Genomic DNA, 57,671 nt, shown 5'->3' with positions numbered 1-57,671 from the left:
GACATCCATTTCCGGATACGTCGGTATCCGGGATCTGACCAAGGCCGGCGATATTATCCGGTCTTCAACCTACCAGGCTTTCATGCCGCTCTTCTTGATTGCAGCGATCTATCTCGTATCTGTTCTATTAATGGAATATGTCGGTGGAAAACTGGAGAGGAGGATGCGTCGCGATGAACGATAAGGTTCTGGTTCAGGTCAGGAATCTGAAGAAATATTATAAGAATGGTGAGATCAAGGCATTGGATGATGTTTCTCTGGATATTCATCAGGGAGAGGTTCTGGTAATCATCGGCCCATCCGGTTCGGGGAAATCCACCCTGCTCCGTTCTCTTAATCTCCTGGAATTTCCAACGGATGGAAGCATACTGGTCGATGGTGTGGATATTATGGATCCGAAAATCGACATCAATAAGCATCGGCAGAAGATGGGCATGGTTTTCCAGCATTTTAATCTCTTCCCGAATATGACGATCCTGGAAAATATGACCCTGGCCCCCATGAAGCTTCTTCAAAAGTCAAAGGAAGAAGCAGAAAAGCAGGCCAGAGAACTTCTGGATCGGGTCAACCTTTTGGACCGTGCGGATTCCTATCCCAGGCAGCTGTCCGGAGGTCAGCAGCAGCGAATCGCCATAGTTCGGGCCCTCTGCATGGATCCGGAGATCCTTCTCTTCGATGAGCCGACCTCCGCTTTGGATCCGGAGATGGTCGGAGAGGTCCTGGATGTTATGAAAGAACTGGCCAGGGGCGGCATGACCATGGCGGTTGTCACACATGAAATGGGCTTCGCCCGTGAAGTTTCCGATCGTGTGGTTTTTATGGCAGACGGTAAGATCGTCGAGGAAGGAAAGCCTGAACAGATCTTCGATCATCCGGAAAGCCAGCGTCTGAAGAGTTTCCTGGCGAAGATCATCTAAAGACGAAGGCCATCTAGAGTCGAAGAACATCTAAAGGCGAAGGACATCTAAAGTTGAAGACATCTAAAGTCGAAGATCATCTAAATATGAAAAAATTATGAAGAATCTGTGGAAAGCCCCTGTGTGCGTTGCTTTTCACAGATTCTTTTCATATAATTAGTTCGTACAGCCTAAGAATGGAGGCCCGAATGGACGAAAACAAGAATCGCTTTCCATTGAACAATGGAGGCAATAATAATGGGGACAACAATCGGCGTCAGCCGGTTTTTATGTTTATCCTGTTCACATTGATTGCAATTTTCATCACGACGATGATCTACAGCAGTGTGAGTACAGGGTCCCAGCAGGAAGTGGCTTATTCCAAGTTCTATAGTGAACTGGAAGAAGGAAAAGTCAAATCCGTTACCTTTTCGAATCACCAGATTCAATTTACCTTGAAGAAGGGTGAGGATAAGAATCTGCAGAGTGAAGGGGATTCGACCAGAAGTACTCTTTATGAGCTGACCGGACAGGAAGTGGATGTCACTTATTACACCAACTATCTGGTTGAGGATCAGGACCTTCTTCCTCTATTAAAAGATAAGGATGTTAAGATCGTTGAGAAACCGGCCAGTTCGACCAGCGCAATCATCTATAATATCCTGTCTATTATTTTGCCGCTTCTGATCCTCTGGGGTATTTTCGCCTTCGCTATGCGGCGAATGGGCGATGGAGCAGGCGGCGGAGTCCTCGGTGTCGGAAAATCCAATGCCAAGGTCTATGTCGAGAAGTCGACCGGCGTTACCTTTAAAGACGTTGCCGGTCAGGATGAAGCCAAGGAATCCCTGCAGGAGGTCGTTGACTTCTTAAAGAATCCGAAGAAATATACGGCGATCGGAGCGAAGCTTCCGAAGGGTGCCTTACTTGTGGGCCCTCCCGGAACCGGTAAAACCCTGCTTGCCAAGGCGGTTGCCGGAGAAGCCGGTGTGCCTTTCTTCTCTCTGGCAGGTTCTGACTTCGTTGAGATGTTCGTCGGTGTCGGCGCATCCCGTGTCCGTGACCTCTTTAAGGAAGCCCAGAAACAGGCACCCTGCATTATTTTCATCGATGAGATTGATGCCATCGGTAAGTCCCGTGACGGTGTTTACGGTGGTGGAAATGACGAGCGGGAGCAGACCCTGAATCAGCTCCTTGCTGAAATGGACGGCTTTGATTCCAGCAAGGGAATTTTGATCCTGGCTGCAACCAACCGTCCGGAAGTCCTGGATAAGGCCCTGCTTCGTCCGGGCCGTTTCGACCGCCGGATCATTGTCGACCGTCCGGATCTTAAGGGCCGTGAAGATACCTTAAAGGTTCATTCCAAGGATGTTCCTATGGATGATACGGTGGATCTGCATGCTCTGGCTTTGGCAACCGCCGGTCTGGTCGGATCGGATCTTGCCAATATCATTAACGAAGCAGCGATCAATGCAGTAAAGAAGGGCCGTCAGTATGTCAACCAGTCGGATCTCTTCGAGGCCTTCGAGCTTGTCGCTGTCGGCGGCAAAGAGAAGAAGGATCGTGTCATGTCCGATAAGGAGCGGAAGATCGTCTCCTATCATGAGGTTGGACATGCCCTGGTTACTGCCCTCCAGAAGAATACGGAGCCGGTTCAGAAGATTACGATTGTGCCGAGGACCATGGGTGCTTTGGGTTATACTTTACAGACGCCTGAGGAAGAGAAGTATCTCCAGACCAAGGATGAACTCCTTGCCAAGATCGTTACTCTGATGGGCGGCCGGGCTGCGGAGGAGTTGATCTTCGAATCTCCGACCAGCGGCGCCTCGAACGATATCGAGCAGGCAACCAATATTGCCCGGAATATGATCACCCGTTTCGGAATGTCGAAGAAATTCGGCATGATGGGCCTCGCAACCGTCAAGAGCCAGTATCTGGAAGGCCGGGCCTCCATGGAGTGTGCGGATGAGACGGCGGCAGAGATCGATGATGAAGTTCGCCAGATCATTCAGGATGCTTATGAGGAAGCCATCCGCCTTCTGAAGGAAAATAAGGATATTCTGGATCATATCGCCGGATATCTCTATAGCCGTGAGACCATTACCGGTAAGGAATTCATGCAGATCTTCCGTAAGATGAAGGGCATAGAAGAGCCGGCTCCTGTGGAAACCGATGAGAATGGAAACCCGGTTGAAAAGGCCAACCATATGGAAGAAAGCCGGGAAGACGTGGGCGAAGACACCAGGGAACCGGACAGTGACTCTTTCCTGGAAGGCCAGAAAGAAGGTAGTGAAGCGCCGCCTGCAGATGAAGCAGACATGGCCAAATCCTTTGGAAATGTTAACCAAAAGAATGATTGATTAAGAGATAAGGTTCAGAAGGGGGCTGTGAATTTTCACAGCCCCTTTTCTAAGCGAAAGCCATAGAGAGGTATTCCATGTTCGATATCCAGGAAGAATTGAAGAAGCTCCCCGATCAGCCGGGGGTCTATATTATGCATGACAGCCGGGATGCCATCATCTATGTCGGAAAGGCAAAGTCCCTGACCAAGCGGGTCCATCAGTATTTCCAGGCCAGTCATGACGAAGGAATCAAGAAAAAGCAAATGGTCGAACATATCGATCATTTCGAATATATCATTACGGATACAGAGCTGGAGGCCCTGGTTCTCGAATCCAATCTCATTAAGGAGCATCGGCCCAAATACAATACCATGCTTCGGGATGATAAGACCTATCCCTATATCCGGGTGACCCTGGGCGAGGACTATCCGAGAGTGCTTTTCGCCCGGAAGGTCTTAAAGGACAAGAGCCGTTATTTCGGCCCTTTCACCTCCGGAAATGCTGTCCGGGAAACGATCGACCTGGTCCAGAAGGTCTTTAAGATCCGAAACTGCAACCGGGTCTTTCCGCGGGATTTCGGCAAGGACCGGCCCTGTCTGAACTATCATATGAAACTTTGCGACGGTATCTGCACCGGTCAGGTCTCGAAGGAAGCCTACCGGCAAAATGTAGACCGGGCTGTGGAATTCCTGAATGGAAATGACAAACCCATTCTCGATGATTTGACGAAGAAAATGAAGGATGCGGCAGGAGAGCTGGATTTTGAAAAGGCTGCTCATTACCGGGACCTCATTCATTCGGTGCAGGCTTGTGTAGAGAAGCAGAAGATCACCCAGACCGGAGACGAAGATCAGGATATCATCGCCATGGCCCGTCAGGACGAGGATGCGGTGGTTCAGATCTTCTTTATCCGCGGTGGCAAGATGTTAGGAAGGGATCATTTCTTCTTACGCCTGTCCGAAGATGACTCGGAGGCCGAGGAGCTGGAGGCCTTTGTCCAACAGTTCTATGCCGGGACGCCGGTGATCCCCAAGGAAATCTTCCTTCCCAAGGACCTTCCGAATCGGGAACTGATCGAAGAGTGGCTGACGGAAAAGCGGGGGAATAAGGTTTATCTCCGCATTCCCCAGCGCGGTCAGAAGTCCCGCCTGGTTCAGCTGGCCCAGAAGAATGCAGAGCAGGTCCTGGTTCAGGACAAAGAAAGGATCAAGAGGGAAGAAGGCCGAACCATCGGCGCTATGAAGGAACTTTCGGCCCTCCTTCATATGAAAAATCTAAACCGTTTGGAGGCTTACGACATTTCCAATACCAACGGCTTCCAGTCCGTAGGTTCCATGGTCGTTTTCGAAAAGGGCAGGCCCTTACGGTCGGATTATCGGAAATTCCGGATCAAGACGGTTTCCGGTCCCAACGATTATGCTTCGATGAAGGAGGTCCTGACCCGGCGCTTTACCCATGGCATTGAAGAAGAAAAGGAATTGAAGGAAAAGGGCCTGGAGCCGGAGGTCGGTTCTTTTACCCGTTTTCCGGATGTTATCATGATGGATGGCGGCAGGGGCCAGGTCAATATTGCCCTGGAAGTCTTAGAGGAACTTGGTCTTACGATCCCGGTCTGCGGCATGGTAAAGGATGATCACCACAGAACGAGAGGCCTGTATTTCCACAATATTGAGATCCCTATGGACCGGCATTCGGAGGCCTTCCGACTGATCACCCGCCTGCAGGATGAAGCCCACCGCTTTGCCATTACCTATCACAAGTCCCTCAGGGGCAAGGCAGAGATCCATTCCTTCCTGGATGATATTCCCAATATAGGCCCGGCCCGAAGGAAGGCTCTGATGCGAAATTTTGAAAGTGCAGAGGCATTGAGGGCGGCAAGCCAAAAAGACCTTGAAAAGATCCCGGAAATGAATGCCAGGGCGGCGGAGTCAGTCTACAAATTTCTGCACAAGCCAAAGGCAAATACAGGGGATCCGGATGTGTCAGGAAATCCCGATGAATAAATCACCTGCCGGTCGCTACAGTCGGATGTCTTGCAGATTTCCTCCGGGAAAGGTATGATTGATTACAGATGTGTAACCAAAGACTGTTTGGTCAAATAAAGGGGGCCCTATATGTCAGGAGCAAAACTTTCTAAAATTGCGGAAAAGATGAATCTCGTTAATTTCACAGATCGGATCGACCTTTCGACGCATAGGGTCATTATACCGGATGTCAATCGTCCGGCCCTGCAGCTCAATGGCTTCTATGAGCATTTCGAAAAGGACCGGCTGCAGTTGATCGGTTCTGTGGAACATGCTTATATGAATAAGAAGTCCACCGAGGAGAAAGTTTCGACCTGGGATGTCTTCTTATCCCACCAGATTCCCGGCGTCATCTACTGCCGTGATTTCAAGCCGGAGCCGGAAGTCCTGGAACTGGCCTACAAATACAATGTGCCTCTTCTTGGCACCAAGCGTGGAACTTCCGAATTCATGGCAGAGCTGATCTACCTTCTGAATGAGGAACTTGCCCCGATGAAGACGATTCACGGGGTCCTGGTCGATGTTTACGGCGAAGGTCTTCTGATCATCGGTGAGAGCGGGATCGGTAAGTCCGAGGCGGCTCTGGAGCTGATCCGACGGGGACACCGTCTGGTGGCAGACGATGTCGTCGAGATCCGTGCGGTGAATCAGAATACCCTGATGGGGTCTTCTCCGGCGACGACCCAGTATCTGATCGAGCTTCGGGGCATCGGCATCATTGATGTCAAGTCGCTTTATGGCGTGGAGTGCGTCAAGGAGCGGACCAGTATCGATCTAGTGATCAAGCTTCAGGAATATGTGCCCGGTGCGGAATATGACCGTCTGGGCCTCCAGGACGAATATATCGATATTCTGGGCCATAAGGTCATCTGCCACAGCCTGCCCATCCGCCCCGGCCGGAATCTGGCGGTCATCTGTGAGACGGCTGCAGTCAATCACCGGCAGAAGAAGATGGGCTACAATGCAGCGCAGGAACTCTATCGGAGAGTCCAGGCCAATATTGCCGCCGGCCAGGACCCGGATGAGGACTGAGTCCGGGCGGAAAGCTCCGGGTGGAAAGCTTTTGAAAGATTCATGCCGGAAAAAATTGAGACGGTACACAATCATTATTTGTAATGCTTACACTTACAATAGAAAGGACATAAACTATGGAACGTAAGAATGCCTGGGTCAAGTACCCGGAAGGAGAAAAGAGACAGAAGGTATATGATTTTGCAGAGGATTACCGCTGCTTCCTGTCAGAACATAAGACAGAGCGCGAGTGCACGGCTTTCTTTATCGAGGAAGCGAAGAAGGCAGGTTTCCGGGATCTGGATCAGATGATCGCAAACAAAGAGACCTTAAAAGCCGGGGACAAAGTCTATCGGTCCAATTATGGTAAGGCTCTTTCCCTCTTCGTCATCGGCCGGGAAGATCCGGAGAAGGGCTTTGCCATTCTGGGCGCTCACATCGACAGCCCGCGCATGGATCTGAAGCAGAATCCGCTTTATGAAGATACAGACATGGCTTTTCTGGATACCCATTATTACGGCGGTATCAAGAAGTATCAGTGGGTGACCCTGCCCCTGGCCTTGCATGGTGTCATTGCAAAGAAGGATGGAAGCTCCGTCATCGTCAATATCGGTGAAGATCCAAAGGATCCGGTTTTCGGAGTCAGTGACCTCTTGATCCATCTTTCCGCAGATCAGATGAAGAAGGATGGCCACAAGGTCGTAGAAGGTGAAGACCTGAATGTCCTGATCGGCTCCATTCCTCTGGATGAGACAGAAGCCGGCGAGGAGAAGAAAGACCTCGTGAAGAAGAACATTCTTCGCCTCCTGAAAGACAAATATGACATCGGGGAAGAAGACTTTCTTTCCGCTGAGATCGAGGTCACTCCGGCAGGCCAGGCTCGGGACTACGGCTTTGACCGCAGCATGATCATGGGTTATGGCCATGATGACAGATCCTGCGCTTATCCGTCCTTCCGGGCCATTCTGGATGTTGAGCCGGGAGAAAAGACCTATGCCTGCCTCCTGGTAGATAAGGAAGAGATCGGCTCTGTCGGCGCAACCGGCATGCAGTCGACTTTCTATGAGGATACGGTTGCGGAGATCCTCTCTATGCTGGGAAAGGACTCCAATGTCTCCGTCAGAAGATGCATGCGGAATTCCCGTGCCCTGTCTTCCGATGTCAGCGCAGCCTTTGATCCGAATTATCCTTCCGTTATGGAGAAGAATAACAGTGCCTACTTCGGCCGCGGCCTTGTCATCAACAAGTATACCGGAGCCCGCGGCAAGTCCGGCAGTAACGATGCATCTGCAGAATACATGGCAGAGATCCGGAAGATCTTCGATACGAACGAGATCTCCTGGCAGACAGCTGAGCTTGGAAAGGTAGACCAGGGCGGCGGCGGAACCATCGCTTATATCCTGGGAAACTATGACATGAAGGTGATCGACAGCGGCGTTGCTGTCCTGTCTATGCATTCTCCCTGGGAGATCATCAGTAAGGTCGACCTCTATGAAGCATACAGAGGCTATATGGCTTTCTTGAAGGAAGATTAAAGAATGAGTGAAAGAAACAATAAGCGGGAGTGTCTGGTTTCGGACCAAGCCCTGGCCCGCTTGAAAAAGTGTCTTCCGGCAGAGGCTGTCTTACAGGAAGAGCCGATGAAGAAGCATACGACTTTTCGAATCGGCGGGCCGGCGGAGGTCTTCTGCCAGCCGGATAGCGAAGAAGATCTGAAGACTCTGATGGACTTTCTAAGAGAGGAGAAACTGCCCTATTTTCTTTTGGGAAACGGCAGTAATCTTCTGGTTGGCGATCTTGGCATTCCGGGTCTTGTCGTCAGCATGGGAAGACTGAAAGGGACCCGGGTAGAAAATGAAGACCTCTTCGCCTATGCCGGCACTTCCCTTGCTTCTGCTTTCCGGGCGGCATTGGATGCCAGTCTGTCCGGCCTGGAATTTGCCTCCGGCATTCCGGGCTCGGTCGGCGGAGCGGTTTTCATGAATGCAGGCGCTTATGGCGGTGAGATCAGGGACGTCCTGACTTCTGTCCGGATATTAATGCCGGATGGGAGTCTTCTTTCTGTCCCGGCAGAGGAAATGAATCTGTCCTACCGCCACAGTGCCTTGATGGAGGACAGATTTCAAGGTGCTGTCCTTGTCAGTGCAAAGTTTTGTCTGACCGGTAAGGATCCAGAAGAAATTGCAGCGGTTGCCGCTGATTTTAACCAAAGACGGAGGGAAAAGCAGCCCTTGGAGTATGGCAGCGCCGGGTCTACATTTCAAAGACCAAAAGGTTATTTCGCCGGGAAACTGATCCAGGATGCAGGACTTCAGGGCTACCGGGTCGGCGATGCACAGGTTTCCACAAAGCATGCCGGTTTTGTCGTGAATCTCGGCAATGCGACAGCGGAGGATGTTCTTTCTGTTATAAGGCATGTGCAGGAAACCGTATGGGACAAGTTCCAAGTCCGGATGAAGCCGGAAGTCCGCATGGTGGGAGATTTCTTAAGTCAGATGGAATGATTTTTGGATTCGGTAATCGAAAATGATGCAATTCAAATTCAAAATTGGAATAAATCGTAGATTTGTATAATATTCCGTCAAAAAACAGGGATTAATTATTCATTTTCACAGAGCACGAGTCGTTACAATAAAAGATGTTCAGATTGATGAGGGACTGGTATGGGATTACTTCTTCTTACAGGCATGTCAGGCTCGGGTAAAAGCACGGCCTTCAAAATTCTGGAGGATATCGGCTACAACTGTGTCGACAATCTGCCGATTCCGCTTTTTAAGAGCTTTGTGGATCTGGAGCAGGCAGAGAAAGATCAGAAGGTGGCCGTTGGTATCGATATCCGGTCGGGAGCAAAGCTGGACCAGCTGGCAGGAATCCTGGATGAATTGAAACAGGATGGAAAGAGGATCGAGATCCTTTTTCTGGATGCCAGTGACGAGGTCCTCCTCAAGCGATACAAGGAGACCCGGCGGAATCATCCGCTTTCAAAAGAGGAAAGGATCCAGACGGGCATCCGGGAAGAAAGGGAACGCCTTACATTTCTAAGGGAGAGGGCGGATCATATCATTGATACGTCGAATCTTCTGACCAGGGAATTAAAGGAAGAAATGACCCGGATCTTCGTGGAGAAGCAGGATTATAAGAGCATGAATATCATGGTCTTGTCCTTCGGCTTCAAGTACGGGATCCCGGAGGATGCGGACCTGGTCTTCGATGTGCGTTTTCTCCCCAATCCCTATTATGATTTGAACTTAAGGCCCATGACCGGGAACGACCGGCCCATTCAGGACTTTGTGATGAAATATCCTCAGTCTCAGGAGTTTTTGGATAAGCTGGACGACCTTATGCAGTTTCTGATCCCGAATTATATCCGTGAGGGCAAGAACTCTCTGGTCATTGCCATTGGCTGTACCGGTGGGAAGCATCGGTCTGTCACCCTGGCAAATGAACTTTATGAGCGTCTTAGAAATCATGCGGATCACTATGGTCTGAAAATCGAGCACCGCGATATCGATAAGGACCGTAAGATCGGGAAGTAGACCTTGTCTTACGCATCGGATCTGAAAACAGAGCTTCTCGGACGTTTCCCCAAGGAAAGAAGCTGCCAGATCGCGGAATTGGCAGGAATCTTCGCTTTCTTCGGAGAGGTGAAGAGGGAGGCAGACGGGCAAGTTCTTAGAATCCGAACCGACCAGGTCTTGATCCGGGAGAGAACGGAAGGACTTCTGTACCGGATCACAGGCCGGAAGGAAGATCAGAAAGCAGAGGATTCAATCCTTCTCACTGGCAGAAAGAGCGAGGAAGTTCTTCAGATCCTTCGACATCCGATAGGAAACGGCCTGGTGGACAATGGCCTGATCGAAGGATGGGAAGAGAAGAGAGCTTATTTAAGAGGCTGTTTCTTAGCTGCCGGATCCATAAACGATCCTAACAAGAGTTATCATTTCGAGATCGCAGCCAGAAATCCGGCCCAGGCCAGACAGATCGTTTCTGTTATGGAAGCCTTTGATCTGCATGGAAAGACGGTGGCACGTCAGGGACGTACCGTGGTCTATCTGAAGGAAAGCAATGAGATTTCCGATATGCTGAATATCATGGAAGCCTCAGTCACATTGCTGGATTTTGAGAATATTCGTATCCGAAAGGACATGAATAATGCCGTTAATCGTAAAGTCAACTGTGAGACGGCAAATATAGGAAAAATGGTGGATGCAGCCGTAAGAGAGGTGCGGGACATCGAGCTCATCCGGGATCGAAGGGGGCTTCATTCCCTGCCCGGAAAGCTTCGGGAGACCGCAGAACTTCGGCTCTTACATCCGGATGCTTCCCTTGTGGAGCTTGGCCGGATGATGGATCCGCCCGTCGGCAAGTCCGGCGTCAATCACAGGCTCCGCAGGATCGGGGCCCTGGCATTAGAGATTAGAAAGCAGGAGGAAAACTGTAATGAAGAAGGAAGTAGTTGTTCAGATGGCAAATTCGACTGAGGCTACACCAATTGCACATCTGGTACAACTGGCCAATCAGTATCAGAGTCAGGTTTACTTTGAGATCGGAAATAAGAAGGTCAATGCCAAGTCTATTATGGGTATGATGAGCCTGGTACTTACGGCCGGTTCCAAGGTCACAGTTTCTGCAGAAGGACAGGATGAGTCCGATGCTGTAGATGCTATGGAAAAGTTCCTGACTGCATGATCTTTGGAAAGGCAGGGGCGAATGAAAAAACTTCTGTTTATTTTTAATCCCAGATCCGGCAGAGGTCAGATTCGTGCCTGTCTGCCGGAGATCCTTGACATTATGGTGAAGTCCGGATTTGATGTCACGGTGCATACCACACAAAGCCAGGGAGACGCCATTTCTGTTACCAGAGACCGGGCTCATGAGTTTGACCGGATCGTCTGCAGCGGAGGCGACGGCACGCTGGATGAAGTGGTGTCCGGTATGATGCAGTCGGATGTCCGGATCCCGATCGGCTATATACCGGCCGGTTCTACCAATGATTTCGGAAACTCCCTGGGAATCGATAAGGATATGACAAGGGCTGCAGAGATCGCAGTGCACGGCGTACCCTTTCCGGTGGATATCGGTTCCTTTAATGACCGGTATTTTGTCTATGTGGCTGCCTTCGGGATCTTTACCGAAGTTTCTTATTCTACTCCGCAGGATATGAAGAATAACTTAGGACATCTGGCCTATATTCTCGAGGGAGCAAAACAGCTCCGGGATGTTCCTTCCTACCGTATGCAGGTGGAATATGACGGCAATGTCATGTATGACGAGTTTATTTACGGCATGATCTCCAATTCGAATTCTATCGGCGGTTTCCGGCAGATGGTGCCGAAGAATGTCAGTCTGAATGACGGGCTGTTCGAGGTAACTCTGATCCGGATGCCGAAGAACCCGATCGAACTGGCGGATGTCATTAATTGTCTGCAGACCGGACGCAGGGATTCGGATATGCTCTATTCTTTCCAGACATCGGGCATACGGCTGACATCGAGTGAAGAGGTCTCCTGGACTCTGGACGGAGAATTCGGCGGGACGCAGAGCACTTCAGAGATTCGTCTCTGTCACAAAGCCCTGGAAATAATGGTTGAAGCGTAAATTCCTTTGTTTTATAATATTGTAGACGGTTTTTGGAATATGAATTCGAAAAAGCCGTTTCTGTATCAATTTTAAAATTCTTAGTAGATATTTTTGGAAGGAGATTATTATGATCGTTTCTGCTGCTGAGATGCTGAAGAAGGCTAAGGCTGGTCATTATGCCGTTGGTCAGTTCAATATTAACAATCTGGAGTGGACCAAGGCAATTTTAAATACTGCTCAGGAGATGAATTCTCCTGTTATCCTCGGTGTTTCTGAGGGTGCCGGCAAGTATATGACAGGCTTTGCTACCGTAGCAGCTATGGTTCGCGCAATGGACGAGACACTTGGAATTACCGTTCCGGTTGCTCTTCATCTGGATCATGGTACTTACGAAGGAGCTAAGAAGTGTGTTGAGGTTGGTTTCTCCTCCATTATGTTCGATGGTTCTCATTATGACATTGAAGAGAATGTTGAGAAGACCAAGGAACTCGTTAAGCTGGCTCATGACCACAATATGTCCATCGAGGCTGAAGTTGGTGCCATCGGCGGTGAAGAAGATGGTGTCATTGGTATGGGTGAGTGCGCAGATCCGAACGAGTGCAAGCGCATTGCAGATCTTGGCGTTGATATGCTTGCTGCCGGTATCGGTAACATCCATGGCATTTATCCGGATAACTGGAAGGGTCTTTCTTTCGAGACTCTGGATGCCATCCAGCAGAAGACCGGCGATATGCCTCTGGTTCTTCACGGTGGTTCCGGAATCCCTTACGATCAGGTCAGAAAGGCCATCACCCTTGGTGTATCCAAGGTAAATGTAAACACCGAGTGCCAGCTGGTATTCGCTGCCGCAACTCGTAAGTACATCGAAGAAGGCAAGGATAAGCAGGGTAAGGGTTACGATCCTCGTAAGCTTCTGCTTCCCGGCTACGAAGCTATCTGCGCCGAAGTCAAGGAGAAGATCGAGCTCTTCGGTTCCAAGGACAAGGCTTGAAAATAACAGATATGTCATCCGGCGGCAAAGCTGTCTGAGAGAGTCCATAGAGGATGTTCCGATTGGTACATCCTCTTTTTCTTTAGCGGCTTCAAAACTTAACTTTCATGTTCTTTAAGAAAGGAAATAGCAACAATGTGTGGAATTTGTGGGTTTACGGGCCATAACCCGTCCAGTGAAGAAGTTCTTACCCGAATGATGAACCGAATGATCCACCGTGGGCCGGATGGAGGAAGCTCCTATCTGACTGACCGGATTGCACTCGGCCACCGCCGGCTCTCCATCATTGATCTTTCCGACCGTGGAACGCAGCCCATGTTCAATGAGGACCGTTCCCTGGTCATTGTCTTTAACGGTGAGATCTATAATTATAAGGAATTAAAGAAGGAACTTTTGGCTTCCGGTCATACTTTTTCCTCAGAGACAGATACCGAGGTCCTTCTCCATGGCTATGAGGAATGGGGAACTGCACTTTTAGACCGCCTGCGCGGTATGTTTGCTTTTGCCCTCTATAATGCCGCCAAGGATGAGCTCTTTCTGGCTCGTGATATGTTCGGCATTAAGCCGCTTTATTATGCCATCATTGATGGAGAGCTTGTTTTCGCATCGGAAATCAAGAGCATTCTGGAGTATCCGGCCTATCAGAGAGAGGTCAATACACAGGCCCTGGAGCAGTATCTCTCCTTTGAGTACTCCGTTCTTCCGGAGACATTTTTTAAGGGGATCTATAAACTGATGCCGGGTCATTATATGACCTTCTGCCGTGGAAAATCTGAGATCGTCCGTTACTTTGATCCCATGCTGCATCCGGCATCGGAGCCCATGGATCATGAAGAACTCCTGAACCGGATTGATGAAACCCTTCAGGATTCCATCAAGTATCATATGGTTTCTGATGTGGAAGTGGCATCCCTCTTGTCTTCCGGTGTCGATTCTTCCTATGTAGCCTGTCATTTCGGCGGCAGTCGGACCTATACGGTCGGATTTGATTACGAGAAATACAATGAGATCCCTTATGCCAAGTCTCTTTCTGAGACGCTGGGCATCAAGAATACGGGCAAGGTCATCTCAACCGACGAATATTGGGCGGAACTTCCGAGAATTCAATATTATATGGATGAACCCCTGGCAGATGCTTCGGCATCGGCTCTCTATTTCGTCGATCGGGAAGCAGCGAAGGATGTGAAGGTAATCCTGTCCGGTGAGGGATCGGATGAATTTTTCGGCGGTTATAATATCTATCATGAACCCATGTCCCTGGCGCCTTATCAGAAACTTCCATCTCCGCTTCGGAAAGGTCTGGCAGCAATTGCCTCTCTTCTTCCGCGTGGTGTCAAGGGAAGATCCTTCCTGATTCGTGGCAGTAAACCGGTAGAAGACCGCTTTATCGGAAATGCCAATGTCTATGATATGAAGCTTCGTGAGAAGATCCTTCTCCATCCGACGGCCGGCTTTACCCCGCAGAGTCTGACCAGACCTTATTATGATAAGGTCAGGAATCTGAAGGATACGGAGAAGATGCAGTACATTGATATGAATTTCTGGCTGATCGGTGATATCCTTCTGAAGGCTGACAAGATGAGTATGGCGCATTCGATCGAGTCCCGGGTGCCTTTCCTGGATCGCGAGGTCTTTAACCTGGCAAGGACCATCCGCCTGGAGGACAAGGTCAATAATGAAAATACCAAGCTCGCCTTCCGTGAGGTTGCGAATCGCTATCTGTCCAAGCAGCAGGCAGAGAAGAAGAAACTGGGCTTCCCGGTTCCTATTCGCGTCTGGCTCAGAAATGACAAGTATTATCAGATCGTCCGGGATGCATTTACTTCGGATGATGCGAAACTCTTTTTCCATACCGATGAGCTGGTTCGGATCTTGGATGCTCACAAGCAAGGAAAATTTGACTACGCAAGACACATCTGGGTGGTCTATATGTTCCTGCTCTGGTATGGTCAATATTTCCATGAAAACGGTGCATCCGTATCGATGGAGGATGAGCTGGAATTCGAGCGGATCCGGAAGAATAACCGGAATGCGACGATGAATGCCACAAATTAAATATCACTGCCATATCGGAAATGCAGCAGCGGAAATGGCAAAAGACAAGCTGATGATCAGAAAAAGTGATCGTTTAAAATTTGTTCTCTAGAAAGGGAATAACAAATGGACAATAAAGAATACTTCAATGTTGCGGATATTTTCGGCGAGAATGTATTCAACGATGAAGTGATGAAAGCGCGTCTTCCGAAGAAAACGTATCAGAATCTGAAGGAGACCATCCGTCAGGGTCGTGATCTGGATCTGGAAACGGCGGATGTTGTAGCTCATGAAATGAAGGAATGGGCTATTGAGCAGGGAGCAACGCATTATACGCATTGGTTCCAGCCTCTGACCGGGGTGACGGCGGAGAAGCACGACTCCTTCATCACTGCGCCGGATGAAAAGGGAAAGGTCTTGATGAGCTTTTCCGGCAAGGAATTGATCAAGGGAGAGCCGGATGCTTCCAGTTTCCCTTCCGGCGGTTTGAGAGCGACTTTTGAAGCAAGAGGTTATACAACCTGGGATTGCTCTTCTCCGGCCTTTGTCCGCCACGATGAATCGGGCGCTGTTCTCTGCATCCCGACTGCTTTCTGCTCCTACAAGGGTGAGGCACTGGATCAGAAGACGCCTCTGCTTCGTTCCATGGAAGCAATCAGTCAGCAGTCGATCCGCCTGCTCCGCCTTTTTGGCAATCAGACTTCCCACTATGTCACACCTTCGGTTGGAGTCGAACAGGAGTATTTCATTATTGACCGGGAAAACTTCCTGAAGCGGAAGGATCTGGTCTATACCGGCCGGACTCTTTTCGGTGCAATGCCGCCGAAGGGCCAGGAAATGGATGACCACTATTTCGGCACCATTCCCGGCAGGATTGCTTCCTTTATGCGGGATTGTGACAAGGAACTGTGGAGACTGGGTGTGCCTGCCAAAACCGAGCACAATGAGGTTGCACCGGGACAGCATGAACTGGCTCCGATCTATGAAGATGCCAATGTTGCGGTGGACCATAATCAGATGATCATGGAAACCCTGCGCCGGGTTGCTAATCGTCATGGCCTTCAGTGCCTTCTGCATGAAAAACCTTTTGACGGGGTGAACGGATCCGGTAAGCATAATAACTGGTCTCTTGTCACGGATGATGGAATCAACCTTCTGGATCCCGGGAAGACGCCACATGAGAACCTGCAGTTTCTTCTGGTTCTCTGCTGCATCCTGGCGGCAGTAGACAACCATGCAGATCTGCTCCGCGAGTCTGCCGCCGATGTCGGCAACGATCATCGCCTGGGTGGATCGGAAGCACCGCCTGCCATTATCAGCGTCTATCTGGGTGATCAGCTGGATGATGTTTTGAGCCAGCTCATCAGTACAGGCGCCGCAACCCATTCGATTCTAGGTAAAAAAATGAAGACCGGTGTTGCTTCTCTGCCGGATTTCATGAAGGATGCTACGGATCGAAATCGTACATCACCCTTTGCCTTTACAGGTAACAAGTTTGAGTTCCGTATGGTCGGATCTGAGGATTCGGTCGGTGAACCCAATATTGTTTTGAATACGATTGTTGCTGAGGCCTTCTCTGATGCCTGCGACATTCTGGAAGAGGCAGATGACTTCAATTTGGCGATTCATGATTTGATCCATGATCTGGCAATCAAGCATCAGAGAATCGTATTCAATGGAGACGGCTATTCTAAGGAATGGGTGGAAGAGGCAGAACGCCGCGGCCTGCCCAATATTCAGTCTATGGTCGATGCCATTCCGGCCCTGACCAGAGAAAAGACGGTCGAAACCTTTGAAAAGTTCCATGTATTCAATCGGGCTGAGCTGGAGTCTCGTGCGGATATTGAATATGATACCTATGCCAAGAAGGTTAATATCGAAGCCAAGACCATGCTGGATATGGCTGGAAAGCAGATCCTTCCGGCAGTGATGAATTATGAGACCGAAATCGCAACTTCGATGAACCAGATCCATCAGGCAGCTGGTTTTATTCCGGAGACACAGAAGGAAATCCTGAAGAAGACGGATGAGCTTTTGAATGAAGCCAGAAAGGCCATGGAAATCCTGCAGAAGGATGTCGTTCTTGGCATGGAGAAGAAAGACCATGAGGAGAGAGCCCGCTACTATTATCAAACGGTAGAGGCTGATATGGAGGCCTTGAGAAGACCTGTGGATGCTCTGGAGATGATTGTCGATAAGGAAAAATGGCCTATGCCGAGCTATGGCGATATGCTTTTTGAGGTTTGAGGCAGGGTTTGCTGCTCTACCAAAGCCGGTGACAATGAGGTTTGAGGCAGGGCTTCACTGCTTGGCTAAAGCCGGGAACAATGAGGCTTGAGGCAGGGTTCGCTGCTCTACCAAAGCCGGGGACAATATCGTAATAGAAAGAGAATCAAGAAAATCCGATAGTGAATCATGGAATTCACTATCGGATTTTTTCTGTCTGTATTCTATTACGATAAATTGGGCTGTTTTCTTCCCTGAAACTATCGCAATTTCGAATTTTGATCTGTATTACGATTTTTCTTCGCGGCGGTTCCCTGAGCCTGGGCTTCCTACCTGCCGGAAGCCTGAGAAGACTGCCCGGCAGAGCCTTGTGAAGCTGGAGCACTTTGCCCCTGACTGCTCTGCTCCTGGCTGGTCTGCCCCTGCCCACCTGTCTCATTCGGTATTACAGGCTCTGTAATGACCGGACTTGTATGGACATTGCAAGTGGACTGAAGGGCAGCAGGATCGATCAGATAAGGCGCCTCTGTCGTATTCGGACTTCCTCCGGTCACAAAAACTTTCTCTGTAACACTTGATTCCGGACAATAAGGGCCGGCCGGCAGATTGGAATCCTGGCAGATTTTGATCTTGATATGATGATCGCAGTTTTCGGTTGGAACGGTCCCCTTTGCAAAGTATTCCGAAATGGTCTTATCTCCTCTGGGATCGGCATTGCAGACCCCGTCAATCGGAAGTTTTCCGGACTCGGAGCAGACATTGGCCTGGACGATGTCCGATGGAGCCGGGAAGCCCGGATCGGGAAGGCCGTCATTGATCTGTGTCATGATGCTCCGCCAGATCCGATTGGAGTAGGCTGTGGTGGACTGGGGGGAGTTGTCATCATATCCGCCCCAGATCGCCAGGGTGTAATAAGGACTGAAGCCTGCCATCAGGGTATCACGGGAATCATTCGTGGTTCCGGTTTTACCGGCAACAGTGATATTGGATGGTCTGGCGCTCTTTCCGGTACCCTTTGTCAGAACGTCCTGCATGGCACTGGTCAGAAGCCAGGCAGTTGTACTCTTGATCACTCTGGTGCCCTCGGAAGCCTGTTCGCTTTCATTATTCAGAATGACTTTTCCATTATGGTCCTCAATCTTGGTATAGAAAGTCGGCTTGTGGTAGAGACCGGAATTTGCAATCGTTGCATAGGCTCCGCAAAGTTCCAGGTTGGTTACACCTTTTGTAATACCTCCGATGGCCAGAGCCTGGTTATTGTCCCCGCTGGTCAAGGTCGTGATTCCGAAATCCTGCACATACTGGTAACCCAGGCTGGTGCCGATCTCCGTCAGGGCCTTGACGGCAACAACGTTGATGGACATGGTAATCGCTTCGCGGAAGTTGGTAAAGCCGGTGTATTTATCATCATAGTTTCGGACCTGCTTTTCGGAGGAAGCATAGGTCATGGGAGCATTGTCTTCTACCGAAGCCAGAGTCTTCCCGGCTGCGTCCAGAGCCGGCGCATAGACGGCCAGTATCTTAAATGTAGACCCCGGCTGACGTGTGATATTTACGGCCCGGTTCAGGGTCTTGCTGGCGCTTTTGTCTCCTCGTCCTCCGACAAGTGCCAGGACTTTTCCGGTTTTCTGGTCAATGATGGTAGCAGATGCCTGAGGCTGGAGAGTGAAAGTGATGGACTCATTGCCCGGCGCAATGGTATCTCCCTCTTTTAAGATGGCTTTTTTATATTCCTCGATGGCAGCCTTTGCCTCCTCTTCGCTATTGTAATTTATACTATATTTCTGCCCTTTGGTCTGCTTGAAGTAATTCAAGAGGGTCTGACTGTTGAAATTTTCAAAACTGCCGTCAGCCCGATTGACCGTCAGAGCATAGGAAAAGGAAACTTTCGGCTTGGTATCATAATTCTTCTCGTTATTGATCTCGTTCTCGGCAATCTCCTGTATCTTGGAGTTCTGTGTGGAATAGATCTTTAAGCCGCCGGTATAGAGCTTCTGATATGCCTGAGTCTCTGAATATCCGAGCCGGTTTACGAGATCATCAATGACTTCATCGGTGAGAGCATCCACGAAGTAGGAGTTCACCGAGGCGCTTGTGACTGCATTATTGGCATTCTGGATCCGCTCGTAGACATTGTCATTTAAGGCTTCCTCGTATTGTGGCTTTGTAATCAGCCCCTGGTCCAGCATATTTTTTAAAACAAGTTTCCGCCGGTTAGCGTTCTGGTCCGGATTGGAGATCGGATTGTAACGGGTTGGATTCTGGGTGATCGCCGCGATGACAGCGGCCTCGGAGAGATTTAACTCGCTGACATTTTTATTAAAGTATCGTTTGGACGCTGCCTGAACACCCAGGGTGTTCTGGCCGAGATTGATCGTGTTGAGATAATTTTCCAGTATGGTCTTCTTGGGGGTGATTTTCTCCAATTGAATCGCCAGATACTGTTCCTGAATCTTCCGGTTCAGGGAATCACGGAAGGTCTTCTCCGAAGCCCAGGAGGAGAAGTAATTATTCTTCAAAAGCTGCTGGGTAATGGTGCTGGCGCCCTGCATACGTCCGCCGGATACGAGCCGGGTGAAACCGGCGCGGAGGATTCCGCGGATATCAACACCGTTATGCTCGTAGAAACGGGCATCCTCTATTGCAATAAAGGCGTTCTGCACATCCTTTGGAATCTGATCGAGCGCTACGTATTCCCGGTTTGCACCGGAAGCTGCCAGTTTCTGCAAGGTCTTTCCATCACTATCATAGACGGTTGTGGAGAAACCGGATGGCGAGATATTGATGGTGGATGCGTCCGGCAGTTTCTGAATCAGATTTCTTGCATATAAAGTAAATGCCAGGCCCGCCCCGGCGATGAGAACCAGAAGAAAGACCAGGATGGAACGGATCACGACGATTCCGGCTTTCTTTCGGCGCCGAATGGACTTCTTGTCAGAAGTGCGATTCGATGTCACTTTATTTTTCCCTAAATTCATGTATACCTCCGTATGAAACGGTTCATATATCCTCTGGGTCTATATTTCACAATTGTGCTACACCACAATTGTTATGATTATATCATAGCTTGGAATTTTCTTGTATAATGAGATTACAGGGGCAGGATAAGCCGAGAATTATCGGAAGGAGAAAAGGATGGCTGATGGAAAGAGCCGGCTGATCGAAAGTAGAAAGATTGTCATGGAAGACGGCGAGGGCTTCTATGAAGAGAAGAAATCCCGCTTTTTGTCGGAACTCCATGCGGTTCATTCGGAGGATGAGGCACTTTCTTTGGTGGAGGCTGCGAAGAAGAAGCACTATGACGCCAGACACCATTGTTATGCATTTCGGATCGAAGAGCAGGGGAGGATGGTCGAGCGGGCTTCGGATGATGGAGAACCTCAGGGAACCGCCGGTCGTCCGATCCTGGATGTCCTGAAGGGACAAGAGATCTATAATGCATTGATCATAGTAACGCGGTATTTCGGTGGTACGCTTCTTGGCAGCGGCGGCCTGACCCGGGCTTATTCTGCTGCAGCAAAAGACTCCCTTGAGAAGAGCCTGGTCCTTTCGGAGAGAAGGGGGCTGGTTTTTGATCTGTCCTATCCATATGATCTGGCCGGCAAGGTGGAATATCTCTTCCGGAATTCCGGAGGGATCCTTCTTTCTAAGGATTATGGCAGTCTTGTGAGAATCCGCGGGATTCTGCCGGAAGAAAGCGGTCGTTTTCAGGATGAGTTACAAAATCTGAGTAAGGGCAGCCTGAAACTGGAGAATGCCACATCTTGCAGTTATGTGGAAAAGGACGGGGAGGGAATTTTGCTTTGAATGATTACAGTGTCAAAAGTCTGCGGCAGGCATGACATGCCTATATCATTTGAATGACAGAAGTGAAAAACGCATGCTAAAAAATTGAAAAAAATTTTAATTTAGTGCTTGACATAGTTGGCAGTGTCCTGTATAGTATCATTTGTTGACGCGAGAGCGGCAGATCAATAATGGCCCATAGCCAAGCGGTAAGGCAACGGACTCTGACTCCGTCATTTCGCAGGTTCGAATCCTGCTGGGCCAGTTTCAGGCACTGTGTTCATCACAGTGCCTTTTTTGTATTTACTCGTTGAAAGGAGGAAAAGCACCGATGATATATGAGATGCAGAGCAGAGTGCGTTATAGTGAAGTGGATTCCGAGGGGATCCTTAGCATACCGGCTCTGATCAATTACTTTCAGGATTGCTCTACTTTCCAGTCAGAGGATACGGGCTTTTCCATCCGCTGGCTGAGGGAGCATGGGCAGGGCTGGTACATCCTTTCCTGGCAGATCGATATTGATCGCCTGCCCAAAATCGGTGAAGAGATCCTCATCACGACGCGGCCGACCGGATATCAGGGACTCTACGCCACTCGTGATTTTACAATGGGGGATCCCGACGGGGAGGCCTTCGTTCGGGCCCGGTCGATCTGGATCTTAATGGATCAGAATAAAATGCGGCCAACCATTGCTTCGAAGGAAATGAAACTTGCCTATGGCCTGGATGCCCCGGTCGAGGGAGATTGGGGAGGTCGTAAGATGGAAGAACCTGCCCCACAGGACTTAGTGGATGCCGGAAACTTTACAGTGACCCGGGCCCATTTGGATTCGAATCATCATATGAATAATGAGAAGTATATCGAAGAAGCGATGGCGGTTCTGCCGGAAGGCCGTTCCATCCGCGGTATCCGGACCGAGTACCGGAAACAGGCGGTCTTCGGGGATATGGTCTACATTCAGACAAAGACAGAGGAGGACCGGATGACAGCGGTCTTGAAAAGTGATGGAGAGATCCTGGCCATTGTAAGTTTTTTGACCAGGTGAAAAGGTGACCAGGTGAACAGGTGGTTTTGAAACAAATCTCTAAGCATGAATGAATCAGGAGGAGAACAGATGCGTTTAGGAGAAATACAGACCCTCCGAATCGTCCGTTTCAAGGACTTCGGCGCCTATCTTGGCGAGGATGGGTCGGACGAGACAGTACTTTTGCCGAAGAAGGAGCTTCCGGAGACAGCAGGCGTGAATGATGTACTGCCTGTCTTCCTATATAAGGATTCAGAAGACCGCCTGATTGCGACGACCAGGGAACCCAGGCTGACCGTGGGCAAGATGGCCCCTCTGACGGTTCGCCAGGTGTCGAAGATCGGAGCTTTTCTGGACTGGGGACTGGAGAAGGACCTTCTGCTTCCTTTCCGGGAGATGGAGGGTAAAGTGGAAGAGGGAGATGAGATCCTGGTTCGGCTTTATATCGATAAGACGGGACGTCTGGCAGCATCCATGAAGGGACTCTATCATCTGCTTTCGAAGCAGTCTCCCTATCAGAAAGGGGATCAGGTCAATGGACGAATCTATGAATTCGGACATGACTTCGGTACCTTTGTTGCTGTGGATGACAAGTATTCGGCCATGATTCCAAAATATGAGAAGACCAGCCAGTTCCGGATTGGAGATATACTGGAACTTCATGTGACAGGAGTCAAGGAAGACGGAAAACTCGATGTCTCCCTTCGAAAGGCTGCAGTCGAAGAAATTCCGGAGGATGCGCAGAAGCTCTTGGATCTTCTGGATTCCTATGCCGGCGTTCTTCCCTTTACCGAGAAGGCAAAGCCGGAGGTGATCTTCCGGGAGACAGGACTTTCCAAGAATGCCTTTAAACGGGCGGTCGGGCATCTCTATAAGGAGAGGAAGATCTCTCTCGAAGGAGGTAAGATCAGAAGGATCTAAAAAATAAGGATCGAGGCAGAGGAGATTTCCGTCGGCCTTTTGATTATCTTGTACTGGTAAGACAAATCAAATTCTGGTAAAATTGATATTACAACAGAACAAGAATCATTGGAAGCTAGAAAGGTGGCAAAGATGAATACATTAGATACATTGATCATCGGCGGCGGCCCGGCAGGGCTTTCAGCAGCGATTTATGCAAAACGGGCCGGCCTGTCTATGGTCTGCCTGGATCCCAGCCCCATGGGCGGCGGTCAGATTGTGAATACCTATGAAGTGGATAACTATCCGGGACTTCCCGGGATCAGCGGCATGCAGCTTGGCATGGAAATGAAAAAGCATGCCGAAAAACTGGGTGCCGATATTCGCGTTGAAATGGTATCGTCAGTGGAAAAGGAAGGAGAATATTGGAAGGTTACTTCTAATAAAGAGAGCTATCTCTCGAAAACCATCATCCTCTGCAGCGGTGCCATTAACAGAAAGCTGGGGATCCCCGGTGAGAAAGAAATGACAGGAGCAGGTGTCTCCTACTGTGCAACCTGCGATGGCGCTTTCTTTCGAAATAAGGTAACTGCGGTCATCGGCGGCGGTGATGTGGCATTGGAAGATGCCATCTTCCTTTCCCGCTTTGCATCGAAAGTCTATCTGATCCATAGAAGAGACAGTTTCCGCGGAGCCAAGATCCTTCAGGATGAGGCACTCTCTATCGATAAAATTCAGGTACTCTATGATACGATCCCGGATGAGATTCAGGGAGACGGTCAGGTCGAAGGCCTGAAAGTTCATGATAAGAAGACCGGCGAGAGCCGGGTGCTTTCAGTGAATGGTGTCTTTATTGCTGTCGGAACAGAACCCAATACCAATGACTGGGACTGGCTGCCGGAACGGGATGAGAAAGGTTATATCAAAGCAGGTGAAGATGGTGTAACTTCGATCCCCGGCATTTTTGCCGCCGGCGATGTCCGGACCAAGCAGCTCCGCCAGGTTATTACGGCGGCTTCGGATGGTGCCAATGCTGTAACAAGTGTGCAGAGGTATCTGATCGGGCATTGACAGTATCGTATGTCCCGTGCTATTATACTTAAGATTTAACATGTCTGTAACAAATAGAAATAAACTGTTACAAATAAGACTGGAACATGTCATATTTTGCAGATATATAAAGCAAGTAGATTCATTTGCCGGAAAATTTGCAGATAGAATCATAGAAATCGAACAAGTATAAAAGGGGCGGGATTATGAGTGATAATCAAAATAAGAAATTTCGAAATCTGGCAAGACTTACCATCGCTGCCGGAGCAATGATTGCGGGAAGCAGTTTGACAGCGAATGCGGCACCTCTGGCAGGAGCATCCAGCCTGGCGGCTTCTTCGATCGCAAGTACGGTAAGTCGTTCAGGAAAAGCTTCCGCTACTGAGACCAATCATGTAAAATCCGCATCCACCAGAGCCGGTGTTTCTTCCATGCTTGCCAAGATCACAACGGCGTCTCAGACCAAGGCAAATCTGAAGATCACGGCGGAGAAGGAAGCTCAGGAGGCTGCAGAAGTTGCAGCAGCCAATGCGGCAGCAGAAGAGCAGGCACGTTATGCCAAGCTTGCCGTTGCTAATGTCAGTGATTATGCTTATGTCCGGACTGCTCCGGATTCCAACAGTGATTATGCCGGAAAACTCTATCCGAATACTGTTGCAACGATCAATGGTCAGGAGGGTGACTGGTATAATATTACTTCCGGTGATGTCAGCGGATATGTCTACAAGGATTTCCTGATCATCGGCGATAAGGATAAGATCAATGCCGCAGCCAGGAATACCGTTACGATCAATGCGGATACCTTGAGAGTCAGAACAGCTCCGGATGAGAACGCCCAGGTTCTGACCATGGTTGCCGGTACAACAGAACACACAGTAACCGATAATTCCAATGGGGACTGGATTGGTATTGCTACCGATGCGGGCAATGGATATGTCAGCCGTCAGTTTGTTTCTGCCGTAGCCACCAGCTATTCCTATGCAGAATCCAAAGCAGCAGAACAGGCTCGTCTGGCTGCAGAAGAAGCCCAGAGACAGGCAGCTGCTGCAGCAGAAGCTGCAAAACAGGCAGCGGCACAGAGGAAGGCTGCGAGTCAGGCAAGAAATAAGAGCACGGGCGGGAAAGCGCAATCTTCCGGCCGCACTTATGCAGCACCGTCCGGCGGTTCCGGAAGTGCTGTTGTAAGTTATGCAAGCCAGTTTGTCGGTAATCCTTATGTCTATGGTGGAAGCAGTCTGACAAATGGTACCGATTGTTCCGGATATGTCATGAGTGTTTATGCCAAGTTTGGTGTAGGACTTCCTCATTCTTCTTCCGCAATGCGTTCTCAGGGCAGAGGGGTCAGTGTTTCTGAAATGCAGCCCGGAGATATCGTCTGCTACAGCGGTCATGTCGGAATCTATGCAGGCGGCGGTCAGATTCTGAATGCGTCGAATCCGAAGTCCGGTATCAAATATTCCAATGTAAACTATGCACCGATCCTTTCTGTTCGGAGAGTGCTGAACTAAAATGAACGAAAAACAGGGCAGGAATATTAGAACAGAATACAAAGAAGAAATCAGGGGGACCTTCCATTTGGAGGTCCCTTTTTTATTTACATCTTGCACATATTTGGAGGTTCCCTTTTTCTTATATACATCTTGAACCTATACATCTTGCACAAAGTTTATAGATTGTTTAGAATTTGACAGGATCTGTCCACAGTTTTCCACGCCGAGAGGAGATTTTTTCCACAGAAACAAGGCCGAAAATTGGACTTATACACAGACTTATCCACTTTATCCACAAACATGGGATAGAATCGAAAAAATGACGAAAGCCAAAAAAAGAACAACTGTTTTGTAAAAAGCTGACAAAATCCATAAAAACAAAGGAATCCGCTTGACAGAGACTGCTATGTAAAAAATGCCTAAATTCATAGAAAGAGGTATTCCATTTTTCGTGCATTTATATTAAACTGGATAAAGATATGGTAAAAGTACCATAAAACACCGAAGCGGAATTGTTGAATGTGTATAGTAATCATGAAGGAAATTGGGGGATACAAAAGTGGTATCAAATCAGGTTCTGCAGAAAACCCTCGACGGGTTAACTCAAATTACGAAGAAAAGCTTTGCTGTGACAGATTCAGAAGGCGGTATTCTCGCTACAACGATGGAGGATACGAAACGCTATGTGGATAGTGCCCGCAGCTTTGCCGGTTCAGATGCGGATAGCCAGACGATTTTCGGTTGCCATTATATGAAGGTCTTTGACGAACAGAGACTGGAATTCATTGTGATTGTCCGGGGGGATTCAGAAGAAGACTATACAGCAGCCCGGGTTCTGGCCTTTCAGATCCAGGAATTGATGATCGCTTACAGAGAACGTTTCGACCGGGATAATTTCATCAAGAATCTTCTTTTGGATAACTTACTCATGGTCGATATTTATAACCGGGCAACACGACTCCATATCGATGTGGAAGCCCGTCGTATCGTCCTGGTGGTGGAAGTCGGCGATGATAAGGACGGGGATGACATGGAACGTGTCAGAACGCTGTTCAGCGGAAGGTCCAAGGACTTTGTCACGGCCGTTGATGAGCAGAACATTATCATTGTAAAGGAACTGCAGCCCGGGGACACCTATGACGATGTCGCAAAGATTGCCAATACCATCGTGGACCTCTTCCATGGGGCTCCGGATCGAAATATCCGCGTGGCTTACGGAACGATCGTGAATGAGATCAAGGATGTATCTCAGTCCTATAAGGAGGCTTCTCTGGCGCTTGATGTCGGAAGGATCTTCTTCCAGGGACGAAATGTCATTGCCTATTCGGTACTGGGAATCGGCCGTCTGATCTATCAGCTGCCCATCCCTCTCTGCAAGATGTTCATCAAGGAGATCTTCAAGGATAAGACGCCCAATGATTTTGATGAAGAAACCATAACAACCATTAATAAGTTCTTCGAAAATAATTTGAATGTATCGGAGACCTCGCGTCAGCTTTACATTCATAGAAATACTCTCGTTTACCGGCTGGATAAGCTGCAGAAGGCAACCGGACTGGATCTTCGGGTCTTCGAAGATGCCATCACTTTCAAAATTGCTCTGATGGTGGTAGAGTATATGAATTATATGGAGGACCACAATTTCTGACAGGAGATCTGATATAAAATGATCAAACTTGAACATGTTAGTAAGTCGTATCAGACAGGAGTTCCCGCTCTGAATGATATCAGTCTGCACATTCACCCGGGGGAGTTTGTTTTTGTAACCGGTGCGAGCGGCTCCGGTAAATCTACATTGATCAAGCTCCTTTTGGATGAATTTCCACCGACCGAGGGCAGGATCGTTGTCAATGGCAAGGATCTGTCCGCCATTAATCACAGGTCGATCCCTAAGTACCGAAGAAATATCGGCTGCGTTTTCCAGGACTTCCGTCTCCTTCCGGACCGGAATGTCTATGAAAATGTTGCATTTGCCATGAAGGTCGTAGAGGCTTCGAATCGAGAGATCAAGAAGAAAGTGCCACAGGTGCTCTCCATGGTTGGCTTGGCGGCCAAATACCGTTCTCTGCCCCGTCAGCTGTCCGGAGGTGAGCAGCAGCGTGTGGCCATTGCGCGAGCACTGGTCAATCGGCCTCGGGTGATCTTAGCCGACGAGCCGACCGGAAATCTGGACAACCATACTGCATGGGAGATCATGGGGCTTCTGGATGAAATTAATCAGAGGGGAACGACGGTTCTTGTTGTTACACATAATCTGGACATCGTAGAACGCATGAAGAAACGAGTGATCACGATCCGAAAGGGGACACTGGTTAGTGATGTGGATCCGGAGGATGATGATTTATGATGAAATTTAGCAGTATCTTTTACAATATCAAGCAGGGCTTTAAGAATATCTGGAGAAATAAAATGTTCTCCATGGCGTCCATAGCTACTATGGCAGCCTGCATTTTCCTGCTTGGCCTTTTCTATTCGATCGGATCAAATTTCCGCGGCATGGTCAAGGATGCCGAGGCCAGCGTTTCCGTTACGGTCTTTTTTAACGACGGACTAAGTCAGGATCAGATCAATGCGATCGGAGACAAAATCAAGGCCAGACCGGAAGTGGAGAAGATGGAGTTCGTCTCTGCCAATGAAGCCTGGGCCGAATATCAGAAGGAATTCTTCAAGGGAAACCCGGAAGCTGCGGAAACCTTTAAAAATGACAATCCCATGGCAAATTCCGCCAACTACCAGGTTTATCTGAAGGATGTTTCACAGCAGGAAACCTTTGTAAAGTATGTGCAGAAACTGGATGGTGTCCGGAAGGTCAACCAGTCCAAGGCGGCTGCAAGGACACTGACGGATTTTAACCGCCTTCTGACTCTGATCTCCGTAGCGGTCATTGCGATTCTGATTGCAGTTGCGGCTTTTCTGATCTCCAATACCATTACCGTCGGTGTATCGGTCCGTAAGGATGAGATCGCCATCATGAAACTGATAGGCGCCAAGGACAGTTTTGTCCGGGCTCCTTTCGTGGTCGAGGGTATTGTGATCGGCCTGGTGGGGTCTCTGATCCCGCTTGTGATCCTCTGGTTCCTCTATCAGAATATCCTGATCTATATCAAGAACCGCTTTACATTTTTAAGTAATCTTGTGAATTTTGTGCCGGAAAAGGAGATCTTCCATTTCCTGATTCCCATTGCCCTGCTTCTCGGAGTCGGCATCGGCTATATCGGAAGCCGTGTCACTCTGAAACGGCACTTAAAGGTTTGACCGGACGAAAACAGGACGTCCCCGGACAAGGATAAGCGGATGATCATGGATGAGAGAAATATAGACCAGATGGAAGAAGAGCAGGAAGAACAAAAGATAGAAAGAAAACGGACCAAAAAGGTCAAGAGACGAAGTTTCTTCACAGGCTTTGTAGCAGCACTCTTACTGGTAACGATCATTGGAATTGTCATCAGTCAGGCCCTGCATATCCGGCCGAATGGCTTCTTAGGCGCCGGAACGCAGACGAAGCTGAACATGCTTTCTTCCATTATCGATGACTATTACTATAAGAATGTGAGTGATTCCACCAAGGCGACCGGTCTCTATAAGGGCCTGATGGAAAGCATGGATGATCCCTATACGGAATACTATACGCCGAAGGAATATAAGGACCTCATGGTCAGCCTTTCCGGTGATTATGCCGGTATCGGCGCAGTTCTGACCCAGAACAAGGAGACCAGACAGGTTTCCATCGTTCAGGTCTATGACGATTCTCCGGCCAAGAAAGCAGGCCTCAAGACTGGTGATATCATCGTATCGGTGGATGGAAAGGATGCGGACAGCGAAAGCCTCGATGATTTCGTTCAGAGGGTCCGTGGGGTCAAGGGAAGTAAGCTCACCCTGGTCTATATTCGGGATCAAGAGGAGAAAACGGTTGAGATCACCCGGGAAGAAGTGATTGTACCCTCTGTTTCCTATCAGATGCTGTCGGATCAGATCGGATATCTCAGGATCTCTCAGTTCTCAACAGGAACGCAGAGCGAATTTGAGAAGGCCCTTTCTGATCTGAAGGCTCAGGGCATGAAGGGAGTGATCTTCGACCTCCGGGACAATGGCGGCGGTATGGTAGATTCTGTCGTTGCCATTCTGGATGACATCCTTCCTAAGGGAACGGTTGTCTATACCAAAGACAAGAATAATAAGAGAACGAATTATCAATCGGATGATGAGAAACAGCTGGATCTTCCGATGACGGTCCTGGTCAATGAAAACACGGCCAGCGCAGCCGAGATCTTCACCGGCGCCGTGATGGACTTTCAGAAGGGAACGGTGATTGGAACCAAGACCTTCGGAAAAGGGATCGTTCAGACGACCCTGCCTCTGTCGGACGGCAGTGCCGTCAAGCTGACGACGGCCCGTTACTATACCCCGAAGGGGGTCTGCATCCAGGGCAAGGGCATTGAACCGGATGTCAAGCTCGAACTGCAATATTCAGGCGACAGCAGTAAGGACTATGACTGGACCAAGGATAACCAGGTCGAGAAGGCCGTGGAGATCCTGAAAGAAAACAAATCAAAATGATCAAATGAAGAAAGGAAAAGACCTTGGTAGAATTAGATAATATCAAAGTTGACCTGCAGAATTATAAGCCGGCCCTGGAAGAGACCAAAAGGGGACTGGATCTGGAAAACAAAGACCGAAAGATTGAAGAGCTGGAGAGAGCCATGGAGGCCCCGGATTTCTGGGACAATCCCCAGGAATCTACGGAGAAGACCAGAAAACTCAAGGCCTTAAGGGATGATGTGCAGGATTTTCACGGTCTGGAAAGCCAGTATCAGGACATTCTGGATCTGATTGATCTGGCCAACGAAGAGGATGACCGGGATATGATCCCGGAAGTAGAGGCAGATTTCGAAGCATTCAAGACCAAACTGGAAAATCTGCAGATCCGGACGCTTCTGTCCGGGGAATATGATCTGGAGAATGCCATCATCACATTGCATGCAGGTGCCGGCGGAACCGAGGCCTGTGACTGGACCTCCATGCTTTACCGTATGTATACCCGCTGGGCTGATCAGCACGGCTTTCAGACCGAGCTTCTGGATATGCAGGAAGGCGATGAAGCCGGTATTAAGTCGGTCACTTTCCAGATCAACGGCGAGAACGCTTACGGTTTCCTGAAGTCGGAGCATGGGGTTCACCGTCTGGTCCGCATTTCTCCTTTCAATGCCAATGCAAAAAGGCAGACTTCCTTCTCTTCCTGCGAAGTAATGCCGGACATTGAGAAGGATCTGGATGTAGAAGTCCGGGATGAGGATATCCGAATCGATACCTATCGTTCTTCCGGCGCCGGCGGACAGCACATCAATAAGACATCATCCGCCATCCGGATCACGCACTTTCCTTCGGGCATTGTTGTCACCTGTCAGAATGAGCGTTCTCAGCTCATGAATAAGAACAAGGCCATGCAGATGCTGAAGCAGAAACTCTATATGAAAAAGCTGGAAGAGAATGCCGAAAAGGAAGCCGCTATCCGCGGTGAAGTCATGGAGAATGGCTTCGGCTCTCAGATCCGTTCCTATGTCCTTCAGCCCTATACCATGGTCAAGGACTTACGAACCGGTGAAGAGTCCAGTAATGCTCAGAAGGTTCTGGACGGCGGTTTGGATCCTTTCATGCGTTCCTATCTCCGCTGGCTTTCTCTGGGAAAACCGAAGTGGAAGGGACAGGACGCAGACTAAGAGAATAAGAGGGTTAGGTCTGAATTTAGACCAATCGGATCATTGCTTTGTATAAGGGGGTTATTATGGCAAAGTATGTAATGGCATTGGATGCCGGGACAACATCGAATCGATGCATTTTATTTGATCATGACGGAAAGATCCAGTCGGTGGCTCAGAAGGAGTTCCGGCAGATCTTCCCGAATCCGGGCTGGGTCGAGCATGACGCCAATGAGATCTGGTCCACTCAGCTTGGTGTTGCAGTCGAAGCCATGAGTAAGATCGGTGCGACGGCAGCGGATATTGCAGCCATCGGTATCACAAATCAGCGTGAGACCGTCATTGTCTGGGACAAGGAGACCGGGGAGCCCGTTTATCATGCCATTGTCTGGCAGTGCCGCAGGACATCGGATATCGCAGATGCTCTGAAGGCCAAGGGGCTGCAGGAGACCATCCAGAAGAAGACGGGACTCATTATTGATGCCTATTTCTCGGCAACCAAGATCAAGTGGATCCTTGACAATGTTCCCGGGGCCAGAGAAAGAGCCGAAAAGGGAGAGCTCCTCTTTGGAACGGTTGAGACCTGGCTGATCTGGAAGCTGACCAAGGGCAGGGTTCATGTGACAGATTATTCCAACGCCAGCCGGACCATGCTCTTCAATATCAATACGCTGGAATGGGATGAGGATATCTTAAAGGAACTGGATATTCCGAAATCGATGCTGCCCAAGGCGGTTCCTTCGAGTCAGGTCTACGGCTATGCAGATCCGAGCTTTTTCGGAGCCGAGATCCCGATTGCCGGTGCAGCCGGTGACCAGCAGGCAGCGCTTTTCGGTCAGACTTGTTTTGCTGAGGGAGAAGCCAAGAATACCTATGGAACCGGTGCTTTCATTCTGATGAATACCGGAGACAAGCCGGTTTATTCCAAGAACGGCCTGGTTACAACCATTGCCTGGGGCCTGGATGGAAAGGTCACCTATGCTTTGGAAGGTTCGGTCTTCGTTGCCGGTGCAGCCATTCAATGGCTCCGGGATCAGATGCGCCTCATTGATTCTGCAGAAGATTCCGAGTATATGGCAAAGAAGGTCAAGGGAACCCACGGCTGTTATGTCGTTCCTGCCTTTACCGGTCTGGGCGCTCCGCATTGGGATCAGTATGCAAGAGGCACGATTGTCGGTATTACGCGTGGAACCAATAAGTATCATATTATCCGGGCAACCCTGGAATCCATCGCTTATCAGGTCTGCGACGTCGCAGATGCCATGAAGGCCGATTCCGGCATTGAAGTGCGGTCTCTTCGGGTCGACGGCGGTGCTTCGGCCAATGACCTCCTCATGCAGTTCCAGGCAGATATGCTGAATAAGCCGGTCAATCGTCCGAGCTGCGTGGAGTCGACCGCCATGGGAGCATCCTTCCTGGCAGGCCTTGCCGTCGGTTTCTGGAAGAATAAGGAAGAACTCATGCGGAATATTACACTGGACCGGGTCTTCATTCCAAATATGGATGAAGAGACCAGAGAAGCCAAGAGAAAGGGCTGGAACAAGGCCGTCCGTTACTCTTATGGCTGGGCAAAACCGGATGAAACAGAGGAGTAAGGATATCCTCCGGATTTCATATTCGGTTCTTAGGGTGACCCCTGACACGAATATCACAGCAGCTCAATGCTTTTGCTTTGGCATTTTTGTGAAAAGTAAGAGCATTGAGCTTTTTTCGGCGCCGGCCCTTTCTTGGGATGATGGCAGATCGTTTGGAAAGGAATGAATGACAGAATTAACAAGCATTATACAAAGTGATCGAAGCTGGAATAAGAGAGACATGGCCAAGATCGCTCTCCGCCTCTCCGGCCCGGCCATCCTGGCCCAGCTTTCTTCGATTGCCATGCAATATATCGATGCAGCTATGGTAGGCCGGCTGGGAGCAACTGCTTCGGCATCGATCGGCCTGGTCTCGGCGGCCGTCTGGATGATGGGAGGCATTGTCAATGCCTTTTCCTACGGCTTTTCCGTCCAGGTGGCCCAGGGCCTGGGCGGCGGCGAGGAAGCATGGGTTCGAAAGGTGGTCCATCAGGGGATCTATTCCCTCCTTTTTCTATCTCTAATGATTGGAGGGATCGGCCTTTTGGTCTCTTCCCGTCTTCCCTACTGGCTGGGCGGGTCGGGTCAGATGGCAGCCGAGGCCAGAGGCTACTTTATGACCTATGCATCCTTTTTGCCCGTCGTTCAGATGATGTACTTCGGCAGTGCAGTCCTGCAGGCCAGCGGCGATATGAAGACGCCATCGATCCTGTCCAGTCTGATGTGCCTGGAAGATGTGATCTTCAATGCCCTCTTGATTTTCCCTGCCGAGGCAAATATAGACCGATCTTTTGTTCCGGCACCTCTGGGGATCGGTGCAGGTCTTGGTGTGACAGGTGCTGCCCTTGGAACCTGCATTGCCTATCTCATTACGGCAGCGGCCATGTGGTACTGTATTCTTTTCCGATCCGGTCCTTTAAAGAAGAGGAAGGAGAAGAAAAGCTTTGAAAAGAAGATCCTGACCTTGTCCATGCAGATCGGTCTTCCCATGGCCTTTGAGTCAGCAGCTCTGACCGGAGCCCAGCTGGTCTCGACAAGGATCGTGGCTCCCTTAGGAACGATTGCCGTTTCCGCCCATTCCTTTGCCATTACGGCGGAGTCCGTCTGCTATATGCCGGGCTATGGACTGGAGGGAGCGGCTTCCACTCTGGTCGGACAGTCTTATGGTGCAGGAAAGAAGAAACTGGCCCGTTCTTTCGGCTGGATCACGATCCTTCTCGGTATGGTTATTATGGCCGCTGCCGGAGGGGCTATGTATTTCTTATGCCCTTGGGTCTTTCGTTTCTTAACCCCTGTGAAGGCTGTTCAGGAACTTGGTATCTCTGCCCTTCGAATCGAACTTCTGGCGGAGGCCCTGTTCGGAGCATCGATCGTTGCGGCAGGTGCCCTGCGAGGAGCCGGAGATACCTTCGTTCCGGCTTTGATGTCACTTGCCAGTATGTGGGGCCTTCGCCTGACACTGGCAGGCATCTTATCGAAAAGCATGGGCCTTCGCGGTGTCTGGACCGCCATGGCCATTGAACTGTCCTTCCGGGGACTGATCTTCCTCCTTCGTTTTCGGACGAGTCATTATCTCATGGATCGGGGAGGAAAAAAGGACGCTTGATAAATTCAAGACATCAGAAAGACGAACTTAGTTTCAAAAGAGGAGTCAATCATGGAAATCAGCGCAAAGATTGCAAAAGAATTAGAGATCCGTCCGGACCAGGCAGAGGCTGCCATCCGGCTGATCGATGAAGGAAATACCATCCCCTTCATCGCCCGCTACCGGAAAGAAGTGACCGGTGCCTTAAATGACGAGGTGTTAAGAAAACTGGACGAACGTCTGACCTATCTTCGTGGTCTGGAAAGCCGGAAGGAAAGTGTTCTTTCTGCGATCGAGGAGCAGGGAAAGCTGACAGAAGACTTAAAGAAACGGATCGAAGCGGCGGAGACACTGGTCGTTGTCGAGGATCTCTATCGCCCTTATAAGCAGAAACGCCGGACCAGAGCGATGATGGCAAGAGAGAAGGGCTTACAGCCTCTGGCAGATCTCATCAAGAGTCAGGAATTCACCGGCAAGCTGGAAGATGCGGCTTCGGCCTATATTTCTTCGGAAGAGGGAAAGGAAGTAGGATCAGCAAAGGATGCTCTGGCGGGAGCCTGTGACATCCTGGCTGAGGAGATCTCTGATGTAGCGGATTATCGGATCTACATCCGGGAGCTGACAGAGAAGAAGGGCAGTATTCGCTCTGTCGCCAAGGATCCTGAGGTCAAGTCTGTTTATGAGAATTATTACGATTTCGAGGAGAAGATCGAAGGACTGCCGGGTCACCGGATCCTGGCTCTGAACCGGGGCGAGAAGGAGAAGATCCTTCAGGTAAAGGTAAACCTCCCGGAAGATGAGATCCTTTCCTACCTTAGGAAGCAGATCATCGTAAAGGAAAATCCTGTGACCGGACCGGTTCTGGAAGGTGTCATAATGGATGCTCTGAACCGGCTGATCGGACCGGCGATCGAACGTGAGATCCGGTCGGCTCTGACCGAACAGGCCGAGGATGGCGCCATTGATGTCTTCGGTAAGAACCTGCATCAGCTTCTGATGGCACCGCCCATTCCCAATCAGACCGTACTGGGCTGGGATCCGGCTTTCCGTACCGGCTGCAAGCTGTCCGTTGTGGATCCGACCGGAAAGGTCCTGGATACGACCGTCATCTATCCGACGGCACCGCAGAACCGGGTGGAAGAGTCGGAGAAGATCGTGGCTCATTTGATCGACAAGTACCATATCACCCTGATCTCACTGGGCAATGGTACGGCTTCCCGGGAGTCCGAGCAGATCATTGTAGACCTTTTGAAGAAGATCCCAAGAAAGGTCAGCTATGTCATCGTGAACGAGGCCGGGGCTTCGGTCTATTCGGCATCGGCTCTTGCAACGGAGGAATTCCCGAATTTCGATGTCGGCCAGAGAAGCTCGACTTCCATGGCGAGAAGACTGCAGGACCCCTTGGCAGAGCTGGTGAAAATCGACCCGAAGGCGATCGGTGTAGGCCAGTACCAGCATGATATGAACCAGAAGAAACTGTCCGAGCAGCTTTCGCATGTGGTCGAAGACTGTGTCAATGAAGTCGGCGTCGATCTGAATACGGCCTCTTATTCTCTGCTCGAATATGTTTCCGGTATGACGAAGACCATTGCAAAGAATGTGGTTTCCTATCGGGATCAAAATGGCCGTTTTAACTCCCGCCGGGATCTCTTGAAGGTGCCGAAACTCGGACCCAAGGCTTTTGAGCAGTGTGCCGGTTTCCTTCGTATTCCGGGCGGAAAGAATCCTCTGGACAATACTTCCGTACATCCCGAATCCTATGAGGTGGCAGAGAAATTGTTGAAGTCTCTGGGGCACAGCCCCAAAGACCTGGCCAGGGGAGGTATCTTGACCATCGACCAGGAGATCGGCGACGTGAAGAAGGAAGCGGAAGAACTGGGCGTCGGCGAGCTGACCCTTCGGGATATTGTGAAGGAATTGAAGAAACCGGGCAGGGATCCCCGAGAAGATATGCCAAAGCCCATTCTCCGGTCGGATGTCCTGTCCATGGAAGATTTAAAACCCGGTATGGTATTAAAAGGAACGGTCCGGAATATCGTCGATTTCGGCGCCTTTGTCGATATCGGAGTGCATCAGGACGGATTGGTCCACATTTCTCATATGACAAAGAAGTTTATCAAGCATCCCCTGGAAGTCGTTTCGGTCGGCGATATTGTAGATGTCGAAGTTCTCGAAGTGGATCCGGAGAAGAAACGGATTGCTCTGACCATGCTGATTGGCGAGGAAAATGCAAACCATGGCAAGAAGGCTTCCGGGAAGGACGAAGAAAAGGAAAGGGAGAAAGATGGGACCTGTGAGAAGAGCCGCGAGCGAAGAAAGTGGCAGGATCAAAACAGCGGCAGAGGCCGAAAACAGGATACAAAGACTGGCAGAGGCCAAAACCGGGATAAGAACAGGGGTAAGAAGCAGGGGCATAAGGATACAGCCACCACAAATCTCGGTGATCTTCTGTCAGGCTTGAAACTCTAAGGGAAATCCTCGAAAGGGAAATCCTCGAAAGGGAAATCCTCGAAAGGGAAATCCTCGAAAGAGAAAGCCTTGAAAGAGAAAGTCTCAAAAGAGAAAGTCTCGAAAGAGAAATGAAAAAGGGGTATAATTCGGAATAGAAAGATTTGGTCTGTTTTTGTGAAAGGTTCTTTCGGAAAGGGGAAATCACTATGGAAAAATTCAAAGATCTGCAGGAACTTGTAAAGAAGAAGGGCTTCGGATCAACGGAGTATAATCACATCAATGGTGATCCGGTTTATCTGTCGCGGGGGATTCGGGAAGTTTTCCTGGGCGATAAGAAGACGGAGAATCTTTTGATGGGTGCTGTGTCGCGTTTCCAGAAGAAGGATTATGGCAATGCCGCAGAGTATGGCAAGAATCCCCGCAAAGGACATGAATATGGCCGTTATGAGATTTCCCCTTTGACCGCGGATGATGACGAGGATAATGGTGTCTGGCTCCATCGGGCAGAAGATTCCATTATGGTCTACTTCGCATTTGAGCGGGGCAAGTGATGAAAGTCAGCCTTGACAGAAGAGGGCAGGTGCATTATAGTTCTTTTTGTAAATTAAATAAGTTCTTCGGGGCAGGGTGCAATTCCCGATCGGCGGTAAAGTCCGCGAGCATGTGCAAGAACCGGTGTGACTCCGGTACCGACAGTTATAGTCTGGATGGAAGAAGAGAAGCAGATTCTATGAGATCTGAGAAGTCAGATAGAGTGGAAGATCAGACAGGATCCGAATCAATCCGGATTCTCATAATCAGAGAAAACTCAGAGACAACTCATAATAAACTCTAATAAACTCATAGAAAATACCGATTTCAAAGCCCCAAGTCATTCGACTCGGGGCTTTTTTTGAGGCAGAAACTTCTCTTAAGTAAGTTTCGAAGACAAGCTTTCGTCTACGGAAAGGAAAAAGAGATGGAAAAGACACTGAATCAGACAATGAAGCAAGAAAACCCGCTGACAGAACTGGCAGCAAAGAAGAATCGCGAAAAAGAGAGAAAGGACCTGGAAGAGCGGGCCAGAGCCATCGAAGAAAATGACAGCAAATCGACAGGAATCGTTCGTTTCCTTGCTGTGACCGGAATTCTGTCGGCAGCTGCTTTTGTCCTCCAGTACATCGAAATTGCAGTACCTTTTATGCCAAGCTTTATTAAATTTGATTTTTCGGATCTGCCGGCTCTCCTGGGATCCTTCGCACTTGGCCCGGTATCAGGCATTGTGATTGAACTGATCAAGAACCTGCTTCATTCCGCAGTAAGCCAGTCTTTCGGTATCGGCGAGATCTCGAATTTTATCCTAGGCGCCGTATTCGTAGCGGTTGCCGGCTTGATTTACAAGAGGAAGAAAACCAGAACCGGCGCCCTGATCGGTGCATTCGCCGGAGCAGCAGCAATGGCTTTGATTTCTCTTCCGGCCAATATCTTCCTGGTTTATCCTGTATACTATAATTTCATGCCAAAGGAAGTTGTCCTCAAGATGTATCAGGCCATCATCCCTTCTGTTCACAGCATGAATCAGGCACTTCTGCTATTCAATGTTCCCTTTACTTTTGTAAAAGGAATCATCAGTGTGATGATCACCATGCTCATCTATAAGCCACTTTCTCCGGTCCTTCATGGGAGACGAGGCTGATGGTCTGAATACAGACGATATCCGAAGGAAAAAGAGATCGCCCGGGGCGGTCTCTTTTTTTGCCTTTCTTTTCGTGTTATAATATGAGTTCATGGGAAGATCAAATAATCACCATATGAGAGTTATAAAATTATGAAGCATATTTTTGAAAGCAGATCGGCAGAGGAGACACGTGCTCTGGGCAAAAAAATGGGAGAAGAAGCCAAGGCTTCTGATGTGATCGCACTGACCGGAGACCTGGGTGTCGGAAAGACCGTATTTACAAAAGGGATCGCAGAAGGCCTCGGCATCACCGAGCCGGTCTCAAGCCCGACATTTACAATCTTACAGGAATACCGGTCCGGCCGCCTGCCCCTCTATCATTTCGATGTCTATCGCATTGGCGATCCGGAGGAGATGGACGAGGTCGGCTTTGACGATTATGTCTATGGGGACGGTCTCTGCCTGATCGAATGGGCGGAGCTGATTTCCGACCTTATGCCGGAGCATTATCGGCAGATCACAATTGAGAAGGACCTGGAGAAAGGCTTTGACTACCGGCGGATCACGGTGGAAGATCTCTGATAAGGAAAAGAAAGGACCAGTTTTATGAAAATTCTAAGTCTGGATGCATCAGGCCTTGTCGCCTCGGTTGCTCTGTCAGACGGTGATCAGCTTCTTGGCGAATATACCACAAATACGAAGAAGACACATTCGAGGACCCTACTTCCTATGGTGGATGCCCTTTTGAAACTGACCGGCGAGACCAAAGATTCCATCGAAGCGATTGCAGTCGCCGGCGGCCCGGGCAGTTTCACGGGTCTCCGCATCGGCTCTGCCACGGCCAAGGGTCTGGCTTTTGCCTGGAATGTCCCCATCATTTCCGTCCCGACCGTGGATGCCATTGCCTATAACATGGCCGGCGCCGAGGGCCTGGTCTGCCCGATCTTAGATGCCCGCCGCCAGCAGACTTATACCGGTATCTATTCTTTTCATACAAATGCAGACCACACCGTCGCCATGGATGTTTTACGGCCGGAATGTGCCGTTTCCATCGAAGAAATCATCGAAGATCTGAACGAACGCGGTCAGAAGGTGACATTCCTGGGAGATGGAATTCCGGTTTTCCGGGACAGGATAAGAGAGGAACTGACCGTTCCCTATTCTTTTGCCCCCTTCCATGAGAGACTGCAGAGAGCAGGAGCTTTGGCTGCCCTGGCCAATGTATATGCCGGAGAGGGAAAGCTGGAAAAAGGAGAAGATCATCGTCCGAATTATCTCAGAGATTCCCAGGCTGAGAGAGAACGAAAACAAAAGTTAAATAGTAAGAAAAGTGCCGGCCAGGATGAAAAGCAAGCAGAGAAATCTCTTGCACAGACCGGAAAGGAAAATCAGAAATGACCGGTGACCTTTCCGAAAGCATCCGGATTCGCCTGGCAAGGGGAGAGGATCTTACCGAAATCGCCCGGATCGAGGCCGATAATTTCTCGGAGCCCTGGAGCCTGAAGGGCTTTCAGGATGCCCTGGATCTGAAAGAGACAGCCCGGATTTTTACAGCAGTCGATGAAGCGGAACATATCCTCGGCTATCTGGTCTTATATTTCACGGACTTCGATGGAGAACTGGAGACCATTGCAGTGGAAAGGGGTTACCGGGGCCAGGGGATCGGCGGTCTTCTCCTGGATGCCATGCTGGACTTTGGCCGGGAGAAAAAGCTCGAACAGATCGTTCTGGAAGTTCGGCCGTCCAATCAGCCGGCTCTGGCCTTGTACCAAAATCGGGGCTTTCTCCCCTGCGGGATCCGGAAGAATTTTTACAACTTTCCAAGAGAAGATGCCATCGTTATGACGCATGCTTTTGAAAATGACTAGAAATGACTAGATAAGGGAAAACAGACAGATGTTAGATGTAACTTTACTTGGGACATCGGGGATGATGCCGCTGCCGGGGCGGTGGCTGACCTCTCTTATGACCCGCTATAACGGATCCAGCCTGGTGATTGACTGCGGCGAGGGCACCCAGGTTGCCATGAAGGAATGCGGCTGGAGTCCCAAACCCATAGACACCATTTTGATCACGCACTTTCATGCAGATCATATCAGCGGCCTGCCGGGACTTCTTCTTACCATGGGAAATGCAGAGCGGACCGAGCCTTTGACTATGGTCGGGCCGAGGGGATTAGAGCGCGTGGTGAACTCGCTTCGCGTGGTTGCCCCGGAACTTCCCTTCGAGATCCGTTTTCAGGAACTGACCAAAGAGGAGGAAAACTTTGAGATCAAAGGTTATCAGATCCATGCCTTCAAGGTCCGCCACAATGTGACCTGCTACGGATATTCTCTGTCGATTCCCCGTGCAGGGCGCTTTGATGTCGAGAAGGCCAAGGCTCTCGAGGTCCCGCTCAAGTACTGGAATCCCCTGCAGAAGGGGGAGACCGTAGAGGCAGACGGCAGAGTCTATACGCCGGACATGGTCATGGGAGCACCCAGAAAAGGGATCAAGGTGACCTATTGCACGGATTCAAGGCCCATGGACCGGATCGTTGATGCGGCGGCGGGTTCGGATCTTTTCATTTGTGAAGGCATGTACGGAGAACCGGACAAAGTAAAAAAGGCCCGCCAATACCGGCATATGACTTTCTATGAAGCAGCGGAGATGGGGAAAAAGGCGGATGTCAGGGAAATGTGGCTGACGCATTTCTCGCCTTCTCTGGTCCGGCCGGAGCGCTATCTGAAGGCAGCACAGAAGATTTTCCCGCGGCTTTCGCTCGGAAAAGACGGACGCCTGGTAGAACTGGATTTCCCGGAGGAATAAGATATGTTAATACTTGGAATTGAGAGCTCTTGTGATGAGACGGCAGCAGCTGTTGTAAAGGATGGAAGGACCGTATTGTCCAATGCCATCTCTACACAGATTCCCATTCATACGCTTTATGGCGGTGTCGTTCCGGAAATTGCATCGCGGAAACATATCGAAAGGATCAGTCAGGTCGTAGAGGAAGGCCTGAAGGAAGCCAATGTGACAATGGATGATATTGATGCGGTCGGTGTGACTTATGGCCCCGGCCTGGTCGGCCCGCTTCTGGTCGGTACCTCCTTTGCCAAGGCACTGGCTTTCGGCAGGGATCTGCCCCTGATCGGAGTTCATCATATTGAAGGGCATATCAGCGCCAATTATATCGAACACAAGGATCTGGAACCGCCTTTTCTCTGTCTGGTAGTCTCCGGCGGTCATACCCATCTGGTCCGTGTTCTGGATTACGGGTCTTATGAGATTCTGGGCCGGACTGTGGACGACGCTGCCGGAGAAGCCTTTGATAAGGTCGCCCGTGCCATCGGGCTTGGTTATCCCGGCGGGCCGAAAATTGAGAAGAAGGCCAGGGAAGGAAACCCCGATGCGATCGACTTCCCCCGCGCCAAGGTTTCGGACCATCCCTTTGATTTCAGCTTCAGCGGTCTGAAGTCCGCTGTTCTGAACTATCTGAACGGCATGCAAATGAAGGGCGAGGCCGTCAATACCGCGGATGTCGCCGCTTCTTTTCAAAAGGCAGTCGTATCTGCACTGGTGGACCATGCCATGCTGGCATTGGATACTTACGGCGGGTCTAAATTTGCCATTGCGGGCGGTGTCGCATCGAATGGCGCCTTCCGCAAAGCCATGAAGGAGGCCTGTGAGAAGCGGGGCGTGGAGTTCTTATGCCCTAGCCCGATCCTCTGCACAGACAATGGCGCTATGATTGGCGCTGCCGCCTATTATGATTTCCAAAAAGGAAGACAGGACGGCTGGGACCTGAATGCCATTCCGAATCTGGCTTTGGGAGAGCGGTGATTCTTGGAAATGCAGGCTGATTCTGCGAAGATCATCTGATTTTTCAACCTGGTGAGAGGATGTGTGATGAAATATAGTGCAATCGTTCTGGCGGCCGGTTCGGGCAAAAGAATGCATGCCGACCTGCCCAAACAATATATGGATCTTATGGGGAAACCCTTGATTTATTATGCGCTCGAAGCCTTTGAGAAAAGCCCGGTGGATGAGATCGTTCTTGTGGTGACTCCGGGTCATATCGATTATTGCGTCAAGGAGATCGTGCACCGCTTTGGCTTTCGAAAAGTCACGAAAGTCGTAGCGGGCGGCAAAGAACGTTCGGAGTCTGTTCTCCGGGGTCTCGAATCGGCAGAGGGAGATTATGTCCTGATTCATGATGGGGCCAGACCTTTCTTAAGTCAGGAGGTCATCGGCCGTATGATGGATGCCGTTCAGAAATATAGGGCGGCCATCGCAGCGGTGCCGGAAAAGAACACGATCAAGGAGGGCGATTTGGATCATTTTGTGACGGATACGCCGGATCGGTCGAAATTATGGGAAATTCAGACGCCACAGGCTTTCGAACGGAAGTTACTGTTCGATGCCTATCAGAGGCTCCTTTCTAAGGATCCCGACTTATCTATGGCAGGACTCACGGACGATGCCATGGTAGTAGAAGAGGGGGGATGTCTATCAGATGGCGTAAGGCCTCGGATCAAATTGATCGAAGGGGATTATTTCAATATCAAAATCACAACCAGGGAAGACCTGGTCTTCGGCAAAGCAATTCTTGAGAAAATGTTAGAAGAGTGAGAAAAACAGACCGGCTGAGAGACCGGTCTATATTTTATAGAAGGAGGTTACATGACAGAAAAAAAGAAACTTCATTGGCTTTATGATCGAAAGTTCTACAGACATACCCTTTATATCGCAGTTCCTATCATGATTCAGAACGGCATTACGAACTTTGTCAGTATGCTGGATAATATCATGGTCGGTCAGATCGGAACCACCCAGATGTCGGGGGTTTCTATTGTCAATCAGCTTCTTTTCGTTTTTAATCTGATGATTTTCGGAGGCCTGGCCGGTATCGGAATCTATACAGCTCAATATGCCGGCAAGGGCGACCAGGAGGGAATCCGGATCACTTTCCGCATGAAGCTGATTCTGGCAGCGGTTCTGGTGGCTGTTGGACTTATAGTCTTTCTGACGTCCGGTGTCCGTCTGGCTTCTCTCTGGCTGTCGGGCGGAGCATCCAAGGCGGACCTGGCGGAAACGCTGACGGCCGCCCATCATTATCTCCTGGTCATGTGCATCGGTCTTCTGCCTTTTGCACTTTCTCAGGTCTGCGCAGATACCCTTCGTGAACTTGGAGAAACCATGACACCAATGAAGGCAGGACTTCTGGCTGTCGCTGTCAACCTGATCGGTAACTATATCCTGATCTACGGAAAACTCGGAGCTCCGGCCCTTGGCGTTGTCGGTGCCGCTATCGCAACCGTGATCAGCCGGCTGGCAGAGGCTTCCTCTCTGGTGATCTGGCTCCTCCGCCATAGCGAACGCTTTCCCTTTGTCCATGGGATCTTCAGCCATTTTCATATTCCTCTGGGACTGGCAAAGACCATTTCCTTCCGGGCCTTTCCTTTATTACTGAATGAAACTCTCTGGTCCCTGGGTCAGACGGTCTTAAGCCAGCAGTATTCCCTGCGGGGTCTGACGGCTGTTGCAGCCTTCAATATTTCCAATACCATTGCCAATGTCTTCAACATTGCCTTTATCGCCATGGGAAGTGCGACCGCTATTATCCTGGGTCAGGAGCTTGGCAGCGGGAAAGAAGGAGACGAGGTCAAAAGAGACGCCCATCGTCTGGCTTTTATTGCAGTTGTATTATGCCTGTTTTCCGGAAGCCTTCTTTTTGCAATTAGTGGCCTTTTCCCGCAGATCTATAATACTTCAGCCGAGATCCGCTCGATCGCAACCGGTCTGATTCGGGTCAGCGCCTGCTTCATGCCGGTCTATGCATATGAAAATGCGGCATACTTCACCCTGAGAAGCGGCGGAAAGACCTGGATCACCTTCCTGTTTGACAGCTGCTTTGTATGGGTTGCGACGCTGCCATTGGCTGCCCTTCTGACCCATTTCACCAGCCTGCCTATCATTCCGCTTTTTGCTCTGGTACAGACAGCGGATTTCATTAAGATGATGGTCGGCTTCTTTATGGTTCGAAGCGGTAAGTGGATCCACAACCTGACCAAGGAGAACCTGGGGTAAAGGAAGACCGATATTTGGGCTCCTGGAATGGTTTGATCGATCTGTATCTGCTGTATTTTTAGACTGAGCAAAAATCTGCATTGACAAATTATGGGCGAATATAGTAACATACCAATGTTTGGAGAGGTATCGAAGCGGTCATAACGAGGCGGTCTTGAAAACCGTTTGGCGGCAACGCCACATGGGTTCGAATCCCATCCTCTCCGTTGGTATATGGACGAGTGAGAAGCAAAAGCTTTTCGCTCGTCTTTTTTATTCCCAAAATCCTATTGACATGTCCATATGGTCAGCGTATTATTTAACGCAAGCAATTATTAACAATGATAACGATTATACACGTTAATAATTATCCATAACAACAATTCCAAACAACAGTGATATCAGCCAGAGCTGGCCGCGGTCTATATTTGGCCTGCCAGCCAGGCATAGAAGAAAGGAGCAGATTTGTGATTCAAGAGGAAGAAGATTTCTTACGCGCGCTGAACCGCTTTCACAAGCTGGGCCCGGCCTTCCACATGACGGGCACAAGCCGGGGGAAAATGATCCTTATGGGAACGGTGGTGCGGCTTTCTGAGATCAGTCCAGACGGAAAAGTGCGTGTGAGCGATCTGGTTTCGACGCTTCAGATGCCGGCACCAGGAGTGTCGAGACTTCTGAAGGGACTGGAGGAAGAAGGCCTTGTGGTTCGAACCATCGACCCGTCCGACCGGAGAAATACGCTCGTGTCTTTGACAGACAGTGGGTGCGCTGAAACCGAGCGGGGACGGGCCTGGATCAATCAGACCGTGGATGCGATCACAGAGGGCATGGGCGTGGAGAAAATCCAGACCCTGACGACGCTTCTGAACGAGCTCTACGACCAGATCAACCGGGTCTGCCTGAACCCGGAAGAAAAAAAGGAGGGAAAATTAAGTAACAAAAATCATCGTCAATAGTGATTAAATGTGTTAAAATATACTCATGGAGGATATTGTTATGAACACATCTAATATCACTAATTACAAACCAAAAGATTTTGCTGAATTATTGGGCGTCTCGGTCAAAACGTTACAACGTTGGGACAGAGAGGGAATTCTGAAAGCAAATCGAACTCCGACTAATAGGCGTTATTATACTTATGATCAGTATCTTCAGTTCAAGGGCATAAATACTGAAAACGATAATCGTCAGATTGTTATTTATGCCAGAGTATCTACAAGAAACCAAAAAGATGATTTACAAAACCAAGTGGCTTTTTTACGTCAGTTTTGCAATGCTAAAGGTATCATTGTAGATCAATGTATTGAGGATTATGGAAGCGGACTTAACTACAATCGAAAAAAGTGGAATCAATTATTAGATGAAGTAATGGAACAGAAGATCAAAACTATCATAGTTACACATAAAGATAGGTTTATCAGATTTGGCTATGATTGGTTTGAAAAATTCTGTATGAAGTTTAACACAGCCATAGTGATAGTGAATAATGAAGAACTATCACCGCAGGAAGAACTTGTACAGGATATTGTATCTATATTGCACGTTTTTTCTTGTAGATTGTACGGCCTTCGCAAGTATAAAAAACAAATAGAAGGAGATGCAGAAATTGCTAAAGAGCTTCAAGACGGAAATAAATCCGACAGCCGAGCAAAAAATCAAAATTAACAAGACTATTGGCACTTGTAGGTACGTCTATAACTTTTATCTCGGTCACAACAAAACTTTACACGATAACGGTGAAAAGTTTATGAGTGGTAAAAGTTTTAGTGTCTGGCTGAACAATGAGTACCTTCCAAAAAATCCAGATAAATTATGGATCAAGGAAGTCAGTTCAAAATCTGTAAAACGCTCAATTGAAAATGGTTACGTTGCATTTACAAGGTTTTTCAAACATCAGAGTGCTTTTCCAAAGTTTAAAAAGAAAGGGAAATCTGATGTGAAAATGTATTTCGTAAAGAATAATCCAAAGGATTGCCGATGTGAAAGACACAGAATTAATATTCCATCACTTGGTTGGGTTCGCATTAAAGAAAAAGGATATATTCCAACCACCAAAGACGGGTATGTAATTAAAAGTGGTCATGTCTCAATCAAGGCGGATAGATATTATGTGTCAGTTCTTATAGAAATTCCAGACACTAAGATTGCTAATAATAGCAATGGTGGTATAGGAATTGACTTGGGTTTAAAAGACTTAGCAATTGTTTCCAATGGTAAAACTTATAAAAATATCAATAAGTCAGCAAGAATTAAAAAATTAGAAAAGAAACTGCGTAGAGAACAAAGATGTCTCTCACGCAAATATGAAAACTTAAAGAAAGGAGAGTCCACTCAAAAGAATATACAAAAGCAAAAGCTCAAAGTACAAAAACTTCATCATAAAATAGATAATATTCGTACTGATTATGTCAATAAAACAATAGCTGAGATAGTGAAAACCAAACCATCTTACATAACTATTGAAGATTTGAATGTGTCAGGAATGATGAAGAACAGACATCTTTCAAAAGCTGTTGCGTCACAGAAGTTCTATGAATTTAGAACCAAACTTAAAGCAAAATGTGATGAAAATGGTATTGAATTAAGAGTCGTAGACAGATGGTATCCATCATCCAAAATATGTCATTGCTGTGGTGCTATCAAGAAAGATTTGAAACTTTCAGATAGAATATATCGTTGTGATTGTGGCTATGTTGAGGATAGGGATTTCAATGCTGCTCTTAATCTAAGAGATGCTTTAACTTACACAATTGCATAATAAACGCAAAATGTAAGTATGTACTGCGGGCTATCGCAGGAATTTACGACTGTGGAGTGTACACGAACTTGTGAGTAGCGTATTGTTTATAATCGCCAAAGCATACACATTGAAGCAGTAAGAAGTATCCGCAAGGACTTCAATTCTCGATGTGTTTGAGTATATTTAAACATATTTTGAGTGGCAGACAGAATGAAGTATATTTTTTCAAATTTGAAGAAGTACTGGAAATCGGTACTGCTTCTGGCTGTGCTTTTGATCGTGCAGGGCTACTGCGAGATGTCCATGCCCCAGTACACCCAGAACATTATCGATACCGGCATCCAGAACAAGGGCATCGAGCATATCATGCCGACAGAGATCACGGCAGAGGAATACAGCCAGGCCGAATTCTTCATGAGCGATTCGCAGAAGAACGAGTGGGAGAATGCCTACAGGGCCAAGGGCGACAACTATGTGCTGAAGGATCTGAGTTCGAAAAAGTTAGACCGGCTCGACGATGACCTTCTGAATCCTATTGTTATGACTTATCAGATGGGACATATGACGGAAGCGGATTTCCGGACCATGATGAAAAATCAGCTGAAGAGCCAGATGGAAGCGGCTGAGCAGGCGCAGAACCAGACCGCCGCAGCTGCTGCCAAGGCCCAGATGGAAGCGGCCCTGGAGAAAATCGATTCCATGTCTGCTTCGGAAATCGCCAAGGCCTATAAGATGAATGTCAAGGTCTTCACAGCTAAGGATGAGGACGGAAAGAAGGCAATTTATGTCGATGTCCGTCCGGCTCTGGAGCAGATGATTCAGAGCGGCCGGTTTGACAAAAGTCAGCTCAGCCAGATGAGGAAGCTGATCAATAAGACAGTCAAGAAGATCGGCAGCCAGACTATGCGGGCCATGGGCATCCGCTATGCATCGTCCGCAGAAGAGGCAGCCGGAGTCAATGTCGACAAGGTCCAGAAAAATTATCTCTGGGCCAGCGGCGGACGGATGATGCTGATGGCACTCCTCATGGCCATGGTGGCAGTAGCGGTTTCCTTCGTCGCCTCCCGTGTCGGCGCCGGCGTCGGCCGTGACCTCCGACTCAAGGTCTTCAACAATGTCATCGGCTATTCCAACGCGGAGATGGATAAATTTCAGACCTCGTCTCTCATTACGCGTGCAACCAATGATGTCCAGCAGGTACAGATGGTAACGACTATGTTTCTCCGCATGGTACTCTATGCACCGGTCCTGGCTGTCTGGGGCGTGATCCGGGTCTACCAGTCCCACGCCAACATGAGCTGGGTCATTGCCCTCGGAATTGCCGTGATCGTGGGAATCATTCTGACCCTTGTTGTGGTTGCCATGCCGAAATTCAAGATCATGCAGAAGCTTGTGGACCGACTGAACCTGGTTTCCCGTGAGATCCTGACCGGACTTATGGTGGTCCGCGCTTTCGGACGGGAGAAGGAAGAGGAGAAGCGCTTCGATGAAGCCAATCAGGATCTGAAGCGGACCCAGCTCTTTACCAACCGGGTCATGACCTTTATGATGCCGGCCATGATGTTTGTCATGACAGGACTCAGCATCCTGATCACCTGGGTGGCTTCCCACCGGGTCAATGAGGGAACTCTCCAGGTCGGCGCCATGACTTCCTTCATCACTTATTCCATGATCATTATTTCTGCTTTCATGATTCTGACCGCCATGTCCATCATTCTCCCCAGAGCCGGTGTGGCAGCGGAACGAATCCAGGAAGTCATCAATACCAAGCCTTCTATCGAAAGCCCTGCTGATGAGAAGACTCCGGAAAGGAAGACCGGAGTCGTAAGCTTCCATAATGTAAGTTTCCGTTATCCGGGTGCGGAGATGGATGCCCTGAAGGATATTACCTTTACGGCAGAGCCGGGGAAAACCATAGCCATCATCGGAAGCACCGGCTCAGGAAAGAGTACCCTGGTCAACCTGATTCCCCGTTTCTACGATGTCACCGGCGGATCCATCACGGTTGACGGTGTCGATATCCGGGAGCGGAATCTTCAGGATCTGCGTGCAGAGATCGGCTTCGTGCCCCAGAAGGGAACCCTGTTTTCCGGCACCATTGCATCCAATATCCGCTTCGGATGCCAGGATGCGACGGATGAGGAAGTCGAGAGAGCAGCACGGATTGCCCAGGCAGAGGATTTCATTGAGGAAAAGGAAGACCGTTACGACAGCTATATCTCTCAGGGCGGCAGCAATGTTTCCGGCGGACAGAAACAGAGACTGTCCATTGCCCGTGCCATTGCAAAGAATCCGAAAATCCTGGTCTTCGATGACAGTTTTTCCGCTCTTGATATGAAGACTGATGCCAGGCTCCGGGAAGAGCTTGCAAAGCAGGAAAAGGATGCAGCCAAGATTATCGTGGCCCAGCGGGTCAGCACCATTCTGAATGCCGACCAGATTCTGGTTCTCGATGAGGGCCAGGTGGTCGGACTCGGAAGACACGAAGAGCTGCTGGACACCTGTGAGGTATACCGGCAGATCGCTGCTTCACAGCTTTCAGAAAAGGAACTGGAGGAGACACGCCATGCGAGAAGATAATATTCAGAACAAGAAAGCCTCCCTTTTAGAAGCTGAGGCTGAGAAGAAGACTTCTGCTATGGAATCCAGGACTGAAAATCAGAAACAGGATGCCTCTGGATCCCAATCAGATGCTGATAAGAAAAATAAAAAAGACAGGGCTTCCGCTCGTGACGCTGAAAAACTTGCGCGGGAGAAGAAGCTTGCGGAATACAGAAAGAAACATAATGCGGCATCCAACCGCCGAGGCCCGGGCAGAAACCGGGTCGGCGAGAAGCCGAAGGACTTCCGGAAATCTTTCGGAAAGCTCATGCGCTATATCGGCCGCTACCGGATAGCCGTCATTTTTGTCGCGATCTTTGCCATCCTTTCCACGGTCTTCAATGTTATGGGACCGAAGATCATGGGACATGCGACGACGGAACTGGCCAACGGACTCATGCGTAAGATCCAGGGAACCGGCGGTATCGATTTCACCAAGATCGGAAAAATCCTCCTCATGACCCTGGCCCTCTATATCGCATCGGCCGCCTTCAGCTTCCTTCAGGGCTGGATCATGACCTCGGTCAGCCAGAAGGCTGCCTACCGGATGCGGCGGGAGATCTCGGAGAAAATCGACCGCATGCCGATGAAATATTTCGAGAGCCGGCCTTACGGAGATGTTCTGTCCCGGATTACCAATGATGTCGATACCCTCGGCACCGGACTGAATCAGAGTATCACCATGATCATCTCTTCGATTGCAACGCTCGTCGGTGTTGTGGTGATGATGCTGACCATCTCGCCCCTGATGACTTTGATCGCGGTCGTTGTTATTCCGGTATCCGGTATTCTGGTTTCCTTCATTGTCAAAAAATCCCAGAATTACTTCATCCGTCAGCAGGATTCTCTGGGAATCATCAACGGACAGATCGAAGAGGATTTCTCCGGCCAGCTGATCATCAAGGCCTTCAACCGTGAGCAGGAATCTCTGAACGAGTTCAGCAGGACAAATGCAGACCTCTACGACTCTGCCTGGAAATCCCAGTTTATCTCCGGCGTCATGATGCCGGTCATGAACTTCATCAGCTATCTGGGCTATGCCGGCGTGGCTATCTCCGGAGGTATGCTTGCCATTCAGGGTGTCATCGGAGTCGGCGATATCCAGGCCTTTATCCAGTACGTGGGAAATATAAAGCAGCCCCTGGCTCAGCTTGCACAGGTCATGAACCAGGTGCAGTCGATGACGGCAGCGGCCGAAAGAGTCTTTGAATTCCTGGAGGAAGAAGAGGAGCCGAATGTGCTGCTTCCGGAGAAGGCGGAGAGTAGTGCTGGTGATAAGGAAATCGAAGATACGCAGAAGGCAGAAACAGATAATGAATTAGCAAATGCTGCCGAGACGCTGGAAAATGTTCGAGGCGAGGTGGACTTCAATCATGTTCGCTTTGGCTATGATCCGGACCAGATTATCATCAAGGACTTCTCCTGTCATGTAGAACCTGGCCAGAAGATTGCAATTGTAGGTCCGACCGGGGCCGGAAAGACCACCCTTGTAAAACTTCTGATGCGCTTCTATGACGTAAACAGCGGATCCATTCTTCTGGATGGAAAAGACATCCGGACCATTGACCGGCATCAGCTCAGAGATAATTTCTCCATGGTCCTTCAGGACACCTGGCTTTTCTCCGGTACCATTCGGGAAAATATCCGTTACGGGCGTCTGGATGCAAGCGATGAGGAGGTCGAAAAGGCGGCAAAGGCAGCCTATGTGGATCACTTTATCCGTACCCTTCCCGGCGGCTATGACATGGTTCTGAATGAAGATGCAACCAATGTATCCCAGGGACAGAAGCAGCTTCTGACCATTGCCCGGGCCATGCTGGCAGACCGGAAGGTTCTGATTCTGGACGAGGCAACATCCTCGGTCGATACCAGAACCGAGCAGCTGATCCAGAGCGCTATGGACCGCCTGATGAAAGGCCGGACCAGCTTTGTCATTGCCCACAGACTTTCTACGATAAGAAATGCAGACCGCATTCTTGTACTGAACCATGGCGATATCGTAGAACAGGGAACCCATGACGAGCTCCTCGCCAAGAACGGATTCTATGCCGATCTGTATAACTCGCAGTTTGCTGAATAAGCTCTTCGGAACGCATCCGGACTCGTCGAACGCTTGCGTTCGTAAGAGACCGGATGCGATTACGAAGGCAACAGGCATGAGCACGGGAATGAAATAGATAAGATGACAAAAAATACTGGCAATTCTGTGCTTATTGTGATATTGTACAGATAATAAACAAGCGTTGCAAAAAGAAAGGAGACATGCCTTTGCATGATTGGCCGCCACATTATTAATTGTCAAGGGTAGATGATCTTCAATGTGCTGTTCGATATTTGAATAAAGGGGAATTGATAGAAAGGGGGACAAGGACAACGTGATGAACATGATAGATGTCATCACGTTGTCTTTAACTAAATATGATGAAAAAATTGCTGACAATTCTCATCTTGCTTGTTTCCACCCTGTTTATCTTTTCAGCATGTGCTAATAAAAAGGATGGCGAAATTCGAAAGAAGTCAAATCGATGTAATTTAAGTGATATTCAGTCAGAATTTAATGAGATAAAGAAGCATACTTATAAAAATCTTGATTTCAGTCAAGCAGGACTTGTCAATCATTCGGATATCAGCTGTTATAAATTGACTATAAAACAAGATTGGGATAAGGAAAATTTCGGCATGCAGAAAATGAATATGGAGGAGGTATTGAAGAGATTTGAGTCATACTGTGTGGACTATTTCGGAGTCTATGATGAAACATATGTTATATTTTCTCCGCCAGCTGACAGTGATTAAGTCAAGTCCATATTTGTGTGTAAATTGCCTTCAGGTATAACTGTTGATAACTATGCTGCCAGAAGAGCGGCTTGTTCTTCAGCAATCAGATGCAGTTGATTTCGAACATCCGATTTCAGTAAGCCCTGATAGGATTCTTTACTGAAGATGGCCTTTCTGGCCTGACTGATGCTGTTCTGTTCTATCAAGACAGATCCCATCAGCCGGATCAGCGATGCCTCATTTGGAAAGATCCCGATGACGCCGGAACGCCGCTTCAACTCCCGATTCAGCCGCTCGATGTGGTTCGATGTCCGGAAGAAGCGACGCATCCCTTCCGGGAGCGTCATAACGGTCATAGCGCTTTCGAAGCCTTCATCGAGACATTCCATTGCGGATGAGGCGGATTCTTGATAATCGGCGAGGATCTGATCCCGTTTTTGTCTGGCATCCTCGATCTTTTTGCAGTGGAACATTTCCTGTAGTTCAGCACGCAGACCAGCCTGTTCTTTCTTCGGAGCTTTGTCAGCGATGTTCTTTGAAAAGTGAAACTGACACCGCTGCCATGGAACGTCCGGAAACACCTCTCTGGCGGCATTGATAATGCCATCGTGGGCATCGGAAGTGATCATCATGAGACCGCACAGGCCGCGCTTTTTCAGCCCGGTCAGGAAGTCTTTCCATGTCTCACGAGACTCATTCCGATAGGCCGAGAAACCAAGGATTTCGCGCCTTCCATCGTCATTGGTGCCATAGGCAATCATCAGCGCTTTCGAGACAACCCGGCCGTTCTCACGTACCTTGAAATACGTAGCATCGACTGTGAGGAACGGGTAATTACCTTCGATCGGCCGGTTGCGGAAGGCCTCGACTTCCTGATCGAGATCCTTACAGACATCGGAAACTGCGGATTTGGAGATTGATGTACCGCAGAGCGTCTCTACTACCCTTGCAACTTTCCTGGTGGATACACCGCTCACGACCATTTCCGCCATGGTTGTAACCAGAGCGGCTTCGCTGCGGGAGTAGTTCTCAAAGACCATCGTATGAAATGGCTGGTTCCTGTGCCTCGGTACATTCAACGTTATCGTTCCGATCCGCGTTTTGAGATCTCTGGTTCGGAAACCGTTTCTCGAGTCTGTACGGCCTTCTGAGCGCTCATATGGCGCTGCCTGGAGCTGTTCCTGGGATTCGGCTTTAAGAACCGAATTCAGGCTTTCCTGAAGAAGAGTTCGGAAAGCGTCCTCCCGGTCAGCAGAAAGTAACTGTAGAATTTCGTCCTGATTCAATGTAATATTGAGTTGAGCCATTGGTTTTCCTTTCGGTACTATGTTGAATGTCGCGATTCTCATTATACCTGAGGGCTGAGCCATTGGCTCTTTTGAATTATTGAATTTACACCATTATACGGACTCTATCAGTGATTATTATAATGATCTATGCGGTGACATAGACAAGATAGAGACTGTAGCTGATTTTTTGCCGAAGGTTAACAAGTATAAAGAAGAATTGATAAATGGTACCTATAAGGCTACAAGTTTGTACTATTATGATAATGATCATAAGAGATATGTGTACTGGACCGAGGCGTCTTCTGAACCGGAATGGATCAATAGAGGAAAGCTTTATTCATTATATAGCGATGCAAAATTAGGCTCATGGCTTCCAAGGGATATCGATGATACACAGGCTGTCAAAAAAATATATACAGGGGATTTTGACAAGGGTTATGATCAAGAGTACAGGATCGGAAATGACAAAATGACGCTCAGGGAGGTCATTTCTTATATAGAAAATGGCAATCAGGAAGGGGAGATGAACCCTTATGTATATAAAGTAAAAATATATGATATGAAGGATGGTTCAGACAGTATTGGGGCGGAATATACGGATTCCTTTCATGGGATCCCAATGGATTCCTTTCAGGAGTCAGTCACTAACGCAGATACGGATCTTGTGCAGGAGTCAAAAGAGCTTGTGGTAGACGGTAAGGACCATTTGGATGTGCGGATTGATGGGGGTTCTCCCGATATCACATCGAAGACAGAAGTCGTACCGTTGATCAATCTTACAAAAGCTGTAAGTATTCTAAGCAGTAAAGTTACCCAATCGGTGAAATTTAAGATCACTTCTGTAGCAATGGTCTATACCGGCAAGTATACAGATGAGAATCGTGAAAAAGCGGATCTCAGTCCGGCATGGAAATTTATAGCAGATAATTCAAACGATGGGTTACACTATGCATTTTATGTTGATGTAGTAACAGGTAAACTTTATTACTACAGCTATTCAACTCTATAATGGCAGAAAAGCTATGATAATAAGAAATATAAAAACAGAATTTCAGAAGATACTGACGGGATATGGTTTCTATCTATGCATTGCTTTTACTGTTATATTATGCTTCTCTGCGGAGATCTATCAGGATGAAACAACCTATGACAAATATTCGGTCATCCGCGCTCTTATAAGCTTCGATAGAAATTTTATGCTGACAGATACACAGTTTTCTTCTCTGGAAGTTATGAGAAAAGGGAGTTGGGGATGGATACAACTTTTCATACCGATAGTATCAGCTTTTGCCTTCGTACCGCTCCTATGTGATGAACATGAAGCGAAAGTGGTACGGTATGAAGTTTTCCGGTCTTCGAGGTTAGAATTTCATTTGTCTGAGATGATTGCAGGATGCGTGAGCGGAGGAATAGCTGTATCAGCAGGTTATGGAATCTATTCCGCATTGGTATTTCAGCTCTTTCCGGACATAGGTGAATATTCATCTGAATTGAAAGAGATGTACAGGGAAAGCATGTCATCCTATATGAATTTTTCCACCGGTTATTTGGACGCGACACTCATAAAAATGCTGGGAGTATTCCTATATGGACTTACCATTTCAGCAGTTGTCATTATGCTGACAAGTCTAATCAGGAACAAATACCTCGTATTATGTATACCATTCTTTATCAAATATGCTATAGGTCAGACGTGCCAGAAGCTATCGTCTCAGATAAATGAAAAAATGTTAGCCGGAGATAAATCGAATCAGTGGCTTTCGAACATTATTTCCGTGATTTATCCGGATGCGTTGCCACAGTTCAATGAATATGGGAGCTTGAAGAAATACGTGTTACTGTATAGTGCTGCTATAGTTGTTGCCTGTTTGGTGCTGTATCTTTTCTTTACGATGAGGAGAGTAGATAGTGGAGAATAGAAAATGTATCCTCTCTGTCGCGAGACAGGAATATTTGAGGTGGATCACAGATCCTAGGATCGTTGTGGTAGGGGTCCTTATTATTTTTATGCGAACATTGGCCGTAGAGCCACTGCTGGAAAGGGCTGAAAAGATAGGCATCCGTCTTGGAATTTTTGAACCATATATCGCAATTGGAAATTCGGGTATGCTGGTAATGCTTATGCCATGCGTATTCTTAATACTCATAGGCGCCTATCCGAAGATTACAGGGAATACTCTGTTTTTTATTCAAAGAACAGGTAAATGGAATTGGTTTATCGGGCAGATACTTTTTATAGTCTATGCCGTCTTGACTTTTTTGGGATTAGTGATCATAGGAAGCATCTTGGTATCTGGAGGAAGACCGCTCGGCGGATGGAGCGATGCGGTGACGAAGTATAATGCCATGTTTCCGGATGAAGCCGAAAATTTTGCCAGTCAGCTCATACCGTCGAACCTTTATAATCAATTATCCATGTGGAATGCTCTGCTGCAAACCACCATACTCATGGCTATGTATCTGTTTCTCCTGGCATTGGTAATTTATTTCTTTAAGGAGATACATATACAGTCCTTCGGATTGTTCGCATCTATTATTGTGATATCAGCGGGAGTTGTCACAACCTCGCTTGACTCCAGAGTGATGTGGGGTCTTCCGATGGCAAATACGATCGTCTGGATTCATTATGACAAAATACTTGAGCAAACAGTAGTACCTGTGTGGTTTTCATACGTTTATTTTGCGTTGGCAATTACTGCGATGCTGATACTGAATGAAATGGCGGTCAGACGGCTGGAACTTCTGAATATTGAACTCGTGGAGTGAGGTGAACGGATCTATGGAAAAAATCATCGTATCACATGTAGACCTGGTTCTTGGGAAAAAGAAGATCCTTGATGACATTTGCTTGAAGATGGAGAAAGGAAAGACATATGGACTTGTCGGCAGAAATGGAAGCGGCAAGACAATGCTGATGAAGTGCATCCTTGGATTTGTGAAGGTCACAAGCGGTGAGATTACGGTCGATGGAAAACGAATCAGACGTGATATTGATTTCCCGGACGATACCGGTATGATTATCGAGACTCCCGGCTTTATTCCGTATTATAGCGGTTACAAGAATTTGAAACTTCTGGCGGACTTAAGACATAAGATTGGTGATAAGGAAGTAAGGGAGGCAATGGGGAGAGTAGGACTTGACCCGACTGACAAAAAACATGTAAAAAAGTATTCTCTTGGAATGCGTCAGAGACTGGGAATCGCACAGGCTGTCATGGAAGATCCGGATCTTCTTGTCCTGGATGAACCATTCAACGGCCTCGATAATGAGGGAGTCGAAGAAATGCATGACTATTTTCTGGAGCTTAAAAAAAGGGGAAAGACCATGATTCTTGTGTCGCACTCTTCGGAAGATATAGATGTGCTATGCGATGAAGCTGTGTATATCGAGCATGGAAAGATCGTAGCAAGGGTCTGACGATGGATCAATCTTTAGTTGCAAGGAAAAAGAAAAGAAATTGCATCAAATGTCTGACTTTTTATAAAAGGGAAATTCCTACTTGCAAATGCAGGCTGGATGATATATATTATTACTTGCGTTCGCGAAGAACGCAGGACATCTCAATAGGAAGCCGGGTAACCGGAATCACTAGAGTAAGACGCTTGGAGAAGTACCCAAGAGGCTGAAGGGACACCCCTGGAAAGGGTGCAGGTCGTTAATAGCGGCGCGAGGGTTCAAATCCCTCCTTCTCCGTTTCAAGTCAAAGGAATTTTAAAAAGCTGTTGACAACAGTCCTGAGATTTGATAATATTAATAAGCTGTCATCGAGACAGCACAAAGCACTTTGATAACTGAACAATGAAACAACCTTGAAAGATTCTAAATGAGAGAATTTTTTAAAGAACGCGTTATGGAGACATAACAAACCTAAAAGCAGTAAAGCGAAGGAAACGAATGACA

Annotated in this window: 47 protein-coding genes, 3 tRNA genes and 1 riboswitch (1 of these 51 running past the window's edge); of the genes, 48 read left to right on the top strand and 2 right to left on the bottom strand. The window is 48.7% G+C overall.

The features are described from left to right. From ACKX2L_RS08950 to ACKX2L_RS08885, 14 genes are all read left to right on the top strand, one after another. On the top strand, positions 1-184 hold the 3' portion of the coding sequence (locus ACKX2L_RS08950) for an amino acid ABC transporter permease (RefSeq protein ID WP_497551583.1). The gene continues 536 nt to the left of window position 1, outside the view; 184 of the gene's 720 nt are visible here — the last part of the coding sequence; its start codon lies beyond the left edge, outside the window; the stop codon is at positions 182-184. Further along, positions 174-917, top strand: coding sequence for an amino acid ABC transporter ATP-binding protein (locus ACKX2L_RS08945; protein ID WP_497551582.1), 744 nt, complete (start codon positions 174-176; stop codon positions 915-917). The genes ACKX2L_RS08950 and ACKX2L_RS08945 overlap by 11 nt, the downstream gene beginning before the upstream one ends. Before the next feature lie 188 nt (positions 918-1,105). Continuing rightward, the gene (ftsH, locus tag ACKX2L_RS08940; protein WP_497551581.1) at positions 1,106-3,253 is read left to right on the top strand and encodes an ATP-dependent zinc metalloprotease FtsH; all 2,148 of its coding nucleotides are present in this window, start codon (positions 1,106-1,108) and stop codon (positions 3,251-3,253) included. 77 nt (positions 3,254-3,330) lie between these two features. Then, positions 3,331-5,238, top strand: a complete 1,908-nt coding sequence (gene uvrC / locus ACKX2L_RS08935; protein ID WP_497551580.1) for an excinuclease ABC subunit UvrC — start codon at positions 3,331-3,333, stop codon at positions 5,236-5,238. Positions 5,239-5,349: 111 nt separating this feature from the next. After that, positions 5,350-6,291 carry an HPr(Ser) kinase/phosphatase gene (gene hprK, locus ACKX2L_RS08930; protein ID WP_497551579.1) on the top strand — a complete coding sequence of 314 codons (942 nt, stop codon included), beginning with the start codon at positions 5,350-5,352 and terminating at the stop codon, positions 6,289-6,291. Positions 6,292-6,407: 116 nt separating this feature from the next. Continuing rightward, positions 6,408-7,805, top strand: coding sequence for an aminopeptidase (locus ACKX2L_RS08925; protein ID WP_497553110.1), 1,398 nt, complete (start codon positions 6,408-6,410; stop codon positions 7,803-7,805). A 3-nt stretch (positions 7,806-7,808) separates the two neighbouring features. Further along, on the top strand, positions 7,809-8,774 hold the full coding sequence (murB, locus tag ACKX2L_RS08920; protein WP_497553109.1) for a UDP-N-acetylmuramate dehydrogenase: 966 nt from the start codon (positions 7,809-7,811) through the stop codon (positions 8,772-8,774). 159 nt (positions 8,775-8,933) lie between these two features. Then, positions 8,934-9,806, top strand: a complete 873-nt coding sequence (gene rapZ / locus ACKX2L_RS08915) for an RNase adapter RapZ (protein WP_497553108.1) — start codon at positions 8,934-8,936, stop codon at positions 9,804-9,806. 3 nt (positions 9,807-9,809) lie between these two features. Then, positions 9,810-10,751 (top strand): DNA-binding protein WhiA, encoded by a 942-nt coding sequence (gene whiA / locus ACKX2L_RS08910; RefSeq protein WP_497553107.1) that lies wholly within the window; start codon positions 9,810-9,812, stop codon positions 10,749-10,751. Then, the gene (locus ACKX2L_RS08905; RefSeq protein WP_497551574.1) at positions 10,711-10,959 is read left to right on the top strand and encodes an HPr family phosphocarrier protein; all 249 of its coding nucleotides are present in this window, start codon (positions 10,711-10,713) and stop codon (positions 10,957-10,959) included. Before whiA ends, ACKX2L_RS08905 begins: the two co-directional genes overlap by 41 nt. A 21-nt stretch (positions 10,960-10,980) precedes the next feature. After that, complete coding sequence (locus tag ACKX2L_RS08900) at positions 10,981-11,868, top strand: diacylglycerol/lipid kinase family protein (RefSeq protein WP_497551573.1); 888 nt, start codon at positions 10,981-10,983, stop codon at positions 11,866-11,868. A gap of 109 nt (positions 11,869-11,977) precedes the next feature. Further along, positions 11,978-12,841 carry a class II fructose-1,6-bisphosphate aldolase gene (gene fba / locus ACKX2L_RS08895; RefSeq protein WP_497551572.1) on the top strand — a complete coding sequence of 288 codons (864 nt, stop codon included), beginning with the start codon at positions 11,978-11,980 and terminating at the stop codon, positions 12,839-12,841. A gap of 135 nt (positions 12,842-12,976) precedes the next feature. Beyond that, complete coding sequence (asnB, locus tag ACKX2L_RS08890; protein ID WP_497551571.1) at positions 12,977-14,896, top strand: asparagine synthase (glutamine-hydrolyzing); 1,920 nt, start codon at positions 12,977-12,979, stop codon at positions 14,894-14,896. A 105-nt stretch (positions 14,897-15,001) separates the two neighbouring features. Continuing rightward, the gene (locus ACKX2L_RS08885) at positions 15,002-17,122 is read left to right on the top strand and encodes a glutamine synthetase III family protein (RefSeq protein WP_497551570.1); all 2,121 of its coding nucleotides are present in this window, start codon (positions 15,002-15,004) and stop codon (positions 17,120-17,122) included. Between the two features lie 308 nt (positions 17,123-17,430). Here the strand turns inward: ACKX2L_RS08885 and ACKX2L_RS08880 are convergent, their stop codons facing one another. Next, positions 17,431-20,079, bottom strand: coding sequence for a transglycosylase domain-containing protein (locus ACKX2L_RS08880; RefSeq protein WP_497551569.1), 2,649 nt, complete (start codon positions 20,077-20,079; stop codon positions 17,431-17,433). A 157-nt stretch (positions 20,080-20,236) separates the two neighbouring features. On the opposite strand from ACKX2L_RS08880, the gene ACKX2L_RS08875 reads away from it, so the two are divergent. From ACKX2L_RS08875 to ACKX2L_RS08735, 29 genes are all read left to right on the top strand, one after another. After that, positions 20,237-20,908, top strand: a complete 672-nt coding sequence (locus ACKX2L_RS08875) for an IMPACT family protein (protein ID WP_497551568.1) — start codon at positions 20,237-20,239, stop codon at positions 20,906-20,908. Positions 20,909-21,079: 171 nt separating this feature from the next. Then, positions 21,080-21,152: transfer RNA gene (locus tag ACKX2L_RS08870), tRNA-Gln, on the top strand. 66 nt (positions 21,153-21,218) lie between these two features. Further along, positions 21,219-21,932, top strand: coding sequence for an acyl-[acyl-carrier-protein] thioesterase (locus ACKX2L_RS08865; RefSeq protein WP_497553106.1), 714 nt, complete (start codon positions 21,219-21,221; stop codon positions 21,930-21,932). A gap of 69 nt (positions 21,933-22,001) precedes the next feature. Beyond that, the gene (locus ACKX2L_RS08860) at positions 22,002-22,832 is read left to right on the top strand and encodes a CvfB family protein (RefSeq protein ID WP_497553105.1); all 831 of its coding nucleotides are present in this window, start codon (positions 22,002-22,004) and stop codon (positions 22,830-22,832) included. A 132-nt stretch (positions 22,833-22,964) separates the two neighbouring features. Then, complete coding sequence (gene trxB, locus ACKX2L_RS08855; RefSeq protein WP_497553104.1) at positions 22,965-23,882, top strand: thioredoxin-disulfide reductase; 918 nt, start codon at positions 22,965-22,967, stop codon at positions 23,880-23,882. Between the two features lie 185 nt (positions 23,883-24,067). Next, a complete protein-coding gene (locus ACKX2L_RS08850; RefSeq protein ID WP_497553103.1) occupies positions 24,068-25,369 on the top strand; it encodes a C40 family peptidase in 1,302 nt (433 codons plus the stop codon). Positions 25,370-25,910: 541 nt separating this feature from the next. Continuing rightward, positions 25,911-26,999: a PucR family transcriptional regulator gene (locus ACKX2L_RS08845; RefSeq protein WP_497551563.1), complete on the top strand. Its 1,089-nt coding sequence runs from the start codon at positions 25,911-25,913 to the stop codon at positions 26,997-26,999. A gap of 18 nt (positions 27,000-27,017) precedes the next feature. Further along, positions 27,018-27,698, top strand: a complete 681-nt coding sequence (gene ftsE, locus ACKX2L_RS08840; RefSeq protein ID WP_497551562.1) for a cell division ATP-binding protein FtsE — start codon at positions 27,018-27,020, stop codon at positions 27,696-27,698. Continuing rightward, positions 27,698-28,606 carry a permease-like cell division protein FtsX gene (ftsX, locus tag ACKX2L_RS08835; RefSeq protein ID WP_497553132.1) on the top strand — a complete coding sequence of 303 codons (909 nt, stop codon included), beginning with the start codon at positions 27,698-27,700 and terminating at the stop codon, positions 28,604-28,606. The genes ftsE and ftsX overlap by 1 nt, the downstream gene beginning before the upstream one ends. A 45-nt stretch (positions 28,607-28,651) precedes the next feature. Next, positions 28,652-29,908, top strand: a complete 1,257-nt coding sequence (locus tag ACKX2L_RS08830) for a S41 family peptidase (protein ID WP_497553102.1) — start codon at positions 28,652-28,654, stop codon at positions 29,906-29,908. Between the two features lie 23 nt (positions 29,909-29,931). Continuing rightward, a complete protein-coding gene (prfB, locus tag ACKX2L_RS08825; protein WP_497551560.1) occupies positions 29,932-31,068 on the top strand; it encodes a peptide chain release factor 2 in 1,137 nt (378 codons plus the stop codon). A 65-nt stretch (positions 31,069-31,133) separates the two neighbouring features. Next, positions 31,134-32,642, top strand: coding sequence for a glycerol kinase GlpK (gene glpK, locus ACKX2L_RS08820; RefSeq protein WP_497551559.1), 1,509 nt, complete (start codon positions 31,134-31,136; stop codon positions 32,640-32,642). A 166-nt stretch (positions 32,643-32,808) separates the two neighbouring features. Next, complete coding sequence (locus tag ACKX2L_RS08815) at positions 32,809-34,227, top strand: MATE family efflux transporter (protein ID WP_497553101.1); 1,419 nt, start codon at positions 32,809-32,811, stop codon at positions 34,225-34,227. A 51-nt stretch (positions 34,228-34,278) separates the two neighbouring features. After that, the gene (locus tag ACKX2L_RS08810; RefSeq protein WP_497551557.1) at positions 34,279-36,675 is read left to right on the top strand and encodes a Tex family protein; all 2,397 of its coding nucleotides are present in this window, start codon (positions 34,279-34,281) and stop codon (positions 36,673-36,675) included. A 188-nt stretch (positions 36,676-36,863) separates the two neighbouring features. Further along, a complete protein-coding gene (locus ACKX2L_RS08805) occupies positions 36,864-37,208 on the top strand; it encodes a hypothetical protein (RefSeq protein WP_497551556.1) in 345 nt (114 codons plus the stop codon). A 58-nt stretch (positions 37,209-37,266) separates the two neighbouring features. Further along, positions 37,267-37,380: riboswitch (FMN riboswitch) on the top strand. Between the two features lie 235 nt (positions 37,381-37,615). Further along, positions 37,616-38,332, top strand: coding sequence for an ECF transporter S component (locus tag ACKX2L_RS08800; protein WP_497551555.1), 717 nt, complete (start codon positions 37,616-37,618; stop codon positions 38,330-38,332). A 132-nt stretch (positions 38,333-38,464) separates the two neighbouring features. After that, positions 38,465-38,896, top strand: coding sequence for a tRNA (adenosine(37)-N6)-threonylcarbamoyltransferase complex ATPase subunit type 1 TsaE (gene tsaE, locus ACKX2L_RS08795; RefSeq protein WP_497551554.1), 432 nt, complete (start codon positions 38,465-38,467; stop codon positions 38,894-38,896). A 24-nt stretch (positions 38,897-38,920) separates the two neighbouring features. Beyond that, entirely contained in the window at positions 38,921-39,712 is a 792-nt protein-coding gene (gene tsaB / locus ACKX2L_RS08790) for a tRNA (adenosine(37)-N6)-threonylcarbamoyltransferase complex dimerization subunit type 1 TsaB (protein ID WP_497551553.1), read from the top strand. Continuing rightward, positions 39,709-40,182 (top strand): ribosomal protein S18-alanine N-acetyltransferase, encoded by a 474-nt coding sequence (rimI, locus tag ACKX2L_RS08785; protein WP_497551552.1) that lies wholly within the window; start codon positions 39,709-39,711, stop codon positions 40,180-40,182. The genes tsaB and rimI overlap by 4 nt, the downstream gene beginning before the upstream one ends. 28 nt (positions 40,183-40,210) lie before the next feature. After that, the gene (locus tag ACKX2L_RS08780; RefSeq protein ID WP_497551551.1) at positions 40,211-41,122 is read left to right on the top strand and encodes a ribonuclease Z; all 912 of its coding nucleotides are present in this window, start codon (positions 40,211-40,213) and stop codon (positions 41,120-41,122) included. Positions 41,123-41,125: 3 nt separating this feature from the next. After that, positions 41,126-42,136, top strand: a complete 1,011-nt coding sequence (tsaD, locus tag ACKX2L_RS08775) for a tRNA (adenosine(37)-N6)-threonylcarbamoyltransferase complex transferase subunit TsaD (protein WP_497551550.1) — start codon at positions 41,126-41,128, stop codon at positions 42,134-42,136. A gap of 66 nt (positions 42,137-42,202) precedes the next feature. Beyond that, positions 42,203-42,925 (top strand): 2-C-methyl-D-erythritol 4-phosphate cytidylyltransferase, encoded by a 723-nt coding sequence (ispD, locus tag ACKX2L_RS08770; RefSeq protein WP_497551549.1) that lies wholly within the window; start codon positions 42,203-42,205, stop codon positions 42,923-42,925. 51 nt (positions 42,926-42,976) lie between these two features. Then, positions 42,977-44,383: an MATE family efflux transporter gene (locus ACKX2L_RS08765; RefSeq protein WP_497551548.1), complete on the top strand. Its 1,407-nt coding sequence runs from the start codon at positions 42,977-42,979 to the stop codon at positions 44,381-44,383. Between the two features lie 120 nt (positions 44,384-44,503). Further along, a tRNA-Ser gene (locus ACKX2L_RS08760) sits at positions 44,504-44,589 on the top strand. A gap of 240 nt (positions 44,590-44,829) precedes the next feature. Then, positions 44,830-45,318, top strand: a complete 489-nt coding sequence (locus ACKX2L_RS08755) for a MarR family winged helix-turn-helix transcriptional regulator (protein WP_497553100.1) — start codon at positions 44,830-44,832, stop codon at positions 45,316-45,318. A 55-nt stretch (positions 45,319-45,373) separates the two neighbouring features. Then, entirely contained in the window at positions 45,374-46,027 is a 654-nt protein-coding gene (locus tag ACKX2L_RS08750) for an IS607 family transposase (RefSeq protein WP_497551038.1), read from the top strand. Then, positions 45,960-47,120, top strand: a complete 1,161-nt coding sequence (locus tag ACKX2L_RS08745; protein ID WP_497550961.1) for an RNA-guided endonuclease InsQ/TnpB family protein — start codon at positions 45,960-45,962, stop codon at positions 47,118-47,120. The genes ACKX2L_RS08750 and ACKX2L_RS08745 overlap by 68 nt, the downstream gene beginning before the upstream one ends. Before the next feature lie 192 nt (positions 47,121-47,312). After that, the gene (locus tag ACKX2L_RS08740) at positions 47,313-49,682 is read left to right on the top strand and encodes an ABC transporter ATP-binding protein (protein ID WP_497553099.1); all 2,370 of its coding nucleotides are present in this window, start codon (positions 47,313-47,315) and stop codon (positions 49,680-49,682) included. Continuing rightward, positions 49,669-51,783, top strand: a complete 2,115-nt coding sequence (locus ACKX2L_RS08735) for an ABC transporter transmembrane domain-containing protein (protein WP_497553098.1) — start codon at positions 49,669-49,671, stop codon at positions 51,781-51,783. Before ACKX2L_RS08740 ends, ACKX2L_RS08735 begins: the two co-directional genes overlap by 14 nt. Before the next feature lie 766 nt (positions 51,784-52,549). Here the strand turns inward: ACKX2L_RS08735 and ACKX2L_RS08730 are convergent. Next, complete coding sequence (locus tag ACKX2L_RS08730) at positions 52,550-53,788, bottom strand: IS256 family transposase (RefSeq protein WP_497553097.1); 1,239 nt, start codon at positions 53,786-53,788, stop codon at positions 52,550-52,552. 169 nt (positions 53,789-53,957) lie between these two features. On the opposite strand from ACKX2L_RS08730, the gene ACKX2L_RS08725 reads away from it, so the two are divergent. The 5 genes from ACKX2L_RS08725 (at position 53,958) to ACKX2L_RS08705 (ending at position 57,464) form a co-directional block, all read left to right on the top strand. After that, entirely contained in the window at positions 53,958-54,779 is an 822-nt protein-coding gene (locus tag ACKX2L_RS08725) for a hypothetical protein (protein WP_497553096.1), read from the top strand. 13 nt (positions 54,780-54,792) lie between these two features. Then, on the top strand, positions 54,793-55,689 hold the full coding sequence (locus tag ACKX2L_RS08720) for a hypothetical protein (RefSeq protein WP_497553095.1): 897 nt from the start codon (positions 54,793-54,795) through the stop codon (positions 55,687-55,689). After that, on the top strand, positions 55,679-56,536 hold the full coding sequence (locus ACKX2L_RS08715; protein ID WP_497553094.1) for a hypothetical protein: 858 nt from the start codon (positions 55,679-55,681) through the stop codon (positions 56,534-56,536). The genes ACKX2L_RS08720 and ACKX2L_RS08715 overlap by 11 nt, the downstream gene beginning before the upstream one ends. A gap of 13 nt (positions 56,537-56,549) precedes the next feature. After that, positions 56,550-57,188, top strand: a complete 639-nt coding sequence (locus tag ACKX2L_RS08710; RefSeq protein ID WP_497553093.1) for an ATP-binding cassette domain-containing protein — start codon at positions 56,550-56,552, stop codon at positions 57,186-57,188. A 187-nt stretch (positions 57,189-57,375) separates the two neighbouring features. Beyond that, positions 57,376-57,464 (top strand) — tRNA-Ser (locus ACKX2L_RS08705). Positions 57,465-57,671 lie beyond the last annotated feature (207 nt).

The sequence above is a fragment of the Porcibacter vitabionis genome, from assembly GCF_046263795.1.
GTDB lineage: Bacteria > Bacillota > Clostridia > Lachnospirales > Lachnospiraceae > Lachnocurva.
This window is presented reverse-complemented; position numbering and strand designations above follow the sequence as displayed.

Excerpts from the sequence above, each read along its gene's own strand:
- ACKX2L_RS08945 (WP_497551582.1), top strand. The coding sequence starts at position 174 with ATGAACGATAAGGTTCTGGTTCAGGTCAGGAATCTGAAGAAATATTAT.
- ftsH (WP_497551581.1), top strand. The coding sequence starts at position 1,106 with ATGGACGAAAACAAGAATCGCTTTCCATTGAACAATGGAGGCAATAAT.
- uvrC (WP_497551580.1), top strand. The coding sequence starts at position 3,331 with ATGTTCGATATCCAGGAAGAATTGAAGAAGCTCCCCGATCAGCCGGGG.
- hprK (WP_497551579.1), top strand. The coding sequence starts at position 5,350 with ATGTCAGGAGCAAAACTTTCTAAAATTGCGGAAAAGATGAATCTCGTT.
- ACKX2L_RS08925 (WP_497553110.1), top strand. The coding sequence starts at position 6,408 with ATGGAACGTAAGAATGCCTGGGTCAAGTACCCGGAAGGAGAAAAGAGA.
- murB (WP_497553109.1), top strand. The coding sequence starts at position 7,809 with ATGAGTGAAAGAAACAATAAGCGGGAGTGTCTGGTTTCGGACCAAGCC.
- rapZ (WP_497553108.1), top strand. The coding sequence starts at position 8,934 with ATGGGATTACTTCTTCTTACAGGCATGTCAGGCTCGGGTAAAAGCACG.
- ACKX2L_RS08905 (WP_497551574.1), top strand. The coding sequence starts at position 10,711 with ATGAAGAAGGAAGTAGTTGTTCAGATGGCAAATTCGACTGAGGCTACA.
- ACKX2L_RS08900 (WP_497551573.1), top strand. The coding sequence starts at position 10,981 with ATGAAAAAACTTCTGTTTATTTTTAATCCCAGATCCGGCAGAGGTCAG.
- fba (WP_497551572.1), top strand. The coding sequence starts at position 11,978 with ATGATCGTTTCTGCTGCTGAGATGCTGAAGAAGGCTAAGGCTGGTCAT.
- asnB (WP_497551571.1), top strand. The coding sequence starts at position 12,977 with ATGTGTGGAATTTGTGGGTTTACGGGCCATAACCCGTCCAGTGAAGAA.
- ACKX2L_RS08885 (WP_497551570.1), top strand. The coding sequence starts at position 15,002 with ATGGACAATAAAGAATACTTCAATGTTGCGGATATTTTCGGCGAGAAT.
- ACKX2L_RS08880 (WP_497551569.1), bottom strand. The coding sequence starts at position 20,079 with ATGAATTTAGGGAAAAATAAAGTGACATCGAATCGCACTTCTGACAAG.
- ACKX2L_RS08875 (WP_497551568.1), top strand. The coding sequence starts at position 20,237 with ATGGCTGATGGAAAGAGCCGGCTGATCGAAAGTAGAAAGATTGTCATG.
- ACKX2L_RS08865 (WP_497553106.1), top strand. The coding sequence starts at position 21,219 with ATGATATATGAGATGCAGAGCAGAGTGCGTTATAGTGAAGTGGATTCC.
- ACKX2L_RS08860 (WP_497553105.1), top strand. The coding sequence starts at position 22,002 with ATGCGTTTAGGAGAAATACAGACCCTCCGAATCGTCCGTTTCAAGGAC.
- trxB (WP_497553104.1), top strand. The coding sequence starts at position 22,965 with ATGAATACATTAGATACATTGATCATCGGCGGCGGCCCGGCAGGGCTT.
- ACKX2L_RS08850 (WP_497553103.1), top strand. The coding sequence starts at position 24,068 with ATGAGTGATAATCAAAATAAGAAATTTCGAAATCTGGCAAGACTTACC.
- ftsE (WP_497551562.1), top strand. The coding sequence starts at position 27,018 with ATGATCAAACTTGAACATGTTAGTAAGTCGTATCAGACAGGAGTTCCC.
- ftsX (WP_497553132.1), top strand. The coding sequence starts at position 27,698 with ATGAAATTTAGCAGTATCTTTTACAATATCAAGCAGGGCTTTAAGAAT.
- ACKX2L_RS08830 (WP_497553102.1), top strand. The coding sequence starts at position 28,652 with ATGGATGAGAGAAATATAGACCAGATGGAAGAAGAGCAGGAAGAACAA.
- glpK (WP_497551559.1), top strand. The coding sequence starts at position 31,134 with ATGGCAAAGTATGTAATGGCATTGGATGCCGGGACAACATCGAATCGA.
- ACKX2L_RS08815 (WP_497553101.1), top strand. The coding sequence starts at position 32,809 with ATGACAGAATTAACAAGCATTATACAAAGTGATCGAAGCTGGAATAAG.
- ACKX2L_RS08810 (WP_497551557.1), top strand. The coding sequence starts at position 34,279 with ATGGAAATCAGCGCAAAGATTGCAAAAGAATTAGAGATCCGTCCGGAC.
- ACKX2L_RS08805 (WP_497551556.1), top strand. The coding sequence starts at position 36,864 with ATGGAAAAATTCAAAGATCTGCAGGAACTTGTAAAGAAGAAGGGCTTC.
- ACKX2L_RS08800 (WP_497551555.1), top strand. The coding sequence starts at position 37,616 with ATGGAAAAGACACTGAATCAGACAATGAAGCAAGAAAACCCGCTGACA.
- tsaE (WP_497551554.1), top strand. The coding sequence starts at position 38,465 with ATGAAGCATATTTTTGAAAGCAGATCGGCAGAGGAGACACGTGCTCTG.
- tsaB (WP_497551553.1), top strand. The coding sequence starts at position 38,921 with ATGAAAATTCTAAGTCTGGATGCATCAGGCCTTGTCGCCTCGGTTGCT.
- rimI (WP_497551552.1), top strand. The coding sequence starts at position 39,709 with ATGACCGGTGACCTTTCCGAAAGCATCCGGATTCGCCTGGCAAGGGGA.
- ACKX2L_RS08780 (WP_497551551.1), top strand. The coding sequence starts at position 40,211 with ATGTTAGATGTAACTTTACTTGGGACATCGGGGATGATGCCGCTGCCG.
- tsaD (WP_497551550.1), top strand. The coding sequence starts at position 41,126 with ATGTTAATACTTGGAATTGAGAGCTCTTGTGATGAGACGGCAGCAGCT.
- ispD (WP_497551549.1), top strand. The coding sequence starts at position 42,203 with ATGAAATATAGTGCAATCGTTCTGGCGGCCGGTTCGGGCAAAAGAATG.
- ACKX2L_RS08765 (WP_497551548.1), top strand. The coding sequence starts at position 42,977 with ATGACAGAAAAAAAGAAACTTCATTGGCTTTATGATCGAAAGTTCTAC.
- ACKX2L_RS08745 (WP_497550961.1), top strand. The coding sequence starts at position 45,960 with ATGCAGAAATTGCTAAAGAGCTTCAAGACGGAAATAAATCCGACAGCC.
- ACKX2L_RS08740 (WP_497553099.1), top strand. The coding sequence starts at position 47,313 with ATGAAGTATATTTTTTCAAATTTGAAGAAGTACTGGAAATCGGTACTG.
- ACKX2L_RS08735 (WP_497553098.1), top strand. The coding sequence starts at position 49,669 with ATGCGAGAAGATAATATTCAGAACAAGAAAGCCTCCCTTTTAGAAGCT.
- ACKX2L_RS08730 (WP_497553097.1), bottom strand. The coding sequence starts at position 53,788 with ATGGCTCAACTCAATATTACATTGAATCAGGACGAAATTCTACAGTTA.
- ACKX2L_RS08720 (WP_497553095.1), top strand. The coding sequence starts at position 54,793 with ATGATAATAAGAAATATAAAAACAGAATTTCAGAAGATACTGACGGGA.
- ACKX2L_RS08710 (WP_497553093.1), top strand. The coding sequence starts at position 56,550 with ATGGAAAAAATCATCGTATCACATGTAGACCTGGTTCTTGGGAAAAAG.